54 protein-coding genes and 1 pseudogene (1 of these 55 cut by a window edge) are annotated in these 56266 nt (G+C 72.8%); 32 read left to right on the forward strand and 23 right to left on the reverse strand.

The genetic code is table 11. The features are described 5' to 3' along the window. Window positions 1–126: hypothetical protein (locus tag ABH931_RS29550; RefSeq protein ID WP_370120053.1), on the reverse strand; the 126-nt coding region annotated here is incomplete at its 3' end. A 181-nt stretch (window positions 127–307) separates the two neighbouring features. On the opposite strand from ABH931_RS29550, the gene ABH931_RS29555 reads away from it, so the two are divergent. Next, complete coding sequence (locus ABH931_RS29555) at window positions 308–646, forward strand: hypothetical protein (protein WP_370119812.1); 339 nt, start codon at window positions 308–310, stop codon at window positions 644–646. 13 nt (window positions 647–659) lie between these two features. Here the strand turns inward: ABH931_RS29555 and ABH931_RS29560 are convergent, their stop codons facing one another. The 6 genes from ABH931_RS29560 to hutH form a co-directional block, all read right to left on the reverse strand. Continuing rightward, entirely contained in the window at window positions 660–1616 is a 957-nt protein-coding gene (locus ABH931_RS29560; RefSeq protein ID WP_370119815.1) for a hypothetical protein, read from the reverse strand. 70 nt (window positions 1617–1686) lie between these two features. Next, window positions 1687–3372 (reverse strand): TROVE domain-containing protein, encoded by a 1686-nt coding sequence (locus ABH931_RS29565; protein ID WP_370119818.1) that lies wholly within the window; start codon window positions 3370–3372, stop codon window positions 1687–1689. Between the two features lie 195 nt (window positions 3373–3567). Further along, entirely contained in the window at window positions 3568–4122 is a 555-nt protein-coding gene (locus ABH931_RS29570; protein ID WP_370119821.1) for a hypothetical protein, read from the reverse strand. 57 nt (window positions 4123–4179) lie between these two features. Next, on the reverse strand, window positions 4180–4932 hold the full coding sequence (locus tag ABH931_RS29575) for a GNAT family N-acetyltransferase (protein ID WP_370119824.1): 753 nt from the start codon (window positions 4930–4932) through the stop codon (window positions 4180–4182). 11 nt (window positions 4933–4943) lie between these two features. Then, entirely contained in the window at window positions 4944–5858 is a 915-nt protein-coding gene (locus ABH931_RS29580; protein ID WP_370119827.1) for a MurR/RpiR family transcriptional regulator, read from the reverse strand. 135 nt (window positions 5859–5993) lie between these two features. After that, the gene (gene hutH, locus ABH931_RS29585; RefSeq protein ID WP_370120055.1) at window positions 5994–7553 is read right to left on the reverse strand and encodes a histidine ammonia-lyase; all 1560 of its coding nucleotides are present in this window, start codon (window positions 7551–7553) and stop codon (window positions 5994–5996) included. 104 nt (window positions 7554–7657) lie between these two features. On the opposite strand from hutH, the gene fdhD reads away from it, so the two are divergent. Further along, window positions 7658–8479, forward strand: a complete 822-nt coding sequence (fdhD, locus tag ABH931_RS29590) for a formate dehydrogenase accessory sulfurtransferase FdhD (RefSeq protein ID WP_370120058.1) — start codon at window positions 7658–7660, stop codon at window positions 8477–8479. Window positions 8480–8506: 27 nt separating this feature from the next. Here fdhD and ABH931_RS29595 read toward each other — a convergent pair whose 3' ends face one another. From ABH931_RS29595 to ABH931_RS29605, 3 genes and pseudogenes are all read right to left on the reverse strand, one after another. Continuing rightward, a complete protein-coding gene (locus ABH931_RS29595; protein WP_370119830.1) occupies window positions 8507–8872 on the reverse strand; it encodes a DUF5955 family protein in 366 nt (121 codons plus the stop codon). A 1-nt stretch (window position 8873) separates the two neighbouring features. Next, the gene (locus ABH931_RS29600) at window positions 8874–10667 is read right to left on the reverse strand and encodes a hypothetical protein (RefSeq protein ID WP_370119833.1); all 1794 of its coding nucleotides are present in this window, start codon (window positions 10665–10667) and stop codon (window positions 8874–8876) included. A gap of 640 nt (window positions 10668–11307) precedes the next feature. Next, window positions 11308–12420 (reverse strand): annotated as a pseudogene (locus ABH931_RS29605) (diguanylate cyclase domain-containing protein); the annotation flags it as partial. A gap of 255 nt (window positions 12421–12675) precedes the next feature. Here ABH931_RS29605 and ABH931_RS29610 point away from each other — a divergent pair. The 4 genes from ABH931_RS29610 to ABH931_RS29625 all read left to right on the forward strand — a co-directional run bounded on the left by ABH931_RS29610 (window position 12676) and on the right by ABH931_RS29625 (window position 14949). Then, complete coding sequence (locus ABH931_RS29610) at window positions 12676–13398, forward strand: hypothetical protein (protein ID WP_370119836.1); 723 nt, start codon at window positions 12676–12678, stop codon at window positions 13396–13398. Window positions 13399–13607: 209 nt separating this feature from the next. After that, entirely contained in the window at window positions 13608–14105 is a 498-nt protein-coding gene (locus tag ABH931_RS29615; protein ID WP_370119838.1) for a hypothetical protein, read from the forward strand. Then, window positions 14102–14284 (forward strand): hypothetical protein, encoded by a 183-nt coding sequence (locus ABH931_RS29620; RefSeq protein WP_370119841.1) that lies wholly within the window; start codon window positions 14102–14104, stop codon window positions 14282–14284. Before ABH931_RS29615 ends, ABH931_RS29620 begins: the two co-directional genes overlap by 4 nt. Before the next feature lie 59 nt (window positions 14285–14343). Then, window positions 14344–14949, forward strand: a complete 606-nt coding sequence (locus ABH931_RS29625) for a DUF4291 domain-containing protein (protein WP_370120061.1) — start codon at window positions 14344–14346, stop codon at window positions 14947–14949. A 185-nt stretch (window positions 14950–15134) separates the two neighbouring features. On the opposite strand, the gene ABH931_RS29630 is transcribed toward ABH931_RS29625, so the two are convergent. Together ABH931_RS29630 and ABH931_RS29635 are read right to left on the reverse strand one after the other, a co-directional pair. Further along, a complete protein-coding gene (locus tag ABH931_RS29630) occupies window positions 15135–16280 on the reverse strand; it encodes an adenylate/guanylate cyclase domain-containing protein (RefSeq protein WP_370119844.1) in 1146 nt (381 codons plus the stop codon). A gap of 143 nt (window positions 16281–16423) precedes the next feature. Next, window positions 16424–17305: a biotin--[acetyl-CoA-carboxylase] ligase gene (locus ABH931_RS29635; RefSeq protein WP_370119847.1), complete on the reverse strand. Its 882-nt coding sequence runs from the start codon at window positions 17303–17305 to the stop codon at window positions 16424–16426. Window positions 17306–17423: 118 nt separating this feature from the next. Between ABH931_RS29635 and ABH931_RS29640 the strand changes: the two genes are divergently transcribed. From ABH931_RS29640 to ABH931_RS29660, 5 genes are all read left to right on the forward strand, one after another. Beyond that, window positions 17424–19019 carry an acyl-CoA carboxylase subunit beta gene (locus ABH931_RS29640; protein ID WP_370119850.1) on the forward strand — a complete coding sequence of 532 codons (1596 nt, stop codon included), beginning with the start codon at window positions 17424–17426 and terminating at the stop codon, window positions 19017–19019. Window positions 19020–19055: 36 nt separating this feature from the next. Further along, window positions 19056–19265 carry an acyl-CoA carboxylase epsilon subunit gene (locus ABH931_RS29645; protein WP_370119854.1) on the forward strand — a complete coding sequence of 70 codons (210 nt, stop codon included), beginning with the start codon at window positions 19056–19058 and terminating at the stop codon, window positions 19263–19265. 92 nt (window positions 19266–19357) lie between these two features. After that, window positions 19358–19489 (forward strand): morphogenic membrane protein MmpB, encoded by a 132-nt coding sequence (gene mmpB / locus ABH931_RS29650; protein WP_370119857.1) that lies wholly within the window; start codon window positions 19358–19360, stop codon window positions 19487–19489. 61 nt (window positions 19490–19550) lie between these two features. Next, window positions 19551–20150 carry a nucleoside triphosphate pyrophosphatase gene (locus ABH931_RS29655; protein WP_370119860.1) on the forward strand — a complete coding sequence of 200 codons (600 nt, stop codon included), beginning with the start codon at window positions 19551–19553 and terminating at the stop codon, window positions 20148–20150. A gap of 68 nt (window positions 20151–20218) precedes the next feature. Next, a complete protein-coding gene (locus ABH931_RS29660; protein WP_370119863.1) occupies window positions 20219–20950 on the forward strand; it encodes a hypothetical protein in 732 nt (243 codons plus the stop codon). On the opposite strand, the gene ABH931_RS29665 is transcribed toward ABH931_RS29660, so the two are convergent. Continuing rightward, the gene (locus tag ABH931_RS29665) at window positions 20892–21326 is read right to left on the reverse strand and encodes a hypothetical protein (protein ID WP_370119866.1); all 435 of its coding nucleotides are present in this window, start codon (window positions 21324–21326) and stop codon (window positions 20892–20894) included. The genes ABH931_RS29660 and ABH931_RS29665 overlap by 59 nt on opposite strands. A 185-nt stretch (window positions 21327–21511) precedes the next feature. Between ABH931_RS29665 and ABH931_RS29670 the strand changes: the two genes are divergently transcribed. Together ABH931_RS29670 and ABH931_RS29675 are read left to right on the forward strand one after the other, a co-directional pair. Next, on the forward strand, window positions 21512–23287 hold the full coding sequence (locus ABH931_RS29670) for a biotin carboxylase N-terminal domain-containing protein (protein ID WP_370119868.1): 1776 nt from the start codon (window positions 21512–21514) through the stop codon (window positions 23285–23287). A gap of 56 nt (window positions 23288–23343) precedes the next feature. Further along, window positions 23344–24369: a bile acid:sodium symporter family protein gene (locus tag ABH931_RS29675; RefSeq protein WP_370120064.1), complete on the forward strand. Its 1026-nt coding sequence runs from the start codon at window positions 23344–23346 to the stop codon at window positions 24367–24369. 126 nt (window positions 24370–24495) lie between these two features. On the opposite strand, the gene ABH931_RS29680 is transcribed toward ABH931_RS29675, so the two are convergent. Next, the gene (locus tag ABH931_RS29680; RefSeq protein WP_370120067.1) at window positions 24496–25350 is read right to left on the reverse strand and encodes a DeoR/GlpR family DNA-binding transcription regulator; all 855 of its coding nucleotides are present in this window, start codon (window positions 25348–25350) and stop codon (window positions 24496–24498) included. A 172-nt stretch (window positions 25351–25522) separates the two neighbouring features. Beyond that, entirely contained in the window at window positions 25523–26965 is a 1443-nt protein-coding gene (locus tag ABH931_RS29685) for an NAD(P)H-quinone dehydrogenase (RefSeq protein ID WP_370119870.1), read from the reverse strand. A gap of 49 nt (window positions 26966–27014) precedes the next feature. On the opposite strand from ABH931_RS29685, the gene ABH931_RS29690 reads away from it, so the two are divergent. After that, window positions 27015–27452 (forward strand): gamma-glutamylcyclotransferase, encoded by a 438-nt coding sequence (locus ABH931_RS29690; protein ID WP_370119873.1) that lies wholly within the window; start codon window positions 27015–27017, stop codon window positions 27450–27452. 82 nt (window positions 27453–27534) lie between these two features. Here the strand turns inward: ABH931_RS29690 and ABH931_RS29695 are convergent, their stop codons facing one another. Next, the gene (locus ABH931_RS29695) at window positions 27535–29421 is read right to left on the reverse strand and encodes an ArnT family glycosyltransferase (protein ID WP_370119876.1); all 1887 of its coding nucleotides are present in this window, start codon (window positions 29419–29421) and stop codon (window positions 27535–27537) included. Window positions 29422–29626: 205 nt separating this feature from the next. Here ABH931_RS29695 and ABH931_RS29700 point away from each other — a divergent pair, with 205 nt between their 5' ends. From ABH931_RS29700 to ABH931_RS29730, 7 genes are all read left to right on the forward strand, one after another. Further along, a complete protein-coding gene (locus tag ABH931_RS29700; RefSeq protein WP_370119879.1) occupies window positions 29627–31840 on the forward strand; it encodes a HAMP domain-containing protein in 2214 nt (737 codons plus the stop codon). A gap of 19 nt (window positions 31841–31859) precedes the next feature. Next, entirely contained in the window at window positions 31860–33497 is a 1638-nt protein-coding gene (pgsB, locus tag ABH931_RS29705) for a poly-gamma-glutamate synthase PgsB (protein WP_370119882.1), read from the forward strand. Continuing rightward, window positions 33494–33976 carry a poly-gamma-glutamate biosynthesis protein PgsC/CapC gene (locus ABH931_RS29710; protein ID WP_370119885.1) on the forward strand — a complete coding sequence of 161 codons (483 nt, stop codon included), beginning with the start codon at window positions 33494–33496 and terminating at the stop codon, window positions 33974–33976. Before pgsB ends, ABH931_RS29710 begins: the two co-directional genes overlap by 4 nt. Before the next feature lie 66 nt (window positions 33977–34042). Beyond that, on the forward strand, window positions 34043–35098 hold the full coding sequence (locus ABH931_RS29715; RefSeq protein WP_370119888.1) for an NlpC/P60 family protein: 1056 nt from the start codon (window positions 34043–34045) through the stop codon (window positions 35096–35098). A gap of 218 nt (window positions 35099–35316) precedes the next feature. Further along, a complete protein-coding gene (locus ABH931_RS29720) occupies window positions 35317–36147 on the forward strand; it encodes a purine-nucleoside phosphorylase (RefSeq protein ID WP_370119890.1) in 831 nt (276 codons plus the stop codon). A gap of 131 nt (window positions 36148–36278) precedes the next feature. Next, window positions 36279–37991 carry a phospho-sugar mutase gene (locus ABH931_RS29725; RefSeq protein ID WP_370119893.1) on the forward strand — a complete coding sequence of 571 codons (1713 nt, stop codon included), beginning with the start codon at window positions 36279–36281 and terminating at the stop codon, window positions 37989–37991. 17 nt (window positions 37992–38008) lie between these two features. Next, window positions 38009–38788 carry a tyrosine-protein phosphatase gene (locus ABH931_RS29730; RefSeq protein WP_370119895.1) on the forward strand — a complete coding sequence of 260 codons (780 nt, stop codon included), beginning with the start codon at window positions 38009–38011 and terminating at the stop codon, window positions 38786–38788. 250 nt (window positions 38789–39038) lie between these two features. Here ABH931_RS29730 and ABH931_RS29735 read toward each other — a convergent pair whose 3' ends face one another. After that, window positions 39039–39704 carry a PH domain-containing protein gene (locus tag ABH931_RS29735; protein ID WP_370119898.1) on the reverse strand — a complete coding sequence of 222 codons (666 nt, stop codon included), beginning with the start codon at window positions 39702–39704 and terminating at the stop codon, window positions 39039–39041. A gap of 134 nt (window positions 39705–39838) precedes the next feature. On the opposite strand from ABH931_RS29735, the gene deoC reads away from it, so the two are divergent. The 4 genes from deoC to ABH931_RS29755 all read left to right on the forward strand — a co-directional run bounded on the left by deoC (window position 39839) and on the right by ABH931_RS29755 (window position 43903). Further along, complete coding sequence (gene deoC / locus ABH931_RS29740; RefSeq protein ID WP_370120070.1) at window positions 39839–40807, forward strand: deoxyribose-phosphate aldolase; 969 nt, start codon at window positions 39839–39841, stop codon at window positions 40805–40807. Between the two features lie 5 nt (window positions 40808–40812). Continuing rightward, window positions 40813–42249: an aldehyde dehydrogenase family protein gene (locus ABH931_RS29745; protein ID WP_370119901.1), complete on the forward strand. Its 1437-nt coding sequence runs from the start codon at window positions 40813–40815 to the stop codon at window positions 42247–42249. Next, window positions 42242–43147, forward strand: a complete 906-nt coding sequence (locus ABH931_RS29750; RefSeq protein WP_370119904.1) for an aldehyde dehydrogenase family protein — start codon at window positions 42242–42244, stop codon at window positions 43145–43147. The genes ABH931_RS29745 and ABH931_RS29750 overlap by 8 nt, the downstream gene beginning before the upstream one ends. Window positions 43148–43213: 66 nt before the next feature. Further along, complete coding sequence (locus ABH931_RS29755; protein WP_370119907.1) at window positions 43214–43903, forward strand: uridine kinase; 690 nt, start codon at window positions 43214–43216, stop codon at window positions 43901–43903. Window positions 43904–44087: 184 nt separating this feature from the next. Here the strand turns inward: ABH931_RS29755 and ABH931_RS29760 are convergent, their stop codons facing one another. Next, window positions 44088–44756, reverse strand: a complete 669-nt coding sequence (locus tag ABH931_RS29760) for a SigE family RNA polymerase sigma factor (RefSeq protein WP_370119909.1) — start codon at window positions 44754–44756, stop codon at window positions 44088–44090. Between the two features lie 198 nt (window positions 44757–44954). Between ABH931_RS29760 and ABH931_RS29765 the strand changes: the two genes are divergently transcribed. The 5 genes from ABH931_RS29765 (at window position 44955) to ABH931_RS29785 (ending at window position 48932) form a co-directional block, all read left to right on the forward strand. Continuing rightward, entirely contained in the window at window positions 44955–45632 is a 678-nt protein-coding gene (locus ABH931_RS29765; protein ID WP_370119912.1) for a response regulator, read from the forward strand. Window positions 45633–45709: 77 nt separating this feature from the next. Continuing rightward, window positions 45710–47176 (forward strand): ATP-binding protein, encoded by a 1467-nt coding sequence (locus tag ABH931_RS29770; protein WP_370120073.1) that lies wholly within the window; start codon window positions 45710–45712, stop codon window positions 47174–47176. After that, complete coding sequence (locus ABH931_RS29775) at window positions 47173–47853, forward strand: hypothetical protein (protein ID WP_370119914.1); 681 nt, start codon at window positions 47173–47175, stop codon at window positions 47851–47853. Before ABH931_RS29770 ends, ABH931_RS29775 begins: the two co-directional genes overlap by 4 nt. Before the next feature lie 153 nt (window positions 47854–48006). After that, on the forward strand, window positions 48007–48681 hold the full coding sequence (locus ABH931_RS29780; protein ID WP_370119916.1) for a VanZ family protein: 675 nt from the start codon (window positions 48007–48009) through the stop codon (window positions 48679–48681). Between the two features lie 59 nt (window positions 48682–48740). Then, window positions 48741–48932, forward strand: a complete 192-nt coding sequence (locus ABH931_RS29785) for a PspC domain-containing protein (protein WP_370119919.1) — start codon at window positions 48741–48743, stop codon at window positions 48930–48932. A 91-nt stretch (window positions 48933–49023) separates the two neighbouring features. Here ABH931_RS29785 and ABH931_RS29790 read toward each other — a convergent pair whose 3' ends face one another. From ABH931_RS29790 to ABH931_RS29805, 4 genes are all read right to left on the reverse strand, one after another. After that, on the reverse strand, window positions 49024–49482 hold the full coding sequence (locus ABH931_RS29790; RefSeq protein ID WP_370119921.1) for a hypothetical protein: 459 nt from the start codon (window positions 49480–49482) through the stop codon (window positions 49024–49026). A gap of 161 nt (window positions 49483–49643) precedes the next feature. After that, window positions 49644–50765: an adenosine deaminase gene (locus ABH931_RS29795; protein ID WP_370119924.1), complete on the reverse strand. Its 1122-nt coding sequence runs from the start codon at window positions 50763–50765 to the stop codon at window positions 49644–49646. Between the two features lie 114 nt (window positions 50766–50879). Next, the gene (locus ABH931_RS29800; RefSeq protein WP_370119926.1) at window positions 50880–52226 is read right to left on the reverse strand and encodes a methyltransferase domain-containing protein; all 1347 of its coding nucleotides are present in this window, start codon (window positions 52224–52226) and stop codon (window positions 50880–50882) included. 89 nt (window positions 52227–52315) lie between these two features. Further along, complete coding sequence (locus ABH931_RS29805) at window positions 52316–53284, reverse strand: LysR family transcriptional regulator (protein WP_370119929.1); 969 nt, start codon at window positions 53282–53284, stop codon at window positions 52316–52318. Between the two features lie 63 nt (window positions 53285–53347). Here ABH931_RS29805 and ABH931_RS29810 point away from each other — a divergent pair, with 63 nt between their 5' ends. Further along, a complete protein-coding gene (locus ABH931_RS29810; RefSeq protein ID WP_370119932.1) occupies window positions 53348–54643 on the forward strand; it encodes an MFS transporter in 1296 nt (431 codons plus the stop codon). Window positions 54644–54971: 328 nt separating this feature from the next. On the opposite strand, the gene ABH931_RS29815 is transcribed toward ABH931_RS29810, so the two are convergent. Next, entirely contained in the window at window positions 54972–55847 is an 876-nt protein-coding gene (locus tag ABH931_RS29815; RefSeq protein WP_370119935.1) for a haloalkane dehalogenase, read from the reverse strand. Window positions 55848–55990: 143 nt separating this feature from the next. On the opposite strand from ABH931_RS29815, the gene ABH931_RS29820 reads away from it, so the two are divergent. Further along, window positions 55991–56266, forward strand: the beginning of a protein-coding gene (locus tag ABH931_RS29820) for a phosphodiester glycosidase family protein (RefSeq protein WP_370119937.1). 897 nt of this gene lie beyond the right edge of the window; only the first 276 of its 1173 coding nucleotides appear in the window; it begins with the start codon at window positions 55991–55993; its stop codon lies beyond the right edge, outside the window.

Here is a 56266-nt window from a genome sequence, read left to right on the forward strand (position 1 = left end):
CGCCACCTCCGGATCGAGGTTGTTGTTCAGCATCCGCAGGGCGGCCTCCTGCTGCCAGCCCAGGGTGCTCAGCTCGGTGCCACGCGCGGCACGGACCGTGCGCGGGCCGCTCTGCTGCTGCGCCATCGTTCGCGTCCTCTCATCGGTGATCGGCGATGTGGATAGATTCATTCACCATCGACGAGTCTGAATGTAGCCGTTCATTCGCGGCTCCACCAGAGTGCGCCGGGCAGGAGTCACGTTTGTCCGCTTTATCAGCATTTGGCACCTATGCTGTCACGACACGGACGACCGAGAGGAGAGCCTCGTGGGCCCGGTGGAGTTCCTGGTTCTCGCCTTCCCCGGTGACAGCGTCGGCCCGACCGTCCTGGGCCCGCTGGAGCGGCTGCGGCGGGACGGCGGCGTGCGGGTCCTGGACGTGCGGGAGCTGCGCCGCGACGGGAACGGCGCCGTCACCGCGGGGCCCGGCGAGGCCGGGCTGATCACGGACGAGGACACGGACGAGGCGCAGGAGTTGCTCGGCCCGGAGGAGTCGGCCCTGCTGCTGCTCGTCGAACACGTCTGGGCCGCCGAGCTGTCCGCCGCCTTCGAGGCGGCACGCGGACGGGTCGCGGCCTCGGTCCGGGTGGTGACGGAAGCGGACTGACCAGGCGGGCCCGTCAGGGGGTCAGCGCCGCCCGCGTCAGCAGGCCGCAGCCCACCAGGGTGCCGACGCCCCACAGGACGACCAGGGGCGCGACCGAGCCCGCCGTCCCCGGCACGGGACGCCAGGGGGTGCTGTCGTCCCCGCCCGCGAAGTAGAACATCGGCACCGGCGTGCCTTCCGGCCCCGGGCAGGCCCCGCCGAAGCGGAGCTCGGCCCACGAGCCGTCGGGCTGGTCGACCGAGCACTGGGTGTAGACGGTGCCGTGCGTCCCGGTCTCCTGCATCGCCGAGTCGACCCGGCCGACGCCGTGCTGACCGAAGCAGAGCATCACCGCGTCGGCGGCACCGGCCGAGCCCACCAGGAAGCCGACCGCCGCGAGGGCGTACAGGACGGCGATCCGCCTCGGGGCGGGCACGCGCCGGTAGGCCGTGCGCCTGACCAGCGGCGCCCAGCCGGCGATCAGGCAGACCGCGCCCAGGACGGCACCGAAACCGAAGTCCAGCGAGGCGAGGCCGGTCGTGGTCGCGAGCGCGAGGAACAGCACCAGCGACCAGGCGAACCACCACCGCCGGTCGCGGACCGGCGGCCTGTGGACGACCGGCTGCGCCTGGCCCGGCGCCTCCCCCGCCGTGCGCAGGCCCGGCTTCGGCCGGCTGGTCAGTCCGTGCTCCGCGAGCGCGGCCTCGAACTCCGCCGCACTGCGCGAGGTGATCATCCGGCCGGCCTCTCCGGCCCGCGCGATGTCCTGGACCGAGGCGGTCCCGGGATAGGCGTCGGTGAAGCAGACCAGGACGCTGACGACCAACCCGCGCTGGTAACGGCCCTTGGCCGCCAGCCTCTCCAGCTTCGCGGCTGTGAACCCGGCCTTCCGCAGCGCGTTCACGCGCGCCGGGGTGAGCTCCGGCAGATCCGCCTCACGCCAGGACGCCGCCGCGTCCGCCACCGGATCCCCGTCACGCCGTGCCCCCATGGTCTCCCCCTTCGACCGGCCCTCGGACCGACAGACCGACGATCCGATGGACCCACAGGCCCAGGGGACTCTAGTCCAGGGCCGCTGCCGCCTCCCAGGGCCAGTGGTCGCCGCCGCCCGCCTCGATGAGCGGGATGAGCCGGAAGGCGGCGTCGCCGAGCCCGCCGAAGGTGTGGCGGTTCGGGCCGGACGGCGCGTGGCCCACGCCGTACCCGGCCAGGTTCCAGGTGTAGCTCGGCACGTGCGCCGGAATCCCCTGGAAGACGTGACCATGCGGCGACCAGTGGGCCTGCTCGTCGGTGACCACGACGATCCGGTCGTGCCCGGCGTAGTGCCGCCGGACCGCCTGGGCGGTGTTGGTGCCGCCGAGGTCCCCGAACCGGTCCACGGTCCGCAGCAGCGAGGCGCCCGGGCCCGGCACGAGGGGGCGGCTGTCGGTGCCGAACTCCACGAGGTCGGCCTGCTCGGCGCGGAGCGCCACGGCCGTGCCGAAGACGGCCGCGGAGTCGGCCCGGTTGAGCTGGGTCTGCGCGCTCGGCCGGTCGAACATCGATCCGGAGCGGTCCACCAGGACCAGCGTCCTGCCGGGCAGCGCGGGCACGTTGGCGAGGGAGTGGCCGAGCGCCGTCTCCAGCGCCGACTCCCAGCGGGAGGACGGAACGCTTCGGTACGCGGCGAGATACCGGAAGGGGAACTGCCGTGAGCGGGCGACCTCGGCCGGGTCCGCGATCCGGCGGGCGACCTCCTCCGCGGCGCGGGCGCCGACTCCGGCCTCGTCGAAGTTCCGCAGGTTGCGGACCAGGGCCATGGGCCCCATCGAGGGGATCACCGCCTCCCACACCGCGGCGTCCAGCGGGCCCTGCAACCAGCCGGCCAGCGCCTCCCAGGTCATGCCGGCCGCGGCCAGCCGCTCGGCGCCTCCCGGTGCGGTGACCCGCGCGTACCGCTCCTCGACCGGGACGGCGAGCAGGGCGTGGTGGGCCACCAGCAGCGGCTCCTCCGCGGGCGGCAGGGCGTACCGGGGCCGGTGGCGCCGGTCCAGCGCGTAGCGGAACAGCGCGCCCTGCCAGGGCCGGTCCGGCGCGGGTGCGGGGTGGGTGAGCTCCAGCACGTCGCCGAAGCGGAAGGGGTGCCCGTCGGTGTCGTACTTGAGCAGGGCCCGGCCGGTGTAGAGACGGCGCACCGCGTCGGCGACCCCGCGCTTGAGCGGCTGCGGCAGCCGCCGCCCGTAGCGGGAGGTCCAGTAGGCCAGCAACTCGCCCGGCTCGTCCGGCCGCTGGAGCACTGCGGCGACCGCCTCGCGGCACCAGCCGGGCCGGCCCGCGTCCCGCCGCGCCCGCACGAACTCGGCCGCGCCGACGAGCGAGGCGGTCCGCATGTGCGCGTCCCCGCGCAGCCAGCGGAGCAGGCTCACCACCCAGGCGGGGTCGGTGAGCGCGAGGTCGCGGACCAGCCGCAGGTAGCGCTCGTCGCGGGAGCCCGCGGCCTCGTAGAAGCTGCGCTGGCCGACCAGGTTCGCGGCGGCGAGGAGGAAGAGCTCCTGCTTGGGCTCCCGGACGTAACCGGCGCCGCCCTCGGGGTTCACGATGTTGCTGACGGTCAGCCAGGCCCGTGCGGGGTGGACGGCACCCGGGAGCATCCAGCTGCCGTGGACGGAGAGCGGTGAGTCTGCCCCGCTACGGGTCAGACCTGGTACTTCGGACTGGATCTCGGCTCGTGCTTCGGTCTTGGCGCGCTGGCGGTTGAACCGGCTCACGCAGAAGTCCCCCAAAATGGGCGGGTCGTGCGCTCGCGCGCACAGGCGTGGAAACGCCCTCCGAGATCAGAAGGGGGCACCGGTGGTGTGTTGTCAGGAAGTAACCGGGGCCGCGCGCATCGGAGGACGCATCGGAGAAACTACCGACGCCGCACCTGACGCGCATCCGAATTTCCGCCCCGGTCCTGTCCCGGCTCAGCCGTGCACGACCGCTTTCACGTTTCCGGCGGCCGGGCCGGTGGTGACGAAGCCGCCGAGGGCGCCGCGCCGGCCGAACAGCCGCCCGTCCTCGGTGCGCGCCCAGAGCAGCTTCTCCTCGCGCCGCTCCCAGCGGGCCAGCCGCAGGGCGGCGAGCCGCAGCCCGACCCCGTAGCCCAGCACCGCGAGTCCGGCCGCGGGCCCGGCGAGCACGCCCAGCGCGGTGGTCACCGGGATGCCGATCAGCAGCCCCAGCGCGTGCCCGCGCGCGAGCCGCCGCCGCGTCTCGTCCGGCGGTTCCAGCGTCACCGCGAACGCCGCCTTCTCGGCGGCGGCGGCCTGCGCCGCGAACCAGCGCCGCCGCTGGAGCAGCCCGGCCACCAGCCCGAGCACGAACAGTCCGGCCCCGATCACCGAGCCGCGCCCGAGCCCGGCCAGGTCGGGGATCAGCAGCCCGGCGACAGCGCCGACCGCACCCGTCCACATCAGCGTGCGCGCCACGGTCTCGCGGAGGACGACGACCCGGGCACGCGCATAGGTCCCACGCAGCATGGCGGGACGATAACTCCGGCGGATGAGAATTGTCTTGGGGTGTGCAGGGCCCGATCGCTACGCGAAGGCCGCCGCCGAGACCGGACGGTGGCGCAGGCCCAGGCGGTCGTAGACGCGGCGGGCCGGGGTGTTGTCGTCCTCGACCATCAGCGCGACCGTGCCACGGCGTGCGAGGCCCGCCCGGGCCAGGGTCGCGCAGAGCGGGAGGGCGAGGCCCTTGCCGCGCGCGTCCGAGGCGACGGCGATACCGCTGAGCAGGGCGACCTGCGGGGCGGACCAGGCGAGGGCGCCGATCGCGAGCAGGCGGTCGGCGTCGTCACGGAAGGCGGCCCAGCGTTCGACGCCCGGGACGCCCTCGCGGGCGTAGGAGGCCGGGTAGGCGGCGTCCAGGAGGGCGTCGACGCCCGTCGTGTCGTCGAGCCAGTCCGCCTCCCGCTCCGGCGCGACCGTCTCGTGGGCGTCCATCCAGCCGAAGTGGCCGACGACCTCCAGGCCGGGAACGGCCGCGGCAATCGCCGCGATCACCGGGCGCTCGCCGAACGGGCGGAAGCTGCGGGGCAGTTGGGGCAGCACCTCGCGAGCGAGGGCGGCGCCGGCCTCCGGCGAGCGGGCGGCGACGCCGACGCGGTCGCGCGTCGAGATCGCGGGTGCGGCGGCGATCACCGCGTCCTCACCCGCAAAGGCGCGCCCGCCGCGGGTCAGCCCCTGCGCGGTCCAGAGGACCAGCGGGTCGTCGGTGAGCGCGACCAGCTCCTCGACGGAGAAGATCTCGCGCGCCGTCCTGGGCTGCCTCGCCCCAAGCTGCGTCATCCCAGGCTGCGTCATCCCAAGAAGAGCCCGCGCGTCGCCGCCTGCTGCTCGAACTCCTCCAGCCGCAGCACCGAGCCCGGGAGCTCGTCGCACATGGCCTGGAGCAGGACCCGGCCGAGCATCATCGGCGCGCACGCGGTGTCGAAGACCAGGCTCGACCCGACCGCCGCCGGCAGCAGCAGGTCGGAGACGGAGGAGACCGGCGCGAACGCGCTGTCGGCGACGGTGACGACGGTGAGCCCGGCGGCCTTGGCCACGTTCAGGGCGTCCAGGAGTTCGCGCGGGTAGCGCGGGAGCGCGAAGCAGATCAGGGCGGTCGCGCCCGCGACGCGGGCCTGCTCGATGCGGTCGAGCAACATCGATCCGCCCTCGTCCAGCAGCCGGACGTCCGGGTGGACCTTGGCCGCGAAGTAGGCGAAGCCGTTCGCCTGGGCCGAGGCGGCGCGCAGGCCGAGGACCACGAGCGGCCGCGAGGCGGCCAGCAGCCGTGCGGCCCGGAGCACCGGCTCCGGGTCGGCGAGCACCGCGGCCAGGTGCTGGAGGTTGGCGATCTCGCTCAGCACCGCCTGCTGCTGCTCGTTGCGGACGATCTCGCCGGCGGTCTCCCGGGCGCCGCCGCCGAGACGGACCGACGCCTCCGCGCCGGGCTCGGCCAGGCCGAGCTCGCGCAGCCGGCGCCGCAGCGCCGGGTAGCCGTCGAAGCCGAGGGCGACGGCGAAGCGGGTGACCGAGGGCTGGCTGACGCCGGCCAGCTCGGCCACCTCCACGCTGGACAGGAACGGGGCCTCCGCCGCGTTGCGGACCAGGCAGTGCGCGATCCGCCGCTGAGTCGGCGTCAGCCGGTAGCCCTCGAAGAGCCGGAGCAGCCTGCTGGAGGGCCCGCTGCTGGGCGGGGCCTCCACCGGCTGGGGCGGTGTCACGCTCATGTGCGCCTCCAGCGGGCGGGCGGGCGATTCAGTAGGTGCCGACTCTGCATGACCACATGCAGAGTCGGCAAGTCCCTTCTCACCTGCCGGTATGAAGCCGATACAGATCGTTCCGGTAGTGGCTGCCGCCCTGTGTCAGGCCAGCGGGCCGGTGACCGCCTCGACGGCGGTGACCAGACCGCCGCCGCACACGAAGCGGTAGGCCGCCTCCAGGTCGGGGGCGAGGAAGCGGTCCGAGCCCGGGCCGCCGACGCCGGCCTCGCGCGCCGCGGCGACGGCGGCGGCCGTGGCCGGGGCGAGCGGGCTGGCGCCCTCGCCGGTGTGGCTGTAGGTGCGGATCTCCAGTGCGCGGGCGGAGGCGACCAGCTCGACGGCGAGCACGCGGGCCAGGTTGTCCACGGCCTGGCGCAGCTTGCGCGCGGCGGACCAGCCCATGGAGACGTGGTCCTCCTGCATCGCCGAGGACGGGATGGAGTCGACCGAGGCCGGGACGGCGAGCCGCTTGTTCTCGCTGACCAGCGCGGCCTGCGTGTACTGGGCGATCATGAGGCCGGAGTCGAGGCCCGGGTCGTCCGCGAGGAACGGCGGCAGGCCGTGCGAGCGGTTCTTGTCCAGCAGGCGGTCGGTGCGGCGCTCGGCCACCGAGCCGAGGTCGGCCGCGGCGATCGCGAGGAAGTCCAGCACGTAGGCGACGGGCGCGCCGTGGAAGTTGCCGTTGGACTCGACGCGGCCGTCGGGCAGCACGACCGGGTTGTCGACGGCGGCGGCGAGCTCGCGGTCGGCGACCAGCTGGGCGTGGGTGAGGGTGTCGCGACCGGCGCCGGCGACCTGCGGGGCGCAGCGGATGGAGTAGGCGTCCTGGACGCGCGGCGCGTCGTCCTGGTGGTGGCCGGTGAGACCGGAGCCCTCCAGCACCTTCAGCATGTTGGCGGCGGAGGCGGCCTGGCCGGGGTGCGGGCGGATGGCGTGCAGCTCGGGCAGCAGCACGCGCTCGGTGCCCAGCAGCGCCTCCAGGGACATGGCGGCGGTGATGTCGGCCACGGTGAACAGGCGGCCCAGGTCGGCGATCGCCATCACCAGCATGCCGAGCATGCCGTCGGTGCCGTTGATGAGGGCCAGGCCCTCCTTCTCGGCGAGCTCGATCGGCGCGATGCCGGCCTCGGCCAGCAGCTCGCCCGCGTCGCGGACGGTGCCGTCGGGGCCGTAGGCGAGGCCCTCGCCCATCAGGGTGAGCGCGCAGTGCGAGAGCGGCGCGAGGTCGCCGGAGCAGCCGAGGGAGCCGAACTCGTGCACGACCGGGGTGATGTCGGCGTTGAGGATCGCCGCCATCGTCTCGGCGACGACCGGGCGGACGCCGGTGCGGCCGGAGGCGAGGGTCTTCAGGCGCAGCAGCATCAGCGCGCGGGTGACCTCGCGCTCGACCTGCGGGCCCATGCCGGCCGCGTGCGAGCGGACCAGCGAGCGCTGGAGCTGCGCGCGCAGCTCCGGGCTGATGTGACGGACGGCCAGGGCGCCGAAGCCGGTGGACACCCCGTAGACCGGGCGCGGCTCCGCGGCGAGCGCGTCGATCCGCGCGCGGGACGCGGCCATCTCGGCCAGCGCGTCCCCGGAGAGCTCCACCTTGGCGTTGCCGCGCGCGACCGCGATGACGTCGGCGGGGCCGACGTTGGCCTTGCCGATGACGACGTTGTGCATATCCATATACGAAATCACATCATGTGAATGGCCCTATGACAACAGGAGTCGCCCGCGTACCGTGGGTCGCGACACCGCCGAACCGGGACGAGGGAGCGGAGACCATGGGCCGGGTGACCGAACGCCGCCGCGTGACACGTCTGCGCGACGGGCGCCGCGACGCGCGCCCCGACGCGCTGGCGGCCGAGGAGCCGCTGGAGATCCGCGTCGGCGGCCGCGTCCTCACGGTGACCATGCGCACCCCCGGTCACGACTTCGACCTGGTCGCCGGATACCTCGCGGCCGAGGGCATCGCGTCGCGGGCCGAGGACGTCCCCGCGCTGCGCTACTGCGCCGGGACCAACGCGGAGGGTGTGAACACCTACAACGTCGTCGACGCCCGTGTGTCGCGTCCGGAGACCGTGCCGGTCTCGGCGTACCGGAACCTGTTGACGAGCAGCGCGTGCGGACTGTGCGGCGCGGAGACGGTGGACGCGGTCCGCAAGCGGCTTCCCGCCGACCTCTCAGACGACCCGATGACGATCACCGAGGACGTCCTCTTCTCCCTCCCGGACACCCTGCGCGCGAGCCAGCGCGCGTTCGACTCCACCGGCGGCCTCCACGCGGCGGGCCTGTTCACGGCGGACGGCCGCCTGCTCTGCGTCCGCGAGGACGTGGGCCGCCACAACGCGGTCGACAAGGTCGTCGGCTGGGCCCTGCGGGAGGATCTCCTCCCACTGCGGGGCCACGTCCTGATGGTGAGCGGGCGCGCGTCGTTCGAACTGGTCCAGAAGGCGGCGATGGCGGGCATCCCGATGCTCGCCGCGGTCTCCGCGCCCTCCGCTCTCGCGGTGGACCTGGCCGAGGAGGCGGGCCTGACCCTCGTCGGCTTCCTCCGCGGCCGCGGGGGGAACGTGTACACGGGCCTGGAGCGCGTAGCGCTCTAGGGGCGCGAGGCCCTGAGGTGAGTGCAACTAACCGAGGAGCTTCAGCAACGGCTCGGCCGCCTTCTCCACGGCGGCGAGCGCTCCGGCCGCCGCCGCCACTCCGCCCAGCAGGCCGGTCAGGCCGCTCAGCGCGCGCCGGACGCGGCCGGGGCTCGGCGACGGTGCGGACGCCTGCGTCTGGAGGTCCTCCAGGTGCGCGGTCGCGTCCTCCGCCGTCTCCGCGTCCAGACCGAGCGACGGCAGTCGTCCCAACAGTGCCGTCACCGCCTCCGCCAGCGGGTTCGCGGTGGGCGCGCCCACGGACGCCTGCGCTCCCGCGCCCACCGCCTGCGCGCCGCTCACCACGGAGTTGATGTTCTGGATCCCCGACTCGTTGCGGTACTCCGCAGCCATCTCAGTTCGTCCCCATCCGTGCCGTCGGCACCGTCGGTTGCGAGCTCGCCGACGAGCCGCTGCCCGTGGCCTGCGCGCCGTTCACCGTGCTGTTGTAGTTCTGGATGCCGTTGTTGATGGTGACGTTCTGCACCATCGCCTCGAACTGCTCGGCGCTGTAACCGTGCTGCTTCAGGGTGAACACCACCGCCGCCTGCGTCCGCTCCTGGACCGCCGAGCGGACCCGCTGCGCGTCGAGGTACTGGAAGAGCACCTCGTAGCTGTTCTCCGCCCCCAGCTCGCGCACGCTGACCCGGGGGGCCTGGTCCACCTTGCGGTCGTGGGCGAGCATCCGCTCGCGCCAGCGGGCCTTCCACCAGCCGCGCAGGCCGGAACCGACCGCCGAGCCGGACTCCAGGACGTTGTCGGTCAGGTCGCGGCCCAGGTGGGTGAACGCCTGCCAGAGGCTGCGCAGCAGGTCCAGGCCGTCAGGACGCAGGGCCTGGTCGACCGCGCGGTAGCGCTCGGCGACCGGCGGCAGGATGTACTCCAGGCCCTCCAGATAGAGCTGCTGGCCCTGGAGGGTCACCCGGACGAAGGTGGAGACGACCACCTGCCCGCCCCAGAGCTCGGCACGCGCCTCGACGTAGTGGCGCAGCCGCGGGTGCGCGGCCGCGTCGAGGGCCTGCGCCGCCCCCGGCGCCAGGAGGCGCGGCGCGGCGGGCGCGCCGGGGGCCGGCGGCGAGAGGGTCCCGTGCCACGCCTCGGAGCGCTCCACGCGCAGACCGGAGCGGAAGACGCGGTCGCGGACGGTCAGCTGGTGCAGCGCGTCGCCCGGGTACGCGGCGCCGACGGAGAGGCCGCGCAGCCAGGCGGTGATGGTCTCGTGCGCCTCGGCGACGGTCAGTTCGGTGGCGTCGACCCCGGCCACGGCAGGGCGCAGCTCGGTGTGGATCCGCCAGTCGTCGATCCAGAGGCCGGAGCCCACGAACGGCTCGAACGCGCCGAAGACGGTCTCCGCCTCGATCGCGCCGGAGCGCAGCCGGTCGAAGACGGGCCGCAGCGTGGCCGGCGGCTGGTACGCGGGCTCGGTCGAGCGCGGATCGCCGATCTCGGCGAGGCGGCCCTGCTGCAGGTGGCGGGCGATCGCGCCGATCAGCACCCAGGCCACGATCACCAGCGCGGGGACGGTCAGCCCACCGGGATGCCCCTGGACCTGGGCCACCGGGTACCCGTTGCCGTCGAAGCCGGACTGGTCGTTCGGGAGGCCGCTGACCAGTACGCCGATCAGCAGGGAGACCTCCGCCAGGTACAGCAGCCAGAACACGGCCAGCGCGACGCGGCGCAGTTGCTCGCGCGTCTGCGGCGCGTTCAGCCGGGGCTCCATCCGGACCACGACCCAGGACACGAACCGCGCCATGTATCCCCACACGAGCGCCTGCAGTACGACGCCCAGCGCGAGCGCGGTGCCCACCCCGTCGAAGGCGAGGCCGACGAGCAGGACCAGGAAGCAGGCCAGGGCCGTCCACAGCCGGTGGCGCCGGGCCCGCAGGCACTCGGCCAGCACCGCGGCGATGTCGGTGCCCGGCGCGGGGGCGGGCACGCGGTGGCGCTCCTCGACCAACTCGCCGATGACGGCCCGGCGGAAGGGGCGGCTCAGGTGGGCCGCGGCCTGCAGATGCCGGGTGGCCTGCCCGCCACCGGGGCCTGCCTGGTCCTCGACCCAGTCCGGCACCCCCACGCCCGGCACTCCCGTGCCCGGCCCACCCGTGCCCTGCGGTGCCGCGCTCGCCTCCGACGGCGACGAGATGGTCATGCGGTGTCAACTCCCCCGAGTCCGTTGATGGATGCACAGCATGTTCGAGCCATGGCATGCCGGTCAACGTCGCAAGGATGACAATTGATGTCACGTCAGTTCACGGTGGGCTCGGCGGGCCCGACAGCGCGACCGCGACGAGCGCGCGCAGGGTCGGGCCGACACCGGACAGCGACAGCGTGGCCTCGTCCGCGAAGAGCTCCAACAGCCAGCCGCCGGCCGGGTTCGCGCCGCCCGCGGCGACCATCGCGCGGTAGCCGCCGACGACCAGGACCGCCTCCTCCGCCGGGTCGTTGCCGGGGACGCCGGTGCGCAGCCCGAAGCTGCCGCCGCGGATCGCCAGTGCGGTCAGCGGGTAGGCCTGGAGCTCGAAGACCGCGTCCGGGGCCTCGTTCATGGCGCGCTGGACCTGCGCGCGGACGCTGCCCGGACCGCGGGTCATCCGGCGCACGCCGTAACCCGCAGTGTGCATCGTGGTGGAGCCGGGCGGCAGGTAGGAGACCCACCAGGCGACGGCGTCGAGCAGCTGCGAGACGGTCTCGGCGACGGTCTCCAGCCGGGCCAGCGAACCGGCGGGCGCGGGGTGGTCGTCGAGCGCCGCCGTCGCGGCGGCCAGTAGCTGGCCGGGGTCGGCGGTGTGGCGGGCGCCGCGGAAGCGGCGGCGTTCCGTGCGGCGTCCCGCCCCGGGCCGCGGGCCGCTGTCGGCGAGGCTGACCGTCGGATCCGGCAGGCTGCCGCGCCCGGCGACGACGGGCTGCGCGGCGGGCCCGGACTTGGCCCGGTACTGCGCGGCGTCGGCCAGCCGGAAGAGCCGGTCGGCGGTGGTGACCGGGCCGATCGGGTCGCCGGTGGAGGCCACCCCGCAGGCGACGCCCTCGCCCTGCTCGATGGTGAGCGCCTGCGCGCACAGCTCCTCGGCGACGCGGACCACCTCGTCGGCGCTCGGGCCGCTCGCGACCAGGCAGAACTCGTCGCCGCCGAGCCGTCCGGCCAGCGCTCCCGGCAGCATGGCCCCGCACAGGGAGAGCTGGTTGGCGAACTGCTCCAGCAGGCGGTCCCCCCACTCGTGGCCCTTCTCGTCGTTGACCCGCTTCAGGCCGTTGACGTCGCAGACGACGAGGGAGACCACACTGCCGTCGATCCGGTGCTGCTCCAGCGCCGCGTCGAGGCGGGCGTCGACGGAGCGGCGGTTGGCGAGTCCGGTCAGCGGGTCGGTGAAGGCCAGACGGCTGACCTCCTCCAGGCGCTCGCTCTGGGCGAGCCCGGCGGAGAGCTGGGCGGCCAGCGCGGTCGCGAACTCCGCCTCGTCGTCGCCGAAGACGGGGCGGCCCGCCGTGCGGGCCAGGTAGAGCTCGCCCCACGCCCGGCCCCCCAGCAGGATCGGCGCGACCAGGCAGCAGGCGCGGCCGCGCCGCCGCAGGCCCGCGGCCCGGGCGCGGCTGACAGGGCCGTTCGCGGAGCCGCCCTCGGCGCTCTGCACCCAGGCCCTGGGCAACCCGTCCTGGGTGTAGATCTCGCCGAGGCCGCGCTCGGCGAGGAACCGCGCGATCTCGGGGTACTCGGCGAGCGGGTAGGACTCGTCCCTCGGCAGCGCCTCCTCGCCGGGCGCGAGCAGGCCGTCGTTGACCAGCACCCGCAGTCGTCCGCGCTCGCGCTCCCACATCGAGATGGCGGCGAACTCGGCGTCGAGCGCCTCCCGCGCGAGCCCGGCGGCCACCTGGGCGGCGGCCCGCCCGTCCGGCGCGGCGGCCATGGCCTGGGCGAGCCGGACGACCGCGCGCAACCGCGCGCCCGGAACCGGCTCGGTCGGCGGGGCGTCCTCACTGGCACTGGCCTGCACGGTTCTCCTCGTTCCCACGACGCGCTCTGCTACCACCGAGAGTACGGACAAACGGGATAAATACCACGCAAGCGAACGGGTTCGTCCTGGAGGGCCGTCAGCGGGCGCTGCTACGGTGACGCAGACGCGACACTGCTCCGAACAGGTCACAGGTCACGGGGGAACCGCATGGCTATCGAACTTCCCGGCGAGGTCGCCTCGTTCCTGCAGTTCATCGGCATCAACTGGCCCCAGATCAACGAGGACAGGGTCCGCGAGTTCGCCTCCCACGTCCGGGAGTTCGCGACGAACATCGAGGACACGCACCAGCAGGCGACGGACACCGTCAAGGCCATGGGCCAGCACTACCAGGCCAACTCCTACGAGCTGCTGGTCTCCAAGTGGGCCCACCTCTCCCAGGGCCACATGCAGGAACTCCTGGACGCCTGCCACGTGTTGGCAGACGCACTGGACGCGGGCGCGGACTACATCGTCGGCATGAAGACCGAGTGCATCGCCGAACTCGTGGGCCTCGCCGCCAGTTTCATCGCCGACCAGGCGGCGGCGGTGGCCACCCTCGGGCTCGCCGAGGCCGCGATGGCGCTGATCGTCAAGGCGGCGGAGACGGCCGTCGACTACCTGGAGCAGCAGCTCGTCCAGTACATCATCGGCCAGGTGATCAACGCGGCGCTGACGCCGCTGCTGGGCGTGGTGGAGAAGGCCGTCGCCGGGATGACCTACTCCGCCCTGGAGGACATGCTCGGCGTCAGCGGCAACGGTCCGGGCGACGGCTTCATGATCCACCCGGAGAACCTGACCGCCCACGCCCAGCTGTTCGCCGTCCACGCGGAGGCCGTCCAGAGCCACGCGCAGAACCTGACCGGCAAGCTGGCCGGCATGAGCTTCGAGTAGGGACGTCCGCCGGTGGGCAACCAGATCGCGCACGCCGTCGAGGAGGCCGCGCAGAAGGCGGAGCAGGGCCTGTCCGGCCCAGGACGTCGCAAAGTCGTACCACGGCATCCTCGACACGCTGCGCGAGTGAGTGAGCTCGACGTGACCGAGCCGACCGTGTTCAACGCCCTCTTCGTGCCCGAGGGCATGCCGTCACCCCAAGGTCGGACATGCAACTGACCGGTCACTCCACGGACTTTGTCGTCGGCACCGGGTTCGCCGACGCCGTCAGGGCCTTCCTCGCGGCCCAGACCGCCCGCTGGTCCGGCCTGTACTTCTGCGGCGAACCGGCCACTGCGGACTGTGCCGACCTCTGGCAACCGGACGCCCACGCGGAGTCGGAGCACCCGGACATCCTCACGTTCTCCAGCGGCGCGGCGATGGAGGAGTTCTGGGAGGAGCACGGCTACGCCCCGAATCGCGAGGGCGAGGGACCGTTTTCGCTCTTCTACCTTCACCGTCGCAGCCTCGTCCGAGCCCGCCTGGACGACGAACTCCTGACCGACCACCCCGACCTCACGGCCGCTGTCCGTGGCACGACGCTGCTGCTGTCGGACTTCCACCTCGTTTCGCTGGTCACCCCGGGCGACCCGGAGACCGATCCCTTCTCCGCGTCCGTTCTGAACGACTTCCTCCGCTGCTTCGCCCTGGGAACGGGCTCCTCGTGACAGTTCCCTTCCCCTTCGACCTCGACCGGCCGCGAGAGCCCTGGGTTCTGTTCGCCCGGCGGAACGAGAACGTCGTCCAGGGCGCGCTGTCCGCCTTCGCCGCCGGGGGTGGCCGGATCCACCGGTTCCGGGCCGGGGAGCTCCGCGACGAGCGGGCCCTGCACCCCTGCCAGCTCTGACCTCGGAATCCGTTCGACGCGACCGGACCGGGCGTGCTTCGCTACCGGCCATGGAATCCGTGTCCCCGCCCATGCGACAGATCCGCGCCGCCCATGACGACGACACGCTGACCGTCTATCAGGCCTACTCCCCGGCCATCGCCGACCCCGCGCTCGCCGCCGGGACCTTCGTCGCGCCGTTCAAGCGGGAGCGGATGACATGGATCAAGCCGTCGTTCCGCTGGATGATGTACCGCTCCGGCTGGGGTGGGAAGCCGGGGCAGGAGCGGGTGCTGGCCGTGCGGATCCGGCGCGGCGGGTTCGAGTGGGCCCTCGCGCACGCGTGCCTGAGCCACTACGACCGCGACCTGCACGCGGGCGCCGCCGCCTGGAAGGCGCAGTTGCGCGAGAGCCCGGTGCGGATCCAGTGGGACCCGGAGCGTTCGACCAACCAGCAGGAGCTCCCCCACCGGGCCATCCAGATCGGCCTGACCGGCGAGGCCGTCCACCGTTACGTCGACGAGTGGATCGTCGGCATCACCGACGCCACCGCCCTCGCGCACGAAGCCCATGCCCTCGTCCGCGCCGGTGACCCGGCGGGGGCAGACACCCTCGTCCCCGCCGAGCCGCCTTACCCGCTCCCGGACGCACTCCGCACCCGGATCGGCGCGAGCGCGGTCAGTTGACCGTCACGACCGCCCGGTCGTTGCACGGGTTCTGGTCGAACGGATGCCGGCTCTCCGACTGGACCAGCCCCCGGGCGTGACGGACGACCGTGTTCACCCGCAGGTCGAAGGTGAACCGGGCCTGGGCGGGACGGCTGCTGTCAGAAGGCCGCCCTGTTCACCCCGGATTCACGCGATCGGTGCGTTCACACGCCCGGCACGCGCCGGGTCAGGAGCCACGGTTCGACCAGCCCGAGACCGCGGACGGGTCGGCGCCACATCGGCTGGAGGGCGAAGCGGTACTCCGCGTCCGGGAGTGGGGGCTGGATGTGGGGCTCGCCGGGGCCCGGTGCGCCGACGCCGACGGAGGAGATGGTCTGCAGGGCGTCCGGGCCGCCGGCGTCCGTGGCCGGGGCGGCGCCCTCCCGTTCCAGGGCGGCGGCGAACTCCTCGTCGCACAGGACGGCGTCCTTGGGGGCGATGGAGGTGAGGCGGGAGGAGAGGTTGACCGTCGTGCCGAAGACGTCGCCCATACGGGTCGTCACCGTGCCGAAGGCGATGCCCACGCGCAGGGCCGGCATGGAGTCGTCCTTGCCGAGGGTCTCCACCAGCGAGAGGCCGATGTCGGCGGCGGTCGCCGCCTCGTCCGCGACGAAGAGGATCTCGTCGCCGAGCGTCTTGACCAACCGCCCGCCCCGCCCGGCGACCAGGTCCGCGCAGGTGGACTCGAAGTTCTCGACGAGCTCGCCCAGCTCGTCGTCCTCCAGACGGCGCGACAGACGGGTGAAGCCGACCAGGTCGGCGAACCCCACCGCCAGCCGCCCGCTCTGCATCTCCTCGTCGTTCTCGGCCTGGACGACGCGGCCGGTGACGGCGGCGAGCTGACGCCGCCAGACGTAGATGAGGAACTGCTCCAGCTCCGGCAGCAGCAGCTCGACGAGCGGGTAGGCGACCTCCGCCCGGGTCAGCCCGGGCTCGGAGGCGGCCGTCAGGTGCTCCAGGAAGGTGTCGATCTGCCACTCGGCGAGCCGGGCCGTGGTCTGGCCGGTGGAGCGGGCGACCTGAATGGCCATCCGCTCGCTCAGCAGACCCGCCTCGACCATGCCGGCCAGGCGCCGCAGCGCGATGACGTCCGTCTCGGTCAGCGCGCGCGACTGCCCGATGTCGGCGAAGCCCATGGCCCGCCAGAAGCGCGAGGCCAGCTCCATGGAGACGCCGGCGGCGCGCGCCGCCTGGTACGGGGTGTACTGGCGCTCGGAGTCCAGGATCAGCTGTTCCAGCTGCAGGGCCACGGAGTCGCGGTGCTGCTGCTCCGCGCCCTGCCGATCCCGGTCCCGGTCCCCGTCGCCCACCTGTCCGTCCGTCCCGTCCGTCCTCGTGACGCTCCCGTGCCGCGGCGACGGGCGTGTCCTTGCTCACACCTCGCCCAGTGATACTCGCACGGAATGGGCCCGTCCGGGGCATCCGCCCCGGTGAGAACCCGCGCGGTCGACGCTCAGGCGCCGCGGACGTGGATCACGTCGCCCGCGGAGACGGCGTGCTCCGCACCGCTGGGCTCGCGCAGCACCAGCCGGCCGAGGTCGTCCACGTCGACCGCCTCGCCGACCACCTGCGTGTCGCCCGGCAGCAGCACCCGCACGTGCTTGCCGATGGTCGCGCACTGCGACAGGTAGGCCTCGCGCAGCCGCGTCGCCGTCGGGTCGCCGCCGTCCGCGCACCACTCCTCGTAGAGCTCGGACAGCGTGCGCAGCAGCTCGCGCAGCAGGATCTCCCGGTCCGTCACCGGCGCCTCGGCCAGCGCCAGCGAGCCGGCCGTCGGCACCGGCAGCTCGCTGTCGCGCAGCGACACGTTGACGCCGACGCCCGCGATCACCGCCCGTCCGTTGTCGGCCAACTCGGTGAGGATGCCGCCGAGCTTGCGCTCCTCCTTGCCGACGGTCACCAGCAGGTCGTTCGGCCACTTCAGCCGGACCCGGGTCTCCGCGGCCCGGCTGAGCGCGGTCGAGGCGGCGACGCCGACGAGCAGCGGGATCCAGCTCCAGTTGTCGCGCGGCACGCCCGCGTCACTCGGGCGGAGCAACGCGGACACGAAGATGCCGGACCGGGCCGGGGCGGACCAGGTGCGGTCCAGCCGGCCCTTGCCGTGCGTCTGTTCCTCGGCGATCAGGACCGCGCCCTGGGGGGTGCCCTTGGCGGCGAGCTCCGCCAGGTCACTGTTGGTCGAGCCGGTCTCGGCGACGACGTCGACGCTGTTCCACAGAGCGCCGAGCCGCCCGGGATCGCGGTTCAGCTGCGCGGCCCTAAGCGGCGGGCGGTCGAGGTCACTCCACGGGGATTCGCTCACGACACCTAGCGTATGACCCCTGTCACTCGCCATATCCGAGCCACGTCGTGGTGGCTAACCTACTGATCGGAAACCCCACCCGTTGGTACCGCGCGTATCCCTCAGAAGGAACGCCAGCGGTACTACCCCTCCTGACGGGAGCCGCCGACCCATGTCCTCCGCCGACCACGCCAATGCCGACGTGGACATCCACACCACCGCCGGCAAGATCGCCGACTTGCGCCGCCGTCTCGACGAGGCGGTCCACTCGGGCTCGGCGCGCGCCGTGGAGAAGCAGCACGCCAAGGGCAAGATGACGGCCCGTGAGCGGGTCCGCCAGCTGCTGGACGAGGACTCCTTCGTCGAGTTCGACGAGTTCGCCCGGCACCGCTCCACCAACTTCGGCCAGGAGAAGAACCGCCCCTACGGCGACGGCGTGGTGACCGGCTACGGCACCGTCGACGGCCGGCAGGTCGCGGTCTTCGCCCAGGACTTCACCGTCTTCGGCGGCTCGCTCGGCGAGGTCTTCGGCGAGAAGATCGTCAAGGTCATGGACTTCGCCCTGAAGACCGGCTGCCCGATGATCGGCATCAACGACTCCGGCGGCGCCCGCATCCAGGAGGGCGTGGCCTCCCTCGGCCTGTACGGCGAGATCTTCCGCCGCAACGTGCTGGCCTCCGGCGTGATCCCGCAGATCTCGCTGATCATGGGCCCCTGCGCGGGCGGCGCGGTCTACTCCCCGGCGATCACGGACTTCATCGTGATGGCCGACCAGACCTCGCACATGTTCATCACCGGCCCGGACGTCATCAAGACCGTCACCGGCGAGGACGTCGGCATGGAGGAGCTGGGCGGCGCCCGCGCGCACAACTCCAAGTCGGGTGTGGCGCACCACATGGCCGCGGACGAGAAGGAGGCCGTCGAGTACGTCAAGGCGCTCCTGTCCTACCTGCCCTCCAACAACCTGGAGGAGCCCCCGGCCTTCCCGGAGGAGGCGGACCTCGCCACCACCGCGGAGGACGAGGAGCTGGACGTCATCGTCCCGGACTCGGCCAACCAGCCGTACGACATGCACAAGGTCATCGAGCACGTGCTCGACGACGGCGAGTTCCTGGAGACGCAGTCCCTGTTCGCGCCGAACATCCTGACCGGCTTCGGCCGGGTCGAGGGTCACCCGGTCGGCGTCGTCGCCAACCAGCCGATGCAGTTCGCCGGCTGCCTGGACATCGGCGCCTCCGAGAAGGCCGCCCGCTTCGTGCGGACCTGCGACGCGTTCAACATCCCGGTGCTGACCTTCGTCGACGTCCCCGGCTTCCTGCCCGGCACCGGCCAGGAGTGGGACGGCATCATCCGCCGCGGCGCCAAGCTGATCTACGCCTACGCCGAGGCGACGGTCCCGCTGATCACCGTCATCACCCGCAAGGCCTTCGGCGGCGCCTACGACGTCATGGGCTCCAAGCACCTGGGCGCCGACCTCAACCTGGCCTGGCCGACCGCGCAGATCGCCGTCATGGGCGCGCAGGGCGCGGTCAACATCCTGCACCGCAGCGCGCTGGCCTCCGCCGAAGACCCCGAGGCCAAGCGGGCCGAGCTGATGCAGGACTACGAGGACACCCTGCTGAACCCGTACATCGCGGCCGAGCGCGGCTACATCGACGCCGTCATCCTGCCGTCCGAGACCCGCCAGCACGTGGTCAAGGGCCTGCGCGCGCTGCGCAACAAGCGCGAGTCCCTGCCGCCGAAGAAGCACGGCAACATCCCGCTGTAACCGCCCGTCGGCTTCGATCTGTAAGGAGCAGGCCTGATGGCCCCCATCCGCGTGCTGCACGGGCAGCCCAACCCCGAGGAGATCGCCGCCGTCCTGGCGGTGGTCTCGGCCCGGGCGGCAGCCGGCGCAGCTGCCGCCCCGGAGGCACCCGGCGCGAACGTCTGGCGTGACCGTTCGGCGCTGGTGCGCCGCATGCCCAGCCCCGGCCGCAACGCCTGGCGCACCTCGGCCTGGGCCGGTCGCTGACGCCCCGTCCGCCACCCTGCCGGGCCTTGTGCGGCGCAAGTTGAGTACCTGTACTCATGCGCCGCGCAAGGCCCTCGGCGCACAGTGAGTGCATGCTCTGGTCAGACCCAGCGGACGACACCCCGGCGGAGGTGGCACGCATCCGCGAACTGCTGCGGCGGGTTGGCATCCTCATCGCGCTGTGCGTGTCGCTGGCGATGGTCGTGGTCATGGCCTCGTGGTGAGGGCGGTCGAGCAGGCCGAGGGCCCCCTGCCGCGCGGGCACGCGCCACTAGTCTGAACCCCATGACCGACAAGCGCACCCTCGTCCTCGCCTCCGCCTCCCCCGCTCGCCTGGGTCTGCTGCGTCAGGCCGGCCTGGACCCGAAGGTCGTCGTCAGCGGCGTCGACGAGGACGCGCTCTCCGCGCCCACCCCGGCCGAACTGGCCCTGGTCCTCGCCGAGGCGAAGGCCGCGGCGGTGGCCGCGACGCTCACCGACGGCGAACTGGTCGTCGGCTGCGACTCCGTCCTGGAGCTGGACGGCGTCGCCCTCGGCAAGCCGACGGACGCCGCGGACGCCCGCGCCCGCTGGCAGTCCATGCGCGGCCGCAGTGGCGTCCTGCAGACGGGCCACTGCGTCATCGACACCCGCACCGGAGCGCGCACCTCGGCGACGGCCTCCACGACGGTCCACTTCGGCACCCCCGACGACGCGGAGATCGACGCCTACATCGCCACCGGCGAGCCGCTCCACGTCGCGGGGGCGTTCACCCTGGACGGCCGCTCGGCCCCGTTCGTCGACGGCATCGAGGGCGACCACGGCAATGTCATCGGCCTGTCGCTGCCCCTGCTGCGCCGCCTGCTGGCGGACGTGCACGTCGGCATCGTCGACCTCTGGGCCTAGTTCCCCGCGCGCCCGCCCGTGGTGCATGCTTCCTGTCGGACTCTCACTTTCCGTTCGGGGGCGGTGCCGTGAACAGCAGCGACATATGGAACATCGGGCTCGGCGTCACCTCCAGCGCCGTCAGCGCGCTCCTGGCGTGGCTGGTGCAGACGGGCCTGCGGCGGCGGCGCCTGGAGCGCAAGCGGGCGTTCTTCGGGCTGCACGGCGGCAGCGAGGCCCTGCTGGTCGTCCCCCGCAAGGCGGGGACGACCGACAACGACCGGGTCATCGCCCAGATGGACGCCTACGCGCTGATGGAGCTCTCCGCCCTCGTCTACGAGTGCGGCGGGCAGTACACCGTCCAGCCCGCGCACCAGATCCGGCAGGGCATCGGGGACCGCGCCGAGTTCTGCATCGCCGGCCCCTCCGTCAACGAGCGGACCGCCGCGCACCTGAAGCTGAAGTTCCCCGGCTTCTCCCACAAGACCATGGACTTCGTCATCGGCGGCGAGACCTACCTGCGCGAGCCCGGCGTGGCCGACCACGTCCTCATCGCGCGCGTCGCCGTCGGCTCGCAGGGACAGCCGACCTTCCTCATCTGCGGCCAGACCGCGGTCGCCAACCTCGCCGCGGTGCGTCACCTGCGCCACGCGTACCGTGAGTTGAGTCACAAGCACGGAACGGACAGCACCTTCGCGCTGCTCTACAAGGTGCTCCAACCGGACAACTACGGCCCCGACGTCATCGAGTTCGTGGCGGATGTCACGCGGCAGGCGCAACAGGCGCCGGCTCAGGCGTTGGCGCCTGCCCCTGCCGGGTGAAGTAGAGCAGCACCAGCAGCGTCAGCGTGAGCGCCAGCACCAGGAAGGTCCACACGCCCGACAGGGCCAGCATCAGCGCCGCCAGCACGCCGTGGAAGACGGCTGCCGCGATCAGCACGAAACGGGTCGGCCGCCCGAACGGCCGATCCTGCGCGCGTAGCGCGACGCGGACCAGCACACCCGCGACGACCAGCAGAAACGCCGCCTGCAGGCCCATTCCGACATAGGCGGCGTCGGCTATCGCCCGGTACGGGACGCCCGCGAACTGCATGTGCTGCCGGTTCGCCACCCCGCCCAGAATCAGGGCGGCGAGTACCGAGACGCCCGCCTCCAGGACCACCAGAACCGTCGCCGCGATCGCCGTCCATCTCCGCATGGCCGCACCTTACTGAGGAGTAGTCAACGGCGGAAGACCGCGCGCTCGAGCCCGCCGCAACCCGGACGGCGTACCGTGGAAACCACTGCTCACCCAGCGTGTGGGCAAGGTCACCACCGGGACGGACTCGTGGGTACACCTCGCGATTCCCTAGACTCTCCGGGGTTTCAAAGAAGGGAGCCAAGGTGCGCAAGGTGCTCATCGCCAACCGCGGAGAAATCGCCGTCCGCGTCGCCCGTGCCTGCCGCGATGCCGGGATCGCCAGCGTCGCCGTCTACGCCGAGCCGGACCGGGACGCGCTGCACGTCCGCGCTGCCGACGAGGCCTACGCGCTGGGTGGCGACACCCCCGCGACCAGCTACCTCGACATCGCGAAGGTACTCAAGGCCGCCGCCGACTCCGGCGCCGACGCCGTCCACCCGGGCTACGGCTTTCTCTCCGAGAACGCCGAGTTCGCCCAGGCCGTCCTGGACGCCGGCCTGATCTGGATCGGCCCGCCGCCGCAGGCCATCCGCGACCTCGGTGACAAGGTCACCGCCCGCCACGTCGCCCAGCGCGCCGGTGCGCCGCTGGTCGCCGGCACGCCGGACCCGGTCGCGGGCCCGGACGAGGTCGTCGCGTTCGCCCGCGAGCACGGCCTCCCGATCGCGATCAAGGCTGCCTTCGGCGGCGGCGGTCGCGGCCTCAAGGTCGCCCGCAACCTCGAAGAGATCCCCGAGCTGTACGAGTCGGCGGTCCGCGAGGCGGTCGCCGCCTTCGGCCGCGGCGAGTGCTTCGTCGAGCGCTACCTCGACAAGCCGCGTCACGTCGAGACCCAGTGCCTGGCCGACACCCACGGCAACGTCGTCGTCGTCTCCACCCGCGACTGCTCACTCCAGCGCCGCCACCAGAAGCTCGTCGAGGAGGCCCCCGCGCCGTTCCTCTCCGAGGCGCAGGTCGCGGAGCTGTACCGGGCGTCGAAGGCCATCCTGAAGGAGGCCCGCTACGTCGGCGCCGGAACCTGTGAGTTCCTGGTCGCCAACGACGGCACCATCTCCTTCCTGGAGGTGAACACCCGCCTCCAGGTCGAGCACCCGGTCTCCGAGGAGGTCACCGGCATCGACCTGGTCCGCGAGATGTTCCGCATCGCCGACGGCGAGGCACTCGGCTACGACGACCCGCCGCTGCGCGGTCACTCGTTCGAGTTCCGCATCAACGGCGAGGACCCGGGCCGCGGCTTCCTGCCGGCCCCCGGCACGGTCACCCTGTTCGCCCCGCCGTCCGGCCCCGGTGTCCGTCTGGACTCCGGCGTCGAGTCCGGCTCGGTGATCGGCCCGGCCTGGGACTCCCTGCTGGCCAAGCTGATCGTCACCGGCGCCACCCGCGAGCAGGCGCTGCAGCGCGCCGCCCGCGCGCTGGCCGAGTTCCAGGTCGAGGGCATGGCCACCGCCATCCCGTTCCACCGCGCGGTGGTCGTCGACCCGGCCTTCGCACCCGAGCTGACCGGCAGCGACGCCCCGTTCACGGTCTTCACCCGCTGGATCGAGACCGAGTTCGACAACACCATCCCGCCCTTCGCCGGTGCCGGCGCGGGCGAGGAGGAGGGCGAGGGCGGCCGCGAGACCGTCGTCGTCGAGGTCGGCGGCAAGCGCATCGAGGTCTCCCTCCCGGCCGGTCTGGGCGTCGCCTCGGCGGCCCCGGCCAAGGCCGCGGGCGGCAAGGCCAAGCGCCGCGCCGTCGCCGGCAAGGGCGGCTCCGGCGTCTCCGGTGACACCCTCGCCTCGCCGATGCAGGGCACCATCGTCAAGGTCGCCGTGGAGGAGGGCCAGACCGTCGCCGAGGGCGACCTGGTCGTCGTCCTGGAGGCCATGAAGATGGAGCAGCCGCTCAACGCCCACAAGGCGGGCACGATCGTCGGCATCACCGCCGAGGTCGGCGCCACCGTCACCTCCGGCGCGGTCATCTGCGAGATCAAGGACTGAGCTCGCTGAAGTCCCCGCACCACCTGCACGACAACAGGACGACGCCCGTCCCGGCCCTGCGCAACGCGCTCGGCCGGGCGGGCGTCGACCCGTATCTGCTGGCGATCCTCGGCACCGTCGGCCTCGCGGCGCTGTTCCCCGCGCGCGACGGGGCCGCACACGCGGTCTCGGTGGCCACCGAGGTGGCGATCGGCCTGCTGTTCTTCCTCTACGGCGCCCGGCTCTCGCCGAAGGCGGCCCTGGACGGAGCGAGGCAGTGGCGGCTGCACAGCACGATCCTGCTGGCCACCTTCGCGCTCTTCCCGCTGCTGGGCGTCGCGGCGCAGGCGCTGACCGCGCCCGTGCTGGGCCCCTCGCTGGCCAAGGGCGTGCTCTTCCTGACGCTGCTGCCGTCGACGGTGCAGTCGTCCATCGCCTTCACCTCGATCGCGGGCGGGAACGTCGCGGCGGCGGTCTGCGCGGCGTCGTTCTCCAGCCTGATCGGCATCGTGCTTACGCCGCTGCTCACCGCCTGGCTGATCGGCGGCAGCGCGCGGATCGACGCGGGGTCGGCGGTGAACCTGCTGCTGCAGCTGCTGGTGCCGTTCCTGGCCGGGCAACTCGCCCGGCGCTGGATCGCCGGGTGGATATCCCGGCACAGGCCGGCGCTGACGCTGGTGGACCGCGGATCGATCCTGCTGGTCGTCTACGGCGCGTTCTCCGAGGGCATGGTGAACGGCGTCTGGAGCACGCTGACCCCGGCACGGCTGGGACTGCTGCTGGGCAGCTGCGGGGCGCTGCTCCTGGCTGTCCTCGGGATCACCGCACTGGCGGGAAGGCGGTTGGGCTTCTCCAGGCCCGACCGGATCGTGCTGATCTTCTGCGGCAGCAAGAAGAGCCTGGCCGGCGGGCTGCCCATGGCCGCGGTTCTCTTCCCGGCATCATCGGTGAGCCTGACCGTGCTGCCGCTGATGCTCTTCCACCAGATCCAACTGATGGCCTGCACCGTTGTCGCCAGACGGATGGGGGCACTCCCCCAGGGGCGCGAGGCGGTGGCGGATACGGCTCCGCCGCGCGGGCGCGACAAGCCACCCACGAGCTGAACCTCCGAACGCGCGGGGCCATCCGCACGCCGGTGGTTTCTCGCGTCCACGCAGGGGGCACCTCCCGGCCGAAGGCTGGGGGAGGAGCCGCATGTCGGCGGAGCCCCGCGCCCCTGGAGGTGCGACTCACCGTCGTCCCGAAGCCACCGGGACGGGGCCGCGGCGCTGGCCCGGGAAGGTGGCCGGGCGGCGCGGAGCGTCCTGTGGGGATGACGCCGGAAAGTTCGCCGGAGGCGTCAGCGCGGCGACGTGGATCTGCACGCCCTGGTCCGCGAGAGCGTCGAGCTCGCGAGCCGCGGGTTCGATCAGCGTCGACTTCTCGTCGGTGACGAGGTGCGTGATCGCCTCGCTGGAGACCGTCTGGAACATCGTGTCGTTGCCCAGCTTGCCGTGGTCCGCCAGGACCACGACCTCCGCCGCGGCGTTGACCAGCGCGCGGTCCACGGACGCGCTCAGCATGTTCGTCGTGGACAGGCCCCGCTCCGCGCTCAGCCCGCTGCCGGAGATGAACGCGCGGGTGACCCGCAGGCCCTGCAGGGACTGTTCCGCCCCGCTGCCCACCAGGGCGTAGTTGGACCCGCGCAGCGTCCCCCCGGTCATCACCACCTCTACGCGGTTCGCGTGAGCGAGCGCCTGGGCGACGAGGAGGGAGTTGGTCACGACGGTGAGGCCAGGGAGTCTGGCCAGACGGCGGGCCAGCTCCTGGGTGGTCGTGCCGGCGCCGACGACGATGGCGTCGCCCTCGGCGACCATCGTGGCGGCGAGGTCGGCGATGACGCCCTTCTCGGCGGCGGCGAGGTGGGTCTTCTGGGGGTATCCGGGTTCCCGCGAGAAACCGCCGGGGAGCACCGCGCCCCCGTGCCGGCGGTCGAGCAGGCCCTCGGCCTCCAGGGCGCGTACGTCTCGGCGTACGGTCACCTCGGAGGTCTGGACGACGCGTGCGAGCTCACGGAGCGATACCGCTCCGTTGGCGCGCACCATTTCGAGGATCAACTGGCGACGTTCTGCTGCGAACACGAAACAGACGGTAACGTGCATGACCGTTAGCTTTCAGGCGATTGCGCCTACTTGCCCAAAACGCCCGCAGTGGACCGGCGCACAGCACTACACTGTGCGCCGCTCAATGCCGGAAACGCGCTCCCCGAACGCGCCGTCAGCTCTCCTCCGCGCGCTTGCGCACATGCAGTTGGCGCGCGGCCTCGGCGATCGACCCCGTCACCGACGGGTAGACGGTGAAGGCGTTGGCGATCTGCTCGACCGTCAGGTTGAGGTCCACGGCCAGTGAGATCGGGTGGATCAGCTCGCTCGCCTTCGGCGCGACGACCACGCCGCCGACCACGATGCCCGTACCGGGTCGGCAGTAGAGCTTCACGAAGCCGTCGCGGATGCCCTGCATCTTGGCGCGCGCGTTGCTGCGCAGCGGCAGCTTGACGCAGACGGCGTCCATCTTCCCGCACTCGACGTCCGCGGCGCTGTAGCCGACGGTGGCGATCTCCGGGTCGGTGAAGACGTTGGACGAGACCGTCTTCAGGTTCAGCGGCGCGACCGCGTCGCCGAGCGCGTGGTACATCGCGATGCGGCCCTGCATGGCCGCGACGGAGGCCAGCGGCAGCACGCCGGTGACGTCGCCAGCGGCGTAGACGCCCGGCGCGGAGGTGCGGGAGACCCGGTCGACCTTGATGTGACCGGAGTCGGAGGTCTTCACCCCGGCGACCTCCAGGCCCAGGCCCTCGGAGTTCGGGATCGAGCCGACGGCCATCAGGCAGTGCGAGCCGGTGATGACCCGGCCGTCGGCGAGGGTGACCTCGACCTTGTCGCCGACCCGGCGCGCGGCCTCGGCACGGGAGCGGCCCATGACGTTCATGCCGCGGCGGCGGAAGACGTCCTCCAGGACGGTCGCGGCGTCCGGGTCCTCGCCGGGCAGCACACGGTCGCGGGAGGAGACCAGGGTGACCTTGGAGCCGAGCGCCTGGTAGGCGCCGGCGAACTCGGCGCCGGTGACGCCGGAGCCGACCACGATGAGCTCCTCGGGGAGCTCCTCCAGGTTGTAGACCTGGGTCCAGGTGAGGATCCGCTCGCCGTCCGGCTCGGCGTCCGGCAGCTCGCGCGGGTGGGTGCCGGTGGCCAGCAGCACGACGTCGGCACGCAGCTCCTGCGTCTCGCCGTCGGCGGCCTCGACGATGACGGCCCGCGAGCCGTCCAGCGCCTGCCCGCCCTCCAGGCGGCCGCTCCCGCGCACCACGGTGACTCCGGCGCGGGTGACCGACTGGGTGATGTCGTGCGACTGGGCGACGGCGAGCCGCTTGACGCGTCGGTTGACCTTGCCGAGGTCGACCCCGATGAAACGGCCTCCGGCCGCTTCCGCGCCGTCCGCGACGACGATGCCGAGCTCCTCGTAGGAGCTGTCGAAGGTGGTCATCACCTCGGCCGTCGCGATCAGCGTCTTCGAGGGGACGCAGTCGGTGAGCACGGCCGCGCCGCCGAGGCCGTCGCGGTCGACGATGGTCACCTCCGCGCCGAGTTGTGCGGCGACCAGCGCCGCCTCATAGCCACCAGGTCCGCCACCGATGATCACAATCCGAGTCACGTGCCCCATTGTCCCGCACATTCGGTCGGACCTTGCACCGGCCCGTACCCTAGGACCCATGACGCTCTACGCCGCGTATGCCAGCAACCTCGACGCGCGGCAGATGAGCCGTCGCGCCCCCCACTCGCCGCAGCGCGGCACGGGCTGGATGGACGGCTGGCGGCTCACCTTCGGCGGCGAGCAGTTCGGCTGGGAGGGCTCGATCGCGACGGTCGTCGAGGACGAGAAGGACCAGGTCTTCGTCGCCCTGTACGACATCGCCCCCATGGACGAGCAGGGCCTGGACCGGTGGGAGGGCGTCCCGCTCGGCTTCTACCGCAAGCTCCGCGTGCGCGTGCACACCCTCGACGGGGACGTCACGGCGTGGACGTACATCCTGAACGACTACGAGGGCGGCCTCCCCTCCGCCCGCTACCTCGGCATCATCGCCGACGCGGCGGAGTCCGCGGGCGCGCCCCACGACTACGTCATGGAGCTGCGCAAGCGTCCCTGCTGAGGCGCGCAGCGCCTTCAGGTGCCTCGCGCAGCCTCGTCTCGCAGATCCGGAAGCCCGCCGCGAGCGAAGACCGGCCGCCCTGTTACTTCGCGGCCGCGCAGTCGTACAGGGTCGTCGTGCCCTGGCCCTGCTCGCCGTAGGCCGTCGGCGGGACGATCCGGCAGTGCGCGGCGGCCCAGCGGCTCCCGTCGGTCTCGGGGCGGTTGGCGATCAGGAGGGCGTACCGGACCTGACCGGCCGCCACGTCGGCGGCCAGCGCCGGCGCGGTCGGGAACGGGGTGTTGCCGGTGAAGCCGCCCATCACCAGGACCGGTGCGTCGCTGCCGCGCAGCAGCGGCTCGGCGGGCTCCGCGCTCTGCGTGGCCACCAGGTAGCGCGTGGAACCGCGATGGGCCAGCAGGTAGTCGAGCAGGTGCGCGTACCGGCCGGCCTTGGCCGTGAAGGCGACCGGCGCGGTGGCGCGGTTGTGCTTGGCGGCCAGGTAGCCGGTACCGACCGGGCCCGCCATCGGGGAGGTGGCGCTGCCCGCGAACTGCGGCGAGAACACCGAGACCGACCACATCAGCGGGCTCAGCACAGCGGCGGCGAGCGCGAGCCAGACGCCCCAGCCGCGCCCCTGCGCCAGCGCGCCGAGGCCGGCCAGGCCGAACGCTCCGACGAACACCACCAGCCAGCGGTGGAAGGTCGAGTAGTGGCCGTCCACGACGACCGCCCACAGCACGGTGGCCGTGACCGCACCCAGCAGCGGGTAGCGCTCACGCTGGGTCTGCGCGGCGCGGAACTCCGCCCAGGCGGTCACCGCCCCGGCGCCCGCGAGGGCGGCGAAGGCGGGGGCGAGCACGATCGTGTAGTAGGCGTGGATGCCCGAAGAGACCGCGAAGACCGCGTAGTTGACCAGGGCCCAGCCGCCCCACAGCAGGTAGCCGGCCCGCAGCGGGTCCGTGCGGTCCTGGCCGCGCCGCGCCAGCAGCCCGAGCACCAGCGCCAGCAGGGCGGCCGGCAGGAACCAGCTGATCTGCGGTGCGGCGCTGTGGCTGGTCAGCGCGGTGAGCCCGGCGCCGCCGGACGGCCTGGACGCGGCCGTGCCCGCGACGGAGCCGAGGCCGGAGCCGTCGCCGCCGCCGAAGCGGCTGAGGCCGTTGTAGCCGAAGACCAGCGCGAAGGGGTTGTTGCCGGTGGTGCCGTCGACGTACGGGCGGTCGGCGGCGGGGGTGACCCAGACCCAGAGCACCCACAGGCACGAGGAGAGCAGCGCGGCCACCCCGGCCGTCAGCGCGTGCCCGACGCGCCGCTTGAGGGGGCCGGGCGCCGCGTAGAGGTAGACCGCGCCGAAGACCGGGACCAGCACCCAGGCCTGCAGCATCTTCGCCTGGAAGGCGAGGCCGACCCAGAGCGCGCAGACCACCAGCGGCCCCAACCGGCCGGTGCGGCAGGCCTTCAGGGCGGCGCCGGCGGCGAGCACCAGCAGCAGGGTCAGCAGGGTGTCGGCGATGTCGCGCCGGTCCAGCGCGGCAGCGATCGGCGTCACCAGCATCGCGAGCGAGGCGAGCAACCCGGCCACCGGCCCGGCCCAGCTCTTCACGATCCGGAACAGCGCCCAGACCGTCGCCATGCCCTCGAGCGCCTGGGGCAGTGCCACCGCCCAGACGTGCAGTCCGAAGAGACGCACCGACAGCGCCTGCGGCCACAGCGCACCCGGCAGCTTGTCGACGGTGATGGTGCCGGCCGAGTCGAGCGAGCCGTAGAAGAACGCGTGCCAGCTCGCGGCCATGCCGCGCACGGCCGCCGTGTAGTACGGGTGCAGTGAGGCGCCGTCGAGGCCCCAGCCGTAGAGCCAGGCCGCGGTCAGCAGCACCGCCGCGAGGCCGACCTGCACGGACAGCGGCGTGGGTTCCGCGGCCCGTCGTCGGCGGCGGCCTCCACGTGGGCGGATGGTCGTGTCGCTGCCCGGCAGGACGGCACTGGCCATACGGGAACCTCTCAGGGAACAGTGGGAGGGTTGCAGCCTAAGTGTTCTACTGTGACGCCCTGGAATTGGGTAAGAAACATGTCCTTACCGTGACCTCTATGTGATTATCCGTTCCTTAGGCTCCTCGGAACCGTCCACGAGAGGACCCTCCCTGTCCACCCACGCCCCGCGGCGTCACCGCCACCGGACGCGGCTGCGCGCGGACATGCCCCTGCTCGGGGGCGTCCGGCCGCCCGTCGCGGCGCTTCTGTGCGCTCTCCTGGCGGTCGCGGCGATCACCGTGCTGGCTCTCGGTCGCAACGTCGCCATCGACGTGGCCCCCGCCGTGCTCACCTCCCAGCAGCACATGGCCGAGGACTCGGCGAGCGCGCTGCGCGGCTCCGTGGACCGGGACCTCGACACGCTGCGTCACCAGGCCGCCGAGCTGACCGCCGTCACCGCCTCGGCCGCCGTCCAGCCCACGGACGAACAACTCCTGGCCGATCTCCAGGCGCTGGGTCACTCCTGGCGCGGTGCGGTCGTCGCCGACCGCACCAGCGGGCAGCCGCTGGCCGTCAGTGGCGAGCAGGTGCCGACCGCTGCGCTGCGGGCCGCCGTGAAGGCGGCCTCCGCGACCAACGCCGACGGCACCAGGAACGCCCCGCGCCCCACCCTGGTCACCCTGCCGAGCGGCGAGACCCGGCTCTCCTTCTGGGCCACCGTCAACAGCCGGCTCCTGGTGACCACCGACGTGCTGGGCCTGACCGCACCCGGCGGCGACACCAGCCGGGGCCTGCTGGTGGTCGACGGCCATGGACACACCGTCGCCTCCCTGGGCCCGGGCCTGGTCGGCACCCAGGACCGGCGCGTCCCCGCCTCGTCCGCGCGCGCCTCGGCGCAGCTCGGCGGCGGCGTCGGCCAGACGCGCAACTCCGGCTACCTGCTGGGTGACCTGCACAGCGGCAAGCGGACCGTCGTCGGCTGGGCCGACCTCGTGCCCGCAAGCGACACCGCCGTGCACCCCCTGGGGCTGATCGTCGTGGTCACCACGGCCACGCCGCAGGCCCCGGACGTCACCGGCAACTCGCTGCTGGCGCTCTCCGCCGCCGCCGGACTGCTCGTCGCCACGCTGGTGGTGACCCTGCTCCTGGTGACCCGGCTCCAGCGCCCGCTGCTCCAACTGCACCTCGGCGCCGCCCGGATCGCCCGGGGCGACCTCTCGCGTCCCGCACCGCAGCCCCGGCCCGGCGAGACCGCCCGGATCGGCCACGCCCTGGAGGCGTTGCGCCGCCAGCTCCTCGGGGAGCCGGCGCAGGAGTTCCGTCCGCTGCGCCGTGCCTTCGGTGCCCGCGGCCTCGTGATCACCTGCGGCATCGTGCTCGCGGCCTGGGCCGTGCCGCTGCTGGTGATCTTCACCCAGCCGGTCAGCGCCTCCGCCGTCCCGCAGCAGCTCGTCGCCGACCAGCAGACCCGCACGACCGCCGCGGCCGCGCGGGTGCAGCAGACCCTGAGCGAGGGCGTCGAGGACGTCACCGCGATGGCCTCCCTCCTCGACGGCGCGGCCACGCCGGAGCGCGCGAGCAACGTGCTGAACGCCGCGCTCGACCAGCACAGCCGCTACCAGTCGCTCTACGTCCTGGACCGCAACGGATCCGTGCTGACCACCGTGGGCGGTGCCCCGCGCGAGGCCCTGCACGAGCTGACCGGCACGGGCGGGCTGGTGCAGGCGAACACCGCCGGCCGGATCCCGGTGCTGGCCGTCTGGGCGCCGATCCCGGCGGCCAAGCCGGCCGTGCCCGGCCAGAGGGCGATCGACCTCGGCGGCTACACGCCCGTCGCGGTGGTCGCCGAGTTCGACATCGCCGCCCTGAACACCGCCCTGAGCCAGCCCGGCATGGGCAGCGTCTGGCTGGTCGACTCGCGGCAGAAGGTCATGGCCTCCGGCAGCGGCTTCCGCGCCTACGAGAACCTGCCCACGGCCTCGCTGACCCGGCTCGCCCAGGACGCCTCGGCCGCACCGCTGTCGCGACTGCTGCCCGTCAGCGGCGACCAGCTGCTGGCGGCGGCCGCGCCACTGGGCGCGGTCACGGGCAGCGAGACCTCCGAGAACTGGCAGATCGTCAGCTCGCAGAACGCCTCCTGGCTGGACCTCGGCGCCTACCGCACCCAGCGGCTCACCCTGCTGGCGGGCCTGCTCGGCCTGACCGCGGTGGCGGGCTGCCTGGGCTGGCTGCACATCGTCGTCGTGCGGCCGCTGCGCGTGCTGGCCGAGACCGCCGAACGGCTCGCCGCCGGCGACCGTCGCACCGTCCGCTACCCCGTCCACCACGACGAGGTCGGCTCGGTCACCCGCAGCCTCGAACTGATCCGCCAGCAGCTCAGCGCGGGCCCGAAGCGGCAGGGCGGACGCCCCGGCGACCGCCCGTCCGCCCGGGTCTGACGGAACGGAAGGAAGACCCGTGCTGTTCCTCTACTGCGTCCTGCTGCTGTGCTGCCTCGGTCTGCTCGTCGCCGGCATGGTCGAGCAGCGGCGCCACGAGTCCTCACTCGACCAGATACCGGTGCGGGTGCTGGTCAACGGCATCCGCGGCAAGAGCTCCATCACCCGGCTGTGCGCGGGCGCGCTGCGCGGCGGCGGCCTGACCACCGTCGCCAAGACCACTGGCACCGCCGCGCGGTTCATCCACCCGGACGCCACCGAGGAGCCCGTCTACCGCAAGTTCGGGCTGGCGAACGTCGTCGAGCAGATCGGCATCGTCCGCCGCGCCGCGACCTACCGGCCCGACGCCCTGGTCATCGAGTGCATGGCCGTCATGCCGGCGCTGCAGGAGATCAACCAGGAGAAGCTGATCCGCTCCACCATCGGCGTGCTGTGCAACGTCCGCGAGGACCACCTCGCCGAGATGGGCCCGACCCTGGACGACGTGGCCCGCTCGCTGTCGCGCTCGATGCCCGTCGGCGGCGTCTGCGTGACCGCCGAGAAGGACCGCCTGCACATCCTCCAGGAGGAGGCCGACAAGCGGAACTGCCGCCTCGTCGCCGTCGACCCGGAGACCGTGAGCGACGCCGAGCTGCGCGGCTTCTCCTGGTTCACCTTCAAGGAGAACGTCGCCATCGCCCTGGCCGTGGCCGATCTGCTGGGCGTGGAGCGGGAGACGGCACTGCGCGGCATGTGGGAGGCGCCCCCGGACCCGGGCGTGCTCTCCGTCGAGCGCTACCGCACCCCGCAAGGCGGCAGGCTGCGCTTCGCCAACGTCTTCGCGGCCAACGACCCCGAGTCGACGCTGATGAACGTCCGCCAGCTGCTGGACCTGGGTGCGATCCAGCGGCCGCTCTCCGTCGTGATCAACTGCCGCCCGGACCGGGTGGAGCGCAACGGCCAGATGGGCGCGATCATCCCCGAGCTCGCCCCCGAGCTGGTCTTCCTGATCGGTCACCCGACCAAGAGCGCGGCCGACGCCATCCCGGCCTCCTTCCGCGGCCGCGTCGTCGACCTCGGCGGCGACAAGCGCGACGCCGGCCTGCTCACCGAGAGCCTGCTGGCGGAGCTGCCGCCGCAGGCCTCGCTGGTGGCTATCGGCAACATCCACGGCCAGGGCGAGCTCTTCCTGGAGCACCTCGCCGAGCTCGAACCGGACGAGGAGCCCGGAACGTCGGCGGAGCAGGCGCTCGGCGGACGCGCAGCCGGCGAGCAGGCGCTCGGCGGGCACACCTCCACCGACCACACGTACACCGGCCGGCCGTACGGCGAGCAGGCGTACGTCGCTGAGGGCATGGGCGAGGGCGCCCGCGGCGTGCCGGCCTACGAAGCGGCCGCCTACGAGGAGCCCCCGTTCGACGAGGGCGTCTACGTCGCCCCCTCCCACGCCGTGCAGGCCCACCTCGCGCAGGCGTACGGCGGGGGTGCGGAACCGGCGCACGGCGAGAACGAGTACGGTCATCCGCTGGACGCACCGGACCGCTTCGACGGGTTCGACGCCCCGGCCACCGCCGACGGCTCGACCACGCTCACCCTGCGGGTGCCCCGCTTCCCCCGGCCGACCCCGCCCAGTCCCGACCCCGACGCCGACTACGACCGCACGAGGTACCCCCTGTGATCCCCGCCGCGCTCACCCCGCAGATCGCCGCGCTCGGCATCGCCCTGGGGCTGGTCTTCTCACTGATCTGCTACCTGACCACCAACCTCTCACCCGGTGGCATGATCACCCCGGGCTGGCTGGCACTCACCCTGGTCACCGACATCCAGCGCGCGGGTCTGGTGCTGGCGGTCACCGTGCTGACCTATCTGGCCACCAAGGCGCTCCAGCGTCTGGTGATCCTCTACGGCAAGCGGCTGTTCGCGGCGGTCGTGCTGAGCGCGGTGCTCATCCAGATGACCGTCGTCATCGTGCTGCAACAGCAGTTCCCGCTGCTCTACAGCAGCCAGACGCTCGGCTTCATCGTCCCCGGCCTGATCGCCTATCAGCTGATCCGGCAGCCGAAGGCCGCCACCGCCATCGCGACCGGCGCCGTTACCCTCGGCACCTATGTCGTCCTGGCCGCCGGGCTGCTGCTCGGCGCTCTCCCCACCGCCTGACCACCCTCCCACCGCCGGGCCCCACGGCACCAGCCCGTGGCGCCGACTGCACCCGAAGGAGTGACCATGTCCCCGCACCTGTCCCGCCGACAGCTCCTGGGCGGCGGCGCGGGCGTCGCGCTCGTCGCGGTCGCCGGCGCGCTCGGCGTCGAGCTGAACAACCGCTCGTCCCACCCGGGCTCCCCCTCCATCGACTCCGCCGGCGACACCGTCTCCCCCGGGCCGACGGCCACCGGCGGCTTCACCTACGCGCGGCAGTCCGGCCCGGACCGCACCGTCGTCAGCGACGCGAACGGGAACCAGCTGGCGGTCCTCACCGACGGCGCCCGCACCGCGCTGCTCACCGGTCCGAGCCGCACCTGGACCGAGCCGCGCACCACCAGCGCCGTCGTGGAGAGCACCTCCTGGGTCCGGTTGATGCCGACACAGTGGTCGGCGGGACGCGAGCAGACCCCCTGGTTCCGCGACTGGTTCCCCAAGACCCTCGCCGACCGCAGCCCGGACGTCCTCGGCATCGCCTTCCAGTACGGAGACGGCGCCCCCACCGTCAAGGACGCGCACGGCCTGCGGATCGCCGGCGACGCCGCGTTCGGCCCGCGCATCCCCGGCCAGTCGGCCGACTCCTTCCACAGCCGCGACGAGCAGTCGGACTTCTACGACTACCTCGGCATCCCGTGGAACTTCCCCGACGGCCACCGCTCCCCGGAGAAGGCCCGCTACGGGATGGTCGACTGCTCGGGCTACATGCGCCTGGTCTGGGGCTACCGCAACGGTTACCCGATGCACGTCTCCAACACCCGCGGTGTGGGCCTGCCGCGCCGCGCGTACGCGATCGCCGCGTACGCGCCGGGCGTGCTGGTCATCCCCGACACGCACACCCGTCCGGCGGACCTGAGCCCGATGCAGCCGGGCGACCTGGTCTTCTTCTCGATCAACATCGGGGAGCCGAACTTCATCGACCACTGCGGCATGTACCTGGGCGAGGACACCGAGGGCCACCCCCGCTTCCTCTCCAGCCGCAGCCAGGCCAACGGCCCGACCATGGGCGACAAGGCGGGCGCCGCCCGCCTCGACGGCTCCGGCTTCTACGCCGCCGGTTTCCGCGCCGCCCGTCGGCTCTAGCGTCCGGCGTGGCCGCGCCGAAGGCAGGCGCCACAACTGACACACCGAAAGCCCGCCCCGCACCCGTGACGCGGCGGGCTTTCCGCTGTGACCTGGCGAGCTTTCCGCCGCCCCGACCGGCGTTCGTCGTACGTTCGTCCGAAGATCCACAGCAGAACGCGCCGAATGTCATCCTTTTGTGCTCTACGCGCGTAGGAGATTCTGGTTATCCTCGTTTCGTGAACGCTTCCACCCAGCCGAACACCGGCTCCACCCCCGTCAGCCCCTACGAGGCAGCCAAGGCCGCCGCTGCGCGCCTGCGCGAGCTCACGGACGGGCACGCGCACGACGTCGCGCTCGTGATGGGCTCCGGCTGGGTCCCCGCCGCCGACGAACTCGGCAAGCCCGACTACGAGTTCGCGATCACCGAGCTCCCGGGCTTCCCGCCGCCGGCGGTCGCCGGGCACTCGGGCAAGATCCGCTCGATCAAGGTGGGCGACAAGCGCGCGCTGGTCTTCCTGGGCCGCACCCACTTCTACGAGGGCCACGGCGTCGCCGCCGTCGCCCACGGCGTGCGCACCGCCGTCGCGGCCGGCTGCCGCACGGTCGTGCTGACCAACGGCTGCGGCGGCCTGCGCCAGGGCATGCAGCCCGGCCAGCCGGTGCTGATCAGCGACCACATCAACCTCACCGCCGCCTCCCCGATCGTCGGCGCCAACTTCGTGGACCTGACCGACCTGTACTCCTCCCGCCTGCGCGCGCTGTGCCAGGAGGTGGACCCCTCCCTGGAGGAGGGCGTCTACGTGCAGTTCCCCGGCCCGCACTACGAGACCCCGGCCGAGATCGGCATGGTCCGCGCCATCGGCGGCGACCTGGTCGGCATGTCCACCACGCTGGAGGCCATCGCCGCCCGCGAGGCGGGCGCCGAGGTGCTCGGCCTGTCGCTGGTCACCAACCTGGCCGCCGGCATCACCGGCGAGCCGCTCAACCACGAAGAGGTCCTCGAGGCCGGCCGCACCTCCGCCACCCGGATGGGCGCGCTGCTGGCCAAGCTCCTCGAGCGGATCTGACGCCTCCTTCCGACGCCTCTTTCCGACTTCCCCCGCATGGCATCCGACGGTTCGCACGCCGGATGCCATGCTTTTTGTACGGCTTTCTCACGGCTCTGCGGCTGCCGCACCGAAGACGAGGACGTGACGCGATGACTGCCTTTCAGGACGGCGATCTGCTCTCCCGAGCCCGCACCTGGCTGGCCGAGGACCCGGACCCGGAGACCCGCGAGGAACTCTCGCGACTCCTCGCCGCCGCCGAGGGCGACCCCCATGAGGCCAGCGAGAAGGCCTGGTCGGAGCTGGCCGAGCGGTTCGCCGGCACCCTCCAGTTCGGCACCGCCGGGCTGCGCGGCGAGATGGGCGCGGGCCCGATGCGGATGAACCGCGCCGTGGTCATCCGGGCCGCCGCGGGCCTGGCCGCCTACCTCAAGCGCGGAGCGACCGCCGGGCTCGTCGTCATCGGCTACGACGCCCGCCACAACTCCGAGGCCTTCGCCCGCGACACCGCCGCCGTCATGGTCGCCCAGGGCCTCAAGGCCGCCCTGCTGCCCGGCCCGCTGCCGACGCCGGTGCTCGCCTTCGCCGTCCGCCACTTCGGCGCGGCCGCCGGGATCGCCGTCACCGCCAGTCACAACCCGCCGCGCGACAACGGCTACAAGGTCTACCTGGGCGGCGGCTTCGGCGGCTCGCAGATCGTCCCGCCGCACGACGCCGGCATCGCCGCCGAGATCGACGCCGTCGGCACGCTCGACGAGGTCCCGCTCGCCGTCGAGGGCTGGGAGGTGCTCAGCGAGGCCGACGTGCTGGAGCCGTACCTGGCCCGTGTCGCCGCCGTCGTGGACGAGCACGCCCCGCGCGACCTCGACGTGGTCTACACCCCGATGCACGGCGTCGGCCGCGGCACCTTTCTCGCCGCGTTCGAACGAGCCGGCTTTCCCGCGCCGACGGTCGTCGCCGCGCAGGGCGACCCCGACCCGGCCTTCCCGACCGTCTCCTTCCCCAATCCGGAGGAGCCCGGCGCCATGGACCTGGCGTTCGCCGCGGCCGCCGAGCACCGGCCCGACATCGTGATCGCCAACGACCCGGACGCCGACCGCCTCGCCGTCGCCGTCCCCACCGGCGACCCGGGCGACGCCTCGGGCTGGCGGATGCTGCGCGGCGACGAGGTCGGCGCGCTGCTCGCCGCGCACTTGGTCGCCAAGCACGCCAAGGGCACCTTCGCCACGACCATCGTCTCCTCCTCGCTGCTCGGCAGGATCGCCGAGGCGGCGGGCCTGCGCTACGAGGAGACGCTGACCGGCTTCAAGTGGCTCTCCCGCGTCGACGGCCTGCGTTTCGGCTACGAGGAAGCCCTGGGGTACTGCGTCGACCCCGACGCGGTCCGCGACAAGGACGGCGTCAGCGCCGCCCTGCTGATGGCCGAACTCGCCGCGACGCTCAAGGCCCAGCACCGCACCCTGCAGGACCTGCTGGACGACCTTGCGGGCACGCACGGCCTGCACGCCACCGACCAGCTCTCCGTCCGCGTGGCCGACCTGCGCGTGATCGCCGATGCCATGGCCCGGCTGCGCCGGGAGCCGCCGGTGCGGCTGGCCGGCCTGCACGTCGACTCGGCGGAGGACCTGGAGGCGGGATCGGAGCAGCTGCCGCCGACGGACGGGCTTCGCTACCACCTCAGCGGCGAGGGCGTCACCTCGGCGCGCGTCGTGGTCCGTCCGTCCGGGACCGAGCCGAAGCTGAAGTGCTACCTGGAGGTCGTCGTCCCTGTCGGCGGCGTGGCCGAGCTGGGCGCTGCCCGGGAGCGGGCGACGGCGCTGCTGGCCTCGCTGAAGACCGATCTGGCCGCCGCCGCGGGCATCTGATCTGACATGCTGTCGCGGTGTCGACAACCGGTGCCGAACGTCTGATCCCCGTCCCTGGCGTGCGCAATCTGCGTGACGCCGGGGGCTTCCCCACCGCCGACGGCGGCCGCGTCGCGCAGGCGCTGCTGTACCGCGGCGGCTCCCTCCACGAGCTGACCCCGGAGGGCGCGGCCGCGCTGACCGCGCTGGGCCTGCGCACGGTCATCGACCTGCGCTCCGCGCCGGAACTGGAGGTCTGGCCGGACCGCCCGCTCGACGGCGAGGTCCGGTTCCTCCACCTCCCGACGTTCCCGCCGCGTCCCGCGCGGGAGCGGACGGCCGAGGAGGCCCGCGACGAGCGGGCGGATCAGGACGAGCGGGACGAGCGGGACGCGGAGGCGGGCGAGGAGACCCTGGACGACCTCTACGCCTTCATGGCCGCGACGGCCGGGCCCGCGATAGCGGCCACGGTCAGCGCGCTGGCCGTCCCGGGGGCGCTCCCCGCGCTGGTGCACTGCGCGGTCGGCAAGGACCGCACCGGCGTGACAGTGGCCACCCTCCTGTCCGCGCTCGGCGTCCGTGACGCCGACATCGTGGCGGACTACCACCTCTCCAACACCGGCCTGGGCCTGGACCGCGGCCCGGTCTACTACGTCGACGAGCAGGGCAGGGAACGCCGCTCCCGCCCGGTCCACGAGGGCCTCCTGCTCGCCTTCCTGGCCTCCCTCCGCGCCACCCACGGCGACGCGACGCGGTACCTGCTGGCGCACGGCGTCACGGAGCCGGAGCTCGCCGCTCTGCGGGGCGCATTCCTGTGACGTGAGGTTGCACCTGCCTCAGGGGCCCGGGGAAGTGCGCGACAAGCCACCGACGCGCGGATGGTCCTCGATGTTCAGGGCCGTCCGCGCAGGGTGACTTGCTCACGCCCGCGCAGGGGACCTCAGGGCACCTCCCGGCCGAAGGCCGGGAGAGGAGCCGCAGATCGGCACAGCCCCGTGCTCCTGAGGTGAGTGCAACCGGCTCGTCGCGCAGCAGTCCCCACGCCCCTGAGGCAGGTGCAACCGAGCGTCAGCCCGCGACGAGGGCGGCGATCGTCGCCACCGCCCCCGCGAGCATCGGGGCGATCAGCCACCAGTTCCACGTCACCGAGAGCTCCGGCTCGCCCGCGTCCGCCGGCAGCTCCTCGCGGTACTGCGCGACGCGCTCGTTCAGCTCGGTGACCGCCCGGTCCGCCATCGCCTCGGCCGCGGACTGCGGCAGCGACCGCGGCGCGCCGAACAGACCGGGGCGCGGGGTGTTGGAGACCGTGCCGCGGTCACCCGCGTCGATCATCGCGCGCTTCGACGCGCGCTTGCGCTGGCGCAGCGACACCGGCAGCGCCCAGATGACGAACTTGCGACCGCCCGCCCGCAGCTCGACCGAGAGCGTCGAGACCAGCGACTCCACCCCGTCCCAGCGGAGCTTGATCGTGCGGAAGGGGTTCCGCACCAGCAGTCGGTCCTGACCGGCGCGAACCTGCGGCCACAGGCTGAACGCGGCGATCAGCGGGGCGCCCAGGACCAGCACCGAGGCGGCCAGCGCGGGCGCCGAACCCGATCCGTTGACCATGGCGTCGATGGTCAGCCAGAGGAGCAGGACCAGCAGGAAACAGCCGCCGACGAGGCCCGGCCCGGAACGGTAGACCTTGTCGTGGTAGGTGGGGGCCGTGTTCGCACGGGCGGGGGTGTCGCTCATGGTCACCGATTCTGCCCCAGTTCACCCTGTTTCCCCACGCGAGGCCGGGTCTCGTTATGGCATCAGCCGCACGATGTCACACGGACGCCCTCGTGACGGAACGCTACGCGTGTAGATATGCTGCGCTGGTGAGCATGTCCTCCTCCCTCGCTACCAGCGGCCTCGCGGACGTCGCCTCCTCCGAGGCGTCCCTGCGTCGCTTCCTGCACGGTCTCCCCGGCATCGACGCCGTGGGCCTGCAGGCACGCGCCGCGGGACTCGGCACCCGGTCGATCAAGACCACCGCCAAGGCCTACGCCATCGATCTGGCCATCTCCATGATCGACCTCACCACGCTGGAGGGTGCGGACACCCCCGGCAAGGTGCGCTCGCTCTGCCAGAAGGCCAGGAACCCCGACCCCGGGAACCCGGACGTCCCGCACACCGCGGCCGTCTGCGTCTACCCGGACATGGTCCCCATCGCCAAGGAGGCCCTCGGCGGCGCGCCGATCAACGTCGCCGCCGTGGCCACCGCCTTCCCCTCCGGCCGGGCCGGGCTGCCGGTCAAGCTGGCCGACACGGCCGAGGCCGTCGCCGCCGGGGCCGACGAGGTCGACATGGTGATCGACCGGGGTGCCTTCCTCTCCGGCCGGTACCTGGAGATCTACGAGCTGATCGCCGAGATCAAGAAGGCGTGCGAGCGCCCGGACGGCACCGCCGCCCATCTCAAGGTGATCTTCGAGACCGGCGAGCTCGTCACCTACGACAACATCCGCCGCGCCTCCTGGCTGGCGATGCTGGCCGGGGCCGACTTCATCAAGACCTCCACCGGCAAGGTCGCCGTCAACGCGACCCCCGCCAACACCCTGGTGCTGATGGAGGCCGTGCGCGACTTCCGGAACGCCACCGGCGTGCAGGTGGGAGTGAAGCCCGCCGGGGGTATCCGTACCACCAAGGACGCCATGAAGTACCTGGTCATGGTGAACGAGATCCTCGGTGACGACTGGCTCTCCCCGGACTGGTTCCGGTTCGGTGCCTCCAGCCTGCTCAACGACCTGCTGATGCAGCGGCAGAAGCTGGCCTCCGGCCGCTACTCCGGTCCCGACTACGTGACGGTGGACTGATCACCATGGCACTGTTCGACTACGCCCCCGCGCCCGAGTCGCGCGCCGCCGCCGGCGACATCGCCTCGACGTACGGGCACTTCATCGACGGCGAGTTCGTCGAGTCCACCGGTTCCGAGGCCCTGAAGACCGTCGACCCCTCCACCGAGGAGGTCCTGGCGGAGTTCGCCCAAGGCACCGAGGCAGACGTGGACCGCGCCGTCGCCGCCGCCCGCAAGGCGTTCACCTCCTGGTCCGCCCTGCCCGGCGCCGAGCGCGGAAAGTACCTGTTCCGCATCGCCCGGATCATCCAGGAGCGCTCGCGCGAGCTGGCCGTCCTGGAGTCGATCGACAACGGCAAGCCGATCAAGGAGACCCGCGACGTCGACCTGCCGCTGGTCGCCGCGCACTTCTTCTACTACGCCGGCTGGGCCGACAAGCTGGAGTTCGCGGGCTACGGGAGCAACCCGCGCCCGGTGGGCGTGGCCGCCCAGGTCATCCCGTGGAACTTCCCGCTGCTGATGCTGGCCTGGAAGATCGCCCCGGCGCTGGCCACCGGTAACACGGTCGTCCTGAAGCCCGCCGAGACCACCCCCCTCACGGCGCTGCGCTTCGCGGAGATCTGCCGCCAGGCCGGTCTGCCCAAGGGCGTCGTCAACATCATCACCGGTGACGGCCGCACCGGCGCCGCGCTGACCGCGCACCCGGACGTCGACAAGGTCGCCTTCACCGGCTCCACCGAGGTCGGCCGCGCGATCGCCCGCACGCTGGCCGGCACCCGCACGAAGCTCTCGCTGGAGCTCGGCGGCAAGGCCGCCAACATCGTCTTCGACGACGCGCCGATCGACCAGGCGGTCGAGGGCATCGTCGACGGCATCTTCTTCAACCAGGGCCACGTCTGCTGCGCGGGCTCGCGCCTGCTGGTCCAGGAGTCGGTCCACGACGACGTCATGGACGCCCTCAAGCGCCGCATGTCGACGCTGCGCGTCGGCGACCCGCTGGACAAGAACACCGACATCGGCGCCATCAACTCCGCCGCGCAGCTCGCGCGCATCCAGGAGCTGACCGCCGCCGGTGAGGCCGAGGGCGCCGAGCGCTGGTCCCCCGCCTGCGAGCTGCCGTCCACCGGCTACTGGTTCGCGCCGACGGTCTTCAGCAACGTCTCCGCCACCCACCGGATCGCCCGCGAGGAGATCTTCGGCCCGGTCCTGTCCGTGCTGACCTTCCGCACGCCGGAGGAGGCCGTCGCCAAGGCCAACAACACCCCCTACGGGCTCTCGGCCGGCATCTGGACCGAGAAGGGCTCGCGCATCCTGTGGATGGCGAGCAAGCTCCGCGCCGGCGTGGTCTGGTCCAACACCTTCAACAAGTTCGACCCGACCTCGCCCTTCGGCGGCTACAAGGAGTCGGGCTACGGCCGCGAGGGCGGTCGCCACGGTCTGGAGGCCTACCTCGATGTCTGAGCCCACGACGGCACTCCGCCTGGATGTCTACAAGACCTACAAGCTCTTCGTCGGCGGCAAGTTCCCGCGCTCCGAGAGCGGACGGGTGTACGAGGTGACCGACCGCAAGTCCGGCGAGTGGCTCGCCAACGCCCCCCAGGGCACCCGCAAGGACACCCGCGACGCGGTCTCCGCCGCCCGCAGGGCCTTCGGCGGCTGGTCGGGCGCGACCGCGTACAACCGCGGCCAGATCCTGTACCGCGCGGCCGAGATGCTCCAGGGCCGCCGCGAGCAGTACCTCGCCGAGGTCGCGGTCTCCGAGGGCCTGACGGCCAAGAAGGCGGCGCCGCTCGTCGACGCCGCCGTCGACCGCCTGGTCTGGTACGCGGGCTGGACGGACAAGGTCGCCCAGATCGCGGGCAACGCCAACCCCGTCGCCGGGCCGTACTTCAACCTCTCCACCCCGGAGCCGACCGGCGTCGTCGGCGTCGTCGCTCCGCAGAGCGGCAACGGTTTCTCGCTGCTTGGCCTCGTCTCGGTGCTGGCGCCCGTCATCGCCACGGGCAACACCGCCGTCGTCGCCCTGGCCCCGGGCGCCCCGCTCCCGGGCCTCTCGCTGGGCGAGGTGCTGGCCACCTCCGACCTGCCGGGCGGCGTGGTCAACCTGATCTCGGGCCGCACGGAGGACATCGCCCCGACGCTGGCCTCCCACGCCGACGTCAACGCGCTGGACCTGTCCGGTGTGGTGGCCGAGGAGGGTCCGGCCTCGGCGAAGGACCTGGAGGTCGCCGCGGCGGACACCCTCAAGCGCGTCCTTCGCCCGGAGTCGGCGTCCTACGACTGGACGACCGCCCCGGGGACGGACCGCCTGCTGACCTTCCTGGAGACCAAGACGGTCTGGCACCCGATGGGAATGTGAGTCCCCTCTCAAAGACCCGGGCACGTGCTCTCTCGCCGTGAGCACGTGCCCGTTCTTTGATTTCGGATGTCACACTGGTGTCCCGTGGCTACCTCTTCCGTGAACCCTTCCCCGGCACGCGTGATCCTGCTCTGCGGCCCTTCCGGTTCCGGCAAGTCCACCCTCGCCGAGCGCGCCGGCCTCCCGGTCCTCCAGCTCGACGACTTCTACAAGGACGGCGACGACCCGACCCTCCCGCGCCTGCCCGACGGCAGCGTCGACTGGGACGACCCGCAGTCATGGCACTTCGACCAGGCCGTCGCCGCGATCCGCTCCCTGTGCGACACGGGTGCGGCCGAGGTCCCGATCTACTCGATCCCGGCCAACGGCGCGGTCGGTTCACGCACCCAGACCGTCGGCACTCCGGTCTTCGTCGCCGAGGGCATCTTCGCGGCCGAGATCGTCCGCGCCTGTGAGGCGGAAGGCCTCCTCGCCGACGCGATCTGCCTGCGCAACCACGCCTTCACCACGGCCTACCGCCGCTTCCTCCGCGACGTCCGCGAGGCCCGCAAGTCCGTCCCGTACCTCCTGCGCCGCGGCTACCGCCTCATGCGCGCCGAGCGCGCGGTCGTCAACCGCCAGCGCGAGCTGGGCGCCACCCCGTGCAACGGCCACGAGGCCCTTGCGCGCATGGGTCAGTCGCACTCGGCCCAGGGGCGCGAGGCCGCACCGATCAGCGGCTCCGCCGCGGGGCGCGAGCAACCCGCCGCCGTGTAGAGCCCCGAACTGCCGGGACCATCCGCGCGTGGGTGGTTGTTCGCGCAGTCCCGGCGCCCGGGACCGTGCAACAGTGCGAAGCACAGAAGGCCTGGACCCCGGCGTCCCCCAACGCCAAGGCCCAGGCCCCATGCTGCTGTGAGCTACCCCCGTGCCCACAGCCTCCCCCTCAGAAAAGCTCTTCTCAGGCGACCAGCTCGCCGAAGGCGTGCCCCAGGTCCCCGTCCTGCGCCGCCAGCGTCTCGTCCTCGCGGAGCCGGCGCAGGGCGCGCCAGATGCCGCTCTTGACCGTGCCGACGCTGATCCCCATCACGTCGGCGATCTCCGGGTCCGTCTTGCCCTCGTAGTACCGCAGCACCAGCATGGTCCGCTGGTTCTCCGGGAGCTTGGCCAGCGCCTGCCACAGCACCGTGCGCAGCTCCGTGCCGTACATCGCGTCGGTGTCACCGACGGTCTCCGGCATCTCCTCGGTGGGGTACTCGTTGACCTTGCGCCGGCGCCACGCCGAGATGTGCAGGTTGGTCATGGTGCGGCGCATGTACCCGCCGACCGCCGCCTTGTCGGAGATCCGGTCCCAGGCCCGGTACGTGCTGAAGAGCGCGCTCTGCAGCAGGTCCTCGGCCGCGAAGCGGTCGCCGGTCAGGTGGTAGGCGGTGGCGTACAGGGACGCGCGGCGCTCCTTCACGTAGGCCGTGAAGTCGTCCGCGTGGGCGTCCCACGTGGCCGTCGCCGTGGCCGTGGAACCGTGGCCGTCCTCCTGGCGTCCCACCGCGTGAAGGTGACGGACGGAGTACGTCGGGTGAGGCAGGGTCGCGGCGGCCTTGTCGGCGTGAGCCTCGATGACTGCGTTCATCGCGTACTCCTTCGGGTTCCGGTCGGTGCTCGGTGCTTGCTGCCGGGCTGCTGGTTCCGCCCGACATGGAAAATCCTGCCCTGGGGTTTTCATCGCCCTGTCCGCCGACTGTCACAGACGTGTCACAGAGCCCGTCACGATTCACACCGGCGCACAGGAGGGTCGATCCCGCGCGGGCGGTACGCCACAATGAACCGCGTGTCTCACCTGTTGCTCATCGAGGACGACGATGCGATCCGCACCGGCCTGGAGCTCGCGCTGACCCGACAGGGTCACCGGGTCTCCTCGGCCGCCTCCGGCGAAGACGGCCTGCGCCTCTTCAAGGAGCAGCGTCCGGACCTGATCGTGCTCGACGTGATGCTGCCCGGAATCGACGGCTTCGAGGTCTGCCGGCGGATCCGGCGCACCGACCAGCTGCCGATCATCCTGCTCACCGCGCGCTCCGACGACATCGACGTCGTCGTCGGGCTGGAGTCCGGCGCCGACGACTACGTCGTCAAGCCGGTCCAGCCGCGTGTGCTGGACGCACGCATCCGGGCGGTGCTGCGGCGCGGCGAGCGCGAGAGCTCGGACTCCGCGGCCTTCGGCGACGTGGTGATCGACCGCAACGCGATGATCGTGACCAAGCGCGGCACGGAACTGCAGCTGACCCCGACCGAGCTGCGGCTGCTGCTGGAGCTGAGCCGCCGTCCGGGGCAGGCGCTCTCGCGCCAGCAGTTGCTGCGCCTGGTCTGGGAGCACGACTACCTGGGCGACTCACGGCTGGTGGACGCCTGTGTCCAGCGCCTGCGCGCCAAGGTCGAGGACGTGCCGTCGGCCCCCACCCTGATCCGGACCGTGCGCGGGGTCGGCTACCGCCTGGACACCCCGGCGTGACCGACCGTTCCACGCTCTCCACGACCCCTCCGCCCACCCCCCAGGACGCACCGCCCACCCACCCGCGGGCCCGCTGGCTGGCCCGTCGGCTGCGGCTGACCTCGCTGCGGATAAGGATGATCGCCGTCTGCTCGGTGGTCGCCCTGGCCGCGGCGGTGTCCTCCTCGGGCATCGCCTACTGGCTCAACCGTGACGCGGTGCTCAAGCGCACCCAGGACACGGCGCTCTCGGACTTCCGCAACCAGCTCGACCGCACCGTCACGGCGCTGCCGCTGGAGCCGAGCTGCCAGGAGCTGCAGCTCGCCACGAACGTGGTGGCCGCCACGGGGCTGCGCTACGACGTCGTGATGACGTCCCCGACGTGCAGCGTCCACTCCTCGCACACGTACACGGCGGCGGACGTGCCGGCCGTGTTGCGCCAGCAGGTCGAGCAGCCGTGCATGCACTGCACCACCTCGCCCGGCCAGTACCACCTGTTCTGGCAGCGGGTGAACCTGAACGGCGTGCCGTTCCTGATCGGCGGCACCAGGGTGCTGCCGGACGGGCCGACGGCCTACATGTTCAAGTCCCTCGACGACGAGCAGCGCGACCTGGACTCGCTCGCCTGGTCGCTGGGCATCGCGACGCTGCTGGCCCTGGTCGGCGCGGCGCTGCTGGCGCAGGCCGCCGCGGCGACGGTGCTGAAGCCGGTCGCCCGGCTCGCGGAGGCCGCGCAGTCGCTGGGCGAGGGCAATCTCGACACCCGGCTGGAGGTCACCGGTCAGGACGAGCTCGCAGAGCTGTCGCGCACCTTCAACCACACCGCGGCCGCCCTGGAGGCGCAGGTCGAGGAGCTGAGCGCGCGTGAGCACGCGAGCCGCCGCTTCGTCGCCGACATGTCCCACGAGCTGCGGACGCCGCTGACGGCGATGACCGCGGTCACGGACATCCTGGAGGACGAGGCGGACGCCCTCGACCCGATGATCGAGCCGGCCGTCCGGCTGGTCGTGAGCGAGACCCGACGGCTGACGGAGCTGGTGGAGAACCTGATGGAGGTGACCCGCTTCGACGCGGGCACCGCCAAGGTCGTCATCGACGAGATCGACATCGCCGACCTGATCACCTCGACCATCGACGCCCGCGCCTGGCTGGACGCGGTCGAGCTGGACGCGCCGCGCGGCCTGCTCGTCCGGGTGGACCCGCGCCGGATCGACGTGGTGCTGGCCAACCTGATCGGCAACGCGCTCAAGCACGGCGGCTCCCCGGTCCGGGTCCGCGCCCGCGAGGAGTCGGCGCCGGACGGCGACTGGCTGGTGGTCGAGGTCGCCGACGGCGGCCCCGGCATCCCCGGGGACGTGCTGCCGCACGTCTTCGACCGGTTCTTCAAGGCGGACGCCTCGCGCCGCCGCTCGGAGGGCAGCGGCCTCGGCCTCTCCATCGCGATGGAGAACGCCCGCATCCACGGCGGCACGATCTCGGCCGCGAACGCGGCGGACGGCGTCGGCGCCGTCTTCACCCTGCGCCTGCCGAAGACCCCGCCGACGAAGGACGGCAGCACCGCATGAGCACCACCGAACGCACGAACAGCGACACCGCGGCCACCCCCGCACCGAACCCGGCCTCCGGCCCGGGCACCCCCGCACCGAACCGCGTCGCGGTCGGCGACGCCACCGCGCCCGGTGGCCGCACCACCGCGGGCCGTGCGGCCGTGCGGCGGGGACTGCCGGCCGCGGTTCGTGGCACCGAGTCGGCGGCGCAGGGCCGGCGGCGACGGCGGGCGGCGACGGTGGCGATGGCCGCGGCCGTCCTCGCCGCGACCGTCACGGCCACGCTGAGCGGCTGCGGCATCCGCAGCACCGCCGTGCCCGTCGACGCCGGGCTGCCGGCCTCCCGCACCGCCTGCCCCCCGACTCCGGGGGCCACGTCCACGCCGGGCGCGAACTCGGACGGACCGGCCGTGCTGACCACCGCCGCTCCGAGCGACCTGATGCCCGGCGGGGCGACGTACTTCCCCGGCGCGACCCCGTGGGACGCGCTGACCTCGGCGCTGCCGATCATGCCCTCGGCTTCCGCGTCGGCGGCCGCGCGCGGCTCCGCCACGCCGCACCGGGCCACGTCCTCGGCAGGCGCGCGCGCCGCGAGCCCGCCCCCGGTACCGAAGCCGACGAGCGCGACCACCACCGGCGCCTCCGGCTTCTCCCTGGGCGACTGCGGCGCCGCCCCGGGGACCGGCTCACCCTGACCGCCTCCTCGCCCGGCCGGCCAGTCGGTCGGCCTGGCGGGGGCGCGACGCACACACGACCGAGACAGAGCAGACGGAGAGGGCGGGTCCGCGGTGGAGGTGCCTGGCGCGACAGAGCGCAGCGTGACGGCGCGCACACGTCGCCTCGCAACCATGCGCACCACCATGCGCGTCCCTTCTGGCGTGCAGCACGGAGAGAGCAGCGCCGATCCCCGTCCCTTCGCCGTCCACGCGGGCGCCCGGCGGCTCGGCCTGCTGCTGCTGGCGGTCCATCTGACCGTGCTGCTCTGGGTGACCCTGCGCAGCACACCCACGCTCTGGCTGTCCGACAGCAACCTCACCCCGTTCGCCTCCGTCCGCGCCGAGCTGGCCACCGGAACCGGACGCGACTACCTCGCGCTGCTCGGCGGGCTGCTGTCGCTGGCCCCGCTGGGGGTGCTGCTGCCCCTCGCCGGCGGGCGCCGGGACGCGCCGACGCTCGGCTCCTTCACCCGCACACTGCTGGCCGGGGGGCTGATCGCCACCGGGCTCGAGGTGCTGCAGACGACCCTGTCGCTGCGGCTGCTCAACGTCGACGACATCCTGCTGGCCTGCATCGGGATCGCGCTGTCCCACCTCGCGGTGGTGCCCGCGACCCGGGCCTGGCTGCGCCGCCAGGCCACCGCCCGGGCCGCGGCGGCGTCCGTCGCGGCGCCGGTTCCGGCGCACGCCCCTGAGAACGACCCTGAGAGCGCCCCTGAGAACAGGCCGCTCCGGAGCCCGGGTCCCGGCAGGGTCCGAATCATCGGCGGGGCTGACGGCACCGCCCTTCCTGCGCGAGAGGCTTGAGACATCAAGCCGACGGCCCGTCCCACCGCGGACGGGCCACATCGAACAGGAGTGATCCCATGTCCGCGACCGCCACTCTCGCCCGCCCCCGCAGCGGCCGCATGATCGGTGGTGTCTGCGCGGGTATCGCCCACCGCTTCGGGATGAGCCCGCTCAGCGTCCGCGTGCTGTTCCTGCTCTCGTGCCTGCTGCCCGGGCCGCAGATACTCGTCTACCTGGCCCTGTGGCTGCTGCTCCCGGCCGAGTACTGACCACACGCCACGCCTGACGCGACGCGCCTGACACGCCACGGGGGCCTCCCGGTCCGGGAGGCCCCCGCAGCGGACCGTTCCGGCCCGGCGCTCAGCTGATCGACGGCGCCTTCAGCGGCAGGTTCTGGTGCAGGGCGTCGAGCGTGTGGCCCGTACCGCCCTGGAGCTGGCCGAGGCCGGGAAGGCTGCCCAGCGTGCCGCCGACGGCCGGGAGGCCACCGTCGCGCTGCTGCGGTACCGCGGACTGCGGCACCACGGACTGCGGCACGACCGACTGCGGCACGGCGGACTGCACCGCGCGCGTCGCGATCGGCAGTGAGCCCGTCGCCCCCTGCACCGTCGGCGCGGTGTTGTTGATGACGCCCTGCGCGGTCGAGGTCACCTCGTGGAGGCCGCCGCCGGCGGAGGTCAACGACGACGCCGGCCCGGTCAGCGAGCTGACCTGGGGAAGCCCGCCGAGCGGGTCCGCCGCGGCCGGTCCGGCGAAGGCGGCGACCGCCGCGACACCGAGCACGGCCGTTCCGGCCGCCTGCAGGGTGGCCTTCTTCATGAGCAGTCTCCTCGTGTCCTGCGAGCACGGCGATTACAGCGCGTGCCCGGATGGCGGCCCAACGTATCCACGAGGCACGGCACGCCCCAAATCCCGTCAGCCGATCGGCGTACCGGGATTCGGGGCGTTGACGCGGAGCCGAGGCCGTCAGGGCCGCCGTCTCAGGCGAAGAGCCACTCAGCCTTGAGGGCGGCGTAGCCCGGCTTGATCACCTCGTTGATCATGGCCAACCGCTCGTCGAAGGGGATGAACGCACTCTTCATCGCGTTGACGGTGAACCACTGCAGGTCGTCCAGCGTGTAGCCGAAGGCGTCCACGAGGTGCTGGAACTCCTGGCTCATGCTGGTGCCGCTCATCAAGCGGTTGTCGGTGTTGACCGTGACCCGGAAGTGCAGGCGGCGCAGCAGCCCGATGGGATGCTCCGCGTAGGAGGCGGCCGCGCCGGTCTGGAGGTTGGAGGTCGGGCACATCTCCAGCGGGATGCGCTTGTCGCGCACGTAGGCGGCGAGCCGGCCGAGTTCGACCTGGCCGTCGTCCTTGACCTCGATGTCGTCGATGATCCGCACGCCGTGGCCGAGGCGGTCGGCACCGCAGCACTGGAGCGCCTCCCAGATGGAGGGCAGGCCGAAGGCCTCACCGGCGTGGATGGTGAAGTGGTTGTTCTCGCCCGCGAGGTACTCGAAGGCGTCCAGGTGCCGGGTGGGCGGGTAGCCGGCCTCGGCACCGGCGATGTCGAAGCCGACCACGCCGTGGTCGCGGTAGCGGTTCGCCAGCTCGGCGATCTCACGGGAGCGGGCGGCGTGGCGCATCGCCGTCAGCAGCGTGCCGATCTTGACCCGGTCACCGTTCTCACGGGCCCGCTGCTCGCCGAGACGGAAGCCCTCGTTGACGGCCTCGACGACCTCGTCGAGGGTCAGCCCGGCCTCCAGGTGCTGCTCGGGCGCGTACCGCACCTCGGCGTAGACGACGCCGTCCTTGGCGAGGTCCTCGGCACAGTCGGCGGCGACACGGATGAGCGCCTCGCGCGTCTGCATGACGGCACAGGTGTGCGCGAAGGTCTCCAGGTACCGCTCCAGCGAGCCGGAGTCGGCGGCGTCACGGAACCACTGCCCGAGCTTGGCGGGGTCGCGCTCGGGCAGGGCGTCGTATCCGACCGCGTCGGCGAGCTCAATGATCGTCTCGGGGCGCAGGCCGCCGTCGAGATGATCGTGGAGCAGCACCTTGGGCGCGCGGCGGATCTGCTCGGAGGTGGCGGCAGGCGTTTGAGGGTTGTGGGTCACCATTTCCCGATCCTAGCTCCTACGCGCGTAGATGCACCAGCTTCGACGCAGGACGCGCGGCCCCGCGGACGCGCGTCCTGCCGAGGTGCGGCCTTGCCGCCCGGCTGAGGGGCGACCTCAGCTCTTCAGCTCGTAGACGATGTTGAACGGCGTCTCCGACGCGCGGCGGAACCGCCCGAAGCCGGCCTCCGCCGCGACCTCGCGGGTCCGCGCCTCGCCCGCCTGGGCGCCGAGCGCCCGGCCGACCGGCTGGGCCTGGGACGCGGGAACGCAGATCACCGTGGACGCCGCGTACATGGCCCGGCTCAGCGGGTTCATGTTGTCGGCGATGTCGTCCTCCGCGTGCGGCTCGACGACCATGACCGCGCCGCCCTCGGTCAGCCTCGCCCGGCAGTGCGAGAGCGCGCCCACCGGGTCGCCCATGTCGTGCAGGCAGTCGAAGAAGGTGATCAGGTCGTAGGGGCCGCCGCCGAAGTCGGCGGAGCCCGCCACCTCGAAGTCGCAGTGCTTGGTGAGCCCGTCCTGCTTGGCCTGCCGGCGGGCCGCCTCGATGGAGGGCCCGTGGTAGTCGAAGCCGGTGCAGTGGGCCTCGGGGAAGGCCCGCGCCATCATCAGCGTCGAGTAGCCGAAACCGCAGCCGATGTCCGCGACCCTGCCGCCGGCCCGGAGGCGCTCCACCGTGTCCTCCATCGCGGGCAGCCACGCGTCCACCAGGAAGGTCGCGTAGCCGGGCCGGAAGAAGCGCGCGGTGCCGGAGAAGAGCTCCGGGTGGTGCTGGTCCCAGCCGAGGCCCTCGCCGCTCCTGAAGGAGCGCTGCAACTTGTCGCGCGTCTCCAGCGAGGCGGCGGCGCTGAACGACTGGAAGCCGCCGAGCGCGTAGTAGGGGCTCTCGGTGTCACAGAAGGCGACGACCTGCTCGGGGGTGAGCCGGAACCTGCCGTCGGCCTCCAGGGCGACGTAGCCGCTGGCGGCCATCGCCGACAGCCACTCGCGTACGTTGCGCTCGTTGCAGCCGGACGCCTCGGCGACCTCCGCCGAGGTGCGGGGCCTGCCGTCCGCCATCGAGGCGAAGAGACCGAGCCGTTCGCCGATCACGAGCGAGGGCGCGAGGGCCACCGCCCCCAGGTCGGTCACGATGCGGCCCATCAGGCTCATCATCGCGTCCTCGTCGAGGACCTCGTCGCGGGTGACCTCCAGGTTCACGAAGCGCGGATCGCCGTCGCAGGCCTCCCGCATCTCGTCCGCCAACTGACGGGTCTCCGGGAGGTCGCTGTTGCGCATCGCCTCCTCGTAGGAGGGGAACTCGACGATCTGCATGAAGTGGGAGGGCTTGTCGCGGTCCTTGCCCATGGTGGAGTGGTGGGCCGTGCGCTTGCCCTGGGTGAGCCGCAGCCACTGGTCCATGATCCGGTCGACGCGGTCCTCGTCTTTGGTTTCGTATTCAATGACCTGCACGAACGTCATGCTGACCAACCCCCTTTCAGAGGTACAGGAACAGCGTCCCGCTCGCGTCGAATGGTCACAAGCCAGACAATAAGGAGTTTTCCCCCCGTTCAGCTGTGCAGTGGCAGCCGGTCCCGCTCCGACAGGACGTAATCACGGAACGCCACCGCCGGCGGCGGCAACGGCCGGGTCGAGGACCAGACGAGCGCCAGCTCGCGGCGGGCCGCCGGGGAGGCGAGCGCCAGCTCCACCACGTCCGGGCGCAGCCACGACGCGGGCGGCAGGACCGCGACGCCCAACCCTGCCGCGACCAGGCCGCGCAGTGTCTCGGCCTCTTCCCCCTCGAAGGAGATCCGCGGGGTGAAGCCGGCGTCCGCGCAGAGTGCGTCGGTGATCCGGCGCAGGCCGTAACCGGGTTCCAGGGTCACGAACGGCTCCTCGGCCACCTCCTCGAGCCGCACCCGGCGCCGGCCGGCGAGCCGGTGGTCGGCGGAGATCACCAGGCGCAGCCGCTGCTCGCCCATCCGGCGCGTGGTCAGATCCGGCGCCTCCGGCCGCGGGGAGAGCAGGCACAGGTCCAGCTCTCCGTCGCGCAGGCGGGCCAGCATCGAGTCGGTGTAGTCCTGCACCAGCTGGAAGCGCACCCGCGGCAGTTGTGCCCGGAAGCCCCGCAGCAGCATCGGCACCGCCTCGGAACCCATCGTGTGCAGGAAGCCGAAGGCCACCCGGCCGCCGGTCGGGTCCGCCTCCGCGCGCGCCGCGTCCGCGCCGCGCTCCAGCTCGGCCAGAGCCCGCTCGGCCGAGGCGAGGAAGATCCGCCCGGCCCGGGTGAGCCGGACCGTGCGGCCCTCGCGGGACAGCAGCGCCACACCCAGCTCCGCCTCCAGTCGGGCGACGGCCCGGCTCAGGGTCGGCTGCGGCATGCCGAGCTCGACGGCCGCCCGCGTCACATGCTCGCCGCGCGCGACCGCCGCGAACTGCGCGAGCAGCGGCGAGAGCCGGGCGGCGGGTGACGTGGGCGACAGCTCCACCTGCTCCGAAGGGAGGAACACCTGGTCCGAACTGGATTCATACGCCACAGCATGGATCATCCCCCACCCATGTATTGGACGCATCAATAGCACCGTCCTAACGTCTGGAGCATGCCAGCGGAGCCTGCCACAGCCACGCGACCCGTCCCCACCGCCGTCGACGCCCGTGCCCCCCGGGCCGCCGAGTCCGCCCGGACCGCCGACCCGCGCCACCTGCCGGGCTCCCCTGGTCTGCGCCGCACCCAACTCGCGTTGTTCGGCGCCGGGCTGGCGACCTTTCTGCTGCTCTACTCGACCCAGGCCCTGCTGCCGGCCCTCTCCACCGACCTGCACCTGACGCCGGGCCAGGCCAGCTGGACCGTCTCCGCCGCGTCGATCGGGCTGGCCGTCGCGGTGATCCCGATCAGCGCCCTGTCCGAGCGCTTCGGCCGCACCCGGATCATGACGCTCTCGGTCGTCGCCGCCGTCGCCATCGCGCTGGTCCTGCCGCTCACCGGTGACCTCGGGACGCTGACCGCCCTGCGCGCGCTGCAGGGCGTCGCGCTGGCGGGCCTGCCCGCGACCGCCATGGCCTACCTCGCCGAGGAGGTCCACCCCTCGGCACTGCCCTCGGCGATGGGCCTGTACGTGGCGGGCAACAGCATCGGCGGTATGAGCGGCCGCCTGCTGTCCGGCGTCGTCGCCGGCGCGTACGGCTGGCGTGCGGGCCTCGCGGCCGTCGCCGTCGCGGCACTGCTGTGCGCGGTGGCCTTCCGGGTGCTCATCCCCCGCGCCCGCTGCTTCCGCCCCGGCCCGGTGAATCCGCGCGCCCTGTGGCGCACCGTCACCGGCCACCTGGCCAACCCGCTGCTCGGCCGGCTGTTCGCGCTCGGCCTGCTGTTCATGACGGTCTTCGGCGCGGTCTACACGGTCCTCGGCTACCGGCTCGTCGCCGCCCCCTTCAGCCTGCCGCAGGCCCTGGCCTCGTCCATCTTCGTGGTCTACCTCGTCGGCACGGTGACCTCGGCGGGCAGCGCCCGTATCGCCGCCCGGCTGGGCCGCCGTGGCGCCCTGTACGCGGCGATCACCACGACCTCGGCGGGCCTGCTGCTGACCCTGCCGGAGTCGCTCCCGCTCACCCTGCTGGGCCTGGTCCTCATCACCGCGGGCTTCTTCACCGGCCACTGCGTCGCCTCCGCGGCGGTGGGCCGCACGGCGACCCACGACCGCGCCCAGGCGTCCGCGTTGTACATGGCCGCGTACTACGTCGGCAACAGCCTCGGGGGCGCGCTGGGTGCGAGCGCGTACCACGGCAGCGGCTGGACCGGGACGGTCTCGGTGGCCCTGGCCGCGATGCTGCTCGCCGCGGGCGTGACCGCCTGGGGCACCGTCTCCGCGCACCGCGCGGTCGCGGCGGCGCGACCGTAGGGGCGGGAGGGCGGACCGGCACAGTCGCCGGCCCGCCCACGGGGGCGCCTGGTCAGCCCTGCCGAGCGTCGAGGTTGGTGACCGTCGGGTCATGAGCGGGTCGAGCGCCCTCCGGTCCCGGGGTGGCCGGGGTCTCCGTCACGAGCCGGACGACGTCGCTGCCCGCACGCGCCATCCCGTTCAGCTCGGCGTTCCCGACCGAGTCCAGCTCCGTCCCACCTGCACCAGCAGACCCGCACGGCGTACTGGAACCGGCGGTTCGGCAGCGAGGTGCGCTCCTCCGCCCACCCGGAGGACGTGACGTCCGCCTCGATGAACTGCTCCGTCGTCAGCCGGCCGGCCGCTCTCGGCGCAGACAGTGCCGGTCGGCCCAGGCGGAGATCGCTCCGGCGATCTCCCGGGGCTTGTCCTCCGGAGCATGGTGGCCGGCCGGGCCGAGGTGGACGGTCTCCAGCGCGGCGACGTTCTCCGCGCACCACGCCGCGGTCGCCGCGTTGACCATCAGCGTCGGCGATCCCTCGAAGGTGAGCAGCAGCTTCGGCACGTCCTCGCTCTTCGCCAGCCACGCGTCGTACGCCTCGATCCGCGCGACGAGCTCGGCGGGCTCGCCACCGAGCGGCATCTGGCGCGCCCACTCCAGCAACGGCCGCCTGCTTTCGCGCGTCCCCGCGTACGGCGCGAGGTAGGGCGCCAGCTCCTCCTCGGACAGCGCGGTCAGCACGCCGCCGGTGAACGCCTGGCGCACCAGCGCGTTCTGGTCCAGCACCAGGTCCTCCCCGGCCCGGCCGCGCAGCGTCTCGGTGCGCGCACGGGCCTGCGGCGAGACGTCCTCCCAGGCGAGCGGCCTGACCATGGTCTCGAAGAAGGCGAGCCCGCGGACCCGCTCCGGGTGCCGCGCGGCCCAGTCGAGAGCGAGGGCGCCACCCCAGTCGTGGCCGACCAGCACGACGCCGTCCAGGTCGAGGCCGTCGAACCAGGCGTCGAGGTAGCGGGCGTGGTCGGCGAAGCGGTAGGCGGACTCCGGCTTGCCGGAGCGGCCCATCCCGATCAGGTCGGGCGCGAGCAGCCGCCCGCCTCCGATGCCCGGCAGCACGTCGCGCCACAGGTGCGAGGAGCTCGGGTTGCCGTGCAGGAACACGATCGGCGCCCCGCTCCCGCTCTCCAGGTAGTACATGGTCGAGTCGAGCACGGCGATCTCGGACATGGTGCGTTCCCCTCGTCGCGATCCGGTTTCCCCTTCGCATTTACCGTACATGGCTTCTATAGCCATGGCTACTATCTGCGGCGTACTGCTCCACCCAGGTGATTCCGCGCCCGGGGAGGTTCGCGCCGGGTACCCCTCCCCCCATGCGACTGCGCCGGAAGCCGGATGAACCGTCCGTTGCGAACCCGCCGACCCTCGGGCGGCGCCGAAAGCGCCTGGCCTGGGCGCTGGGCGGCAGCGCCCTGGCGCTCACCGTCGTGGCCGGCTACTGCGTGCACGACGCGCTCGCCACGCCGGGGCCGGGCGGGACGCAGACCAAGCTCGCGCGGTGGGGGCGCTGCCACGGCCTGGGCTCGGTGGTGAGCCTGGTCGACAACCGGCACCAGCGCGCGACCACCACCTCGGCCTGCGGCGCGGCC

This window comes from Streptacidiphilus sp. MAP12-33, from assembly GCF_041261265.1.
Taxonomy (GTDB): domain Bacteria; phylum Actinomycetota; class Actinomycetes; order Streptomycetales; family Streptomycetaceae; genus Streptacidiphilus.

Bases quoted from the DNA above. Each gene is read 5' to 3' on its own strand.
- ABH931_RS29790 (WP_370119921.1), bottom strand. From the start codon at position 49,482: ATGAAGAAGGCCACCCTGCAGGCGGCCGGAACGGCCGTGCTCGGTGTC.
- ABH931_RS29780 (WP_370119916.1), top strand. From the start codon at position 48,007: ATGCGCACCACCATGCGCGTCCCTTCTGGCGTGCAGCACGGAGAGAGC.
- ABH931_RS29640 (WP_370119850.1), top strand. From the start codon at position 17,424: ATGTCCTCCGCCGACCACGCCAATGCCGACGTGGACATCCACACCACC.
- ABH931_RS29810 (WP_370119932.1), top strand. From the start codon at position 53,348: ATGCCAGCGGAGCCTGCCACAGCCACGCGACCCGTCCCCACCGCCGTC.
- hutH (WP_370120055.1), bottom strand. From the start codon at position 7,553: ATGCACAACGTCGTCATCGGCAAGGCCAACGTCGGCCCCGCCGACGTC.
- ABH931_RS29700 (WP_370119879.1), top strand. From the start codon at position 29,627: ATGCCCCTGCTCGGGGGCGTCCGGCCGCCCGTCGCGGCGCTTCTGTGC.
- ABH931_RS29795 (WP_370119924.1), bottom strand. From the start codon at position 50,765: ATGGTGACCCACAACCCTCAAACGCCTGCCGCCACCTCCGAGCAGATC.
- mmpB (WP_370119857.1), top strand. From the start codon at position 19,358: ATGCTCTGGTCAGACCCAGCGGACGACACCCCGGCGGAGGTGGCACGC.
- ABH931_RS29645 (WP_370119854.1), top strand. From the start codon at position 19,056: ATGGCCCCCATCCGCGTGCTGCACGGGCAGCCCAACCCCGAGGAGATC.
- ABH931_RS29815 (WP_370119935.1), bottom strand. From the start codon at position 55,847: ATGTCCGAGATCGCCGTGCTCGACTCGACCATGTACTACCTGGAGAGC.
- ABH931_RS29580 (WP_370119827.1), bottom strand. From the start codon at position 5,858: ATGAGCGTGACACCGCCCCAGCCGGTGGAGGCCCCGCCCAGCAGCGGG.
- ABH931_RS29725 (WP_370119893.1), top strand. From the start codon at position 36,279: ATGACTGCCTTTCAGGACGGCGATCTGCTCTCCCGAGCCCGCACCTGG.
- deoC (WP_370120070.1), top strand. From the start codon at position 39,839: ATGTCCTCCTCCCTCGCTACCAGCGGCCTCGCGGACGTCGCCTCCTCC.
- ABH931_RS29775 (WP_370119914.1), top strand. From the start codon at position 47,173: ATGAGCACCACCGAACGCACGAACAGCGACACCGCGGCCACCCCCGCA.
- ABH931_RS29735 (WP_370119898.1), bottom strand. From the start codon at position 39,704: ATGAGCGACACCCCCGCCCGTGCGAACACGGCCCCCACCTACCACGAC.
- ABH931_RS29745 (WP_370119901.1), top strand. From the start codon at position 40,813: ATGGCACTGTTCGACTACGCCCCCGCGCCCGAGTCGCGCGCCGCCGCC.
- ABH931_RS29575 (WP_370119824.1), bottom strand. From the start codon at position 4,932: ATGACGCAGCTTGGGGCGAGGCAGCCCAGGACGGCGCGCGAGATCTTC.
- ABH931_RS29680 (WP_370120067.1), bottom strand. From the start codon at position 25,350: ATGGTGCGCGCCAACGGAGCGGTATCGCTCCGTGAGCTCGCACGCGTC.
- ABH931_RS29760 (WP_370119909.1), bottom strand. From the start codon at position 44,756: ATGAACGCAGTCATCGAGGCTCACGCCGACAAGGCCGCCGCGACCCTG.
- ABH931_RS29655 (WP_370119860.1), top strand. From the start codon at position 19,551: ATGACCGACAAGCGCACCCTCGTCCTCGCCTCCGCCTCCCCCGCTCGC.
- ABH931_RS29570 (WP_370119821.1), bottom strand. From the start codon at position 4,122: ATGCTGCGTGGGACCTATGCGCGTGCCCGGGTCGTCGTCCTCCGCGAG.
- ABH931_RS29690 (WP_370119873.1), top strand. From the start codon at position 27,015: ATGACGCTCTACGCCGCGTATGCCAGCAACCTCGACGCGCGGCAGATG.
- ABH931_RS29755 (WP_370119907.1), top strand. From the start codon at position 43,214: ATGTCACACTGGTGTCCCGTGGCTACCTCTTCCGTGAACCCTTCCCCG.
- ABH931_RS29695 (WP_370119876.1), bottom strand. From the start codon at position 29,421: ATGGCCAGTGCCGTCCTGCCGGGCAGCGACACGACCATCCGCCCACGT.
- ABH931_RS29785 (WP_370119919.1), top strand. From the start codon at position 48,741: ATGTCCGCGACCGCCACTCTCGCCCGCCCCCGCAGCGGCCGCATGATC.
- ABH931_RS29560 (WP_370119815.1), bottom strand. From the start codon at position 1,616: ATGGGGGCACGGCGTGACGGGGATCCGGTGGCGGACGCGGCGGCGTCC.
- ABH931_RS29750 (WP_370119904.1), top strand. From the start codon at position 42,242: ATGTCTGAGCCCACGACGGCACTCCGCCTGGATGTCTACAAGACCTAC.
- ABH931_RS29665 (WP_370119866.1), bottom strand. From the start codon at position 21,326: ATGCGGAGATGGACGGCGATCGCGGCGACGGTTCTGGTGGTCCTGGAG.
- ABH931_RS29595 (WP_370119830.1), bottom strand. From the start codon at position 8,872: ATGGCTGCGGAGTACCGCAACGAGTCGGGGATCCAGAACATCAACTCC.
- ABH931_RS29600 (WP_370119833.1), bottom strand. From the start codon at position 10,667: ATGACCATCTCGTCGCCGTCGGAGGCGAGCGCGGCACCGCAGGGCACG.
- ABH931_RS29615 (WP_370119838.1), top strand. From the start codon at position 13,608: ATGCAACTGACCGGTCACTCCACGGACTTTGTCGTCGGCACCGGGTTC.
- ABH931_RS29610 (WP_370119836.1), top strand. From the start codon at position 12,676: ATGGCTATCGAACTTCCCGGCGAGGTCGCCTCGTTCCTGCAGTTCATC.
- ABH931_RS29800 (WP_370119926.1), bottom strand. From the start codon at position 52,226: ATGACGTTCGTGCAGGTCATTGAATACGAAACCAAAGACGAGGACCGC.
- fdhD (WP_370120058.1), top strand. From the start codon at position 7,658: ATGGGCCGGGTGACCGAACGCCGCCGCGTGACACGTCTGCGCGACGGG.
- ABH931_RS29635 (WP_370119847.1), bottom strand. From the start codon at position 17,305: ATGGCGAGTGACAGGGGTCATACGCTAGGTGTCGTGAGCGAATCCCCG.
- ABH931_RS29715 (WP_370119888.1), top strand. From the start codon at position 34,043: ATGTCCCCGCACCTGTCCCGCCGACAGCTCCTGGGCGGCGGCGCGGGC.
- ABH931_RS29685 (WP_370119870.1), bottom strand. From the start codon at position 26,965: ATGGGGCACGTGACTCGGATTGTGATCATCGGTGGCGGACCTGGTGGC.